The sequence below is a fragment of the Streptosporangium sp. NPDC000095 genome (assembly GCF_042899335.1).
Classification (GTDB): Bacteria; Actinomycetota; Actinomycetes; order Streptosporangiales; family Streptosporangiaceae; genus Streptosporangium.
The window spans coordinates 1-54,808 of the sequence record NZ_JBIAZS010000019.1; the positions used below are offsets into that span (position 1 = coordinate 1).

At 65.1% G+C, this 54,808-nt stretch carries 59 protein-coding genes, 2 tRNA genes and 3 pseudogenes (1 of these 64 cut by a window edge); 28 read left to right on the plus strand and 36 right to left on the minus strand.

Annotated elements, in window-relative coordinates:
* The first annotated feature begins 303 nt into the window (after window positions 1-303).
* A complete protein-coding gene (locus ACFY3V_RS32765; RefSeq protein ID WP_389778869.1) occupies window positions 304-6,087 on the plus strand; it encodes an N-6 DNA methylase in 5,784 nt (1,927 codons plus the stop codon).
* A gap of 255 nt (window positions 6,088-6,342) precedes the next feature.
* Complete coding sequence (locus ACFY3V_RS32770) at window positions 6,343-7,698, plus strand: hypothetical protein (RefSeq protein ID WP_389778871.1); 1,356 nt, start codon at window positions 6,343-6,345, stop codon at window positions 7,696-7,698.
* A 244-nt stretch (window positions 7,699-7,942) separates the two neighbouring features.
* Here ACFY3V_RS32770 and ACFY3V_RS32775 read toward each other — a convergent pair whose 3' ends face one another.
* From ACFY3V_RS32775 to ACFY3V_RS32790, 4 genes and pseudogenes are all read right to left on the minus strand, one after another.
* Window positions 7,943-8,467 (minus strand): hypothetical protein, encoded by a 525-nt coding sequence (locus tag ACFY3V_RS32775; protein ID WP_389778873.1) that lies wholly within the window; start codon window positions 8,465-8,467, stop codon window positions 7,943-7,945.
* A 168-nt stretch (window positions 8,468-8,635) separates the two neighbouring features.
* A pseudogene (locus ACFY3V_RS32780) lies at window positions 8,636-9,646 on the minus strand (IS3 family transposase).
* A gap of 105 nt (window positions 9,647-9,751) precedes the next feature.
* On the minus strand, window positions 9,752-10,270 hold the full coding sequence (locus tag ACFY3V_RS32785) for a hypothetical protein (RefSeq protein WP_389778875.1): 519 nt from the start codon (window positions 10,268-10,270) through the stop codon (window positions 9,752-9,754).
* A 679-nt stretch (window positions 10,271-10,949) separates the two neighbouring features.
* A complete protein-coding gene (locus ACFY3V_RS32790) occupies window positions 10,950-12,185 on the minus strand; it encodes an IS110 family transposase (protein WP_389778877.1) in 1,236 nt (411 codons plus the stop codon).
* A gap of 599 nt (window positions 12,186-12,784) precedes the next feature.
* On the opposite strand from ACFY3V_RS32790, the gene ACFY3V_RS32795 reads away from it, so the two are divergent.
* Window positions 12,785-13,702: a NotI family restriction endonuclease gene (locus ACFY3V_RS32795; RefSeq protein ID WP_389778879.1), complete on the plus strand. Its 918-nt coding sequence runs from the start codon at window positions 12,785-12,787 to the stop codon at window positions 13,700-13,702.
* Window positions 13,703-13,765: 63 nt separating this feature from the next.
* Here the strand turns inward: ACFY3V_RS32795 and ACFY3V_RS32800 are convergent, their stop codons facing one another.
* The 3 genes from ACFY3V_RS32800 to ACFY3V_RS32810 form a co-directional block, all read right to left on the minus strand.
* Window positions 13,766-14,974, minus strand: a complete 1,209-nt coding sequence (locus tag ACFY3V_RS32800; protein ID WP_389778881.1) for a DNA cytosine methyltransferase — start codon at window positions 14,972-14,974, stop codon at window positions 13,766-13,768.
* A 165-nt stretch (window positions 14,975-15,139) separates the two neighbouring features.
* Window positions 15,140-15,613 carry a very short patch repair endonuclease gene (locus tag ACFY3V_RS32805; protein ID WP_389778883.1) on the minus strand — a complete coding sequence of 158 codons (474 nt, stop codon included), beginning with the start codon at window positions 15,611-15,613 and terminating at the stop codon, window positions 15,140-15,142.
* A 204-nt stretch (window positions 15,614-15,817) separates the two neighbouring features.
* Complete coding sequence (locus tag ACFY3V_RS32810; RefSeq protein WP_389778885.1) at window positions 15,818-16,132, minus strand: GntR family transcriptional regulator; 315 nt, start codon at window positions 16,130-16,132, stop codon at window positions 15,818-15,820.
* 222 nt (window positions 16,133-16,354) lie between these two features.
* Here ACFY3V_RS32810 and ACFY3V_RS32815 point away from each other — a divergent pair, with 222 nt between their 5' ends.
* Together ACFY3V_RS32815 and ACFY3V_RS32820 are read left to right on the plus strand one after the other, a co-directional pair.
* A complete protein-coding gene (locus ACFY3V_RS32815) occupies window positions 16,355-16,714 on the plus strand; it encodes a hypothetical protein (protein WP_389778887.1) in 360 nt (119 codons plus the stop codon).
* Window positions 16,715-17,190: 476 nt separating this feature from the next.
* Window positions 17,191-17,739 carry a hypothetical protein gene (locus ACFY3V_RS32820; protein WP_389778889.1) on the plus strand — a complete coding sequence of 183 codons (549 nt, stop codon included), beginning with the start codon at window positions 17,191-17,193 and terminating at the stop codon, window positions 17,737-17,739.
* On the opposite strand, the gene ACFY3V_RS32825 is transcribed toward ACFY3V_RS32820, so the two are convergent.
* From ACFY3V_RS32825 to ACFY3V_RS32835, 3 genes are all read right to left on the minus strand, one after another.
* Window positions 17,675-18,268: a guanylate kinase gene (locus tag ACFY3V_RS32825; RefSeq protein ID WP_389778891.1), complete on the minus strand. Its 594-nt coding sequence runs from the start codon at window positions 18,266-18,268 to the stop codon at window positions 17,675-17,677. The two genes, ACFY3V_RS32820 and ACFY3V_RS32825, sit on opposite strands and share 65 nt — an antisense overlap.
* Window positions 18,265-19,005, minus strand: a complete 741-nt coding sequence (locus tag ACFY3V_RS32830; protein WP_389778893.1) for an AAA family ATPase — start codon at window positions 19,003-19,005, stop codon at window positions 18,265-18,267. The genes ACFY3V_RS32825 and ACFY3V_RS32830 overlap by 4 nt, the downstream gene beginning before the upstream one ends.
* A 576-nt stretch (window positions 19,006-19,581) precedes the next feature.
* A complete protein-coding gene (locus ACFY3V_RS32835; RefSeq protein WP_389778895.1) occupies window positions 19,582-19,947 on the minus strand; it encodes a GntR family transcriptional regulator in 366 nt (121 codons plus the stop codon).
* Window positions 19,948-20,143: 196 nt separating this feature from the next.
* Here ACFY3V_RS32835 and ACFY3V_RS32840 point away from each other — a divergent pair, with 196 nt between their 5' ends.
* The 9 genes from ACFY3V_RS32840 to ACFY3V_RS32880 all read left to right on the plus strand — a co-directional run bounded on the left by ACFY3V_RS32840 (window position 20,144) and on the right by ACFY3V_RS32880 (window position 26,317).
* Complete coding sequence (locus ACFY3V_RS32840) at window positions 20,144-20,497, plus strand: hypothetical protein (RefSeq protein ID WP_389778897.1); 354 nt, start codon at window positions 20,144-20,146, stop codon at window positions 20,495-20,497.
* Window positions 20,494-21,870 carry an FtsK/SpoIIIE domain-containing protein gene (locus ACFY3V_RS32845; protein WP_389778899.1) on the plus strand — a complete coding sequence of 459 codons (1,377 nt, stop codon included), beginning with the start codon at window positions 20,494-20,496 and terminating at the stop codon, window positions 21,868-21,870. Before ACFY3V_RS32840 ends, ACFY3V_RS32845 begins: the two co-directional genes overlap by 4 nt.
* Before the next feature lie 29 nt (window positions 21,871-21,899).
* The gene (locus ACFY3V_RS32850; RefSeq protein ID WP_389778901.1) at window positions 21,900-22,601 is read left to right on the plus strand and encodes a DUF2637 domain-containing protein; all 702 of its coding nucleotides are present in this window, start codon (window positions 21,900-21,902) and stop codon (window positions 22,599-22,601) included.
* 17 nt (window positions 22,602-22,618) lie between these two features.
* Complete coding sequence (locus ACFY3V_RS32855; RefSeq protein ID WP_389778903.1) at window positions 22,619-22,969, plus strand: hypothetical protein; 351 nt, start codon at window positions 22,619-22,621, stop codon at window positions 22,967-22,969.
* 17 nt (window positions 22,970-22,986) lie between these two features.
* Window positions 22,987-23,160: a hypothetical protein gene (locus ACFY3V_RS32860; protein ID WP_389778905.1), complete on the plus strand. Its 174-nt coding sequence runs from the start codon at window positions 22,987-22,989 to the stop codon at window positions 23,158-23,160.
* Window positions 23,157-23,285 carry a hypothetical protein gene (locus ACFY3V_RS32865; protein WP_389778907.1) on the plus strand — a complete coding sequence of 43 codons (129 nt, stop codon included), beginning with the start codon at window positions 23,157-23,159 and terminating at the stop codon, window positions 23,283-23,285. The genes ACFY3V_RS32860 and ACFY3V_RS32865 overlap by 4 nt, the downstream gene beginning before the upstream one ends.
* Window positions 23,286-23,389: 104 nt before the next feature.
* Window positions 23,390-24,772, plus strand: a complete 1,383-nt coding sequence (locus tag ACFY3V_RS32870; protein WP_389778909.1) for a replication initiator — start codon at window positions 23,390-23,392, stop codon at window positions 24,770-24,772.
* Complete coding sequence (locus ACFY3V_RS32875; protein WP_326645039.1) at window positions 24,759-24,953, plus strand: helix-turn-helix domain-containing protein; 195 nt, start codon at window positions 24,759-24,761, stop codon at window positions 24,951-24,953. The genes ACFY3V_RS32870 and ACFY3V_RS32875 overlap by 14 nt, the downstream gene beginning before the upstream one ends.
* Window positions 24,950-26,317 carry a tyrosine-type recombinase/integrase gene (locus ACFY3V_RS32880; RefSeq protein ID WP_389778911.1) on the plus strand — a complete coding sequence of 456 codons (1,368 nt, stop codon included), beginning with the start codon at window positions 24,950-24,952 and terminating at the stop codon, window positions 26,315-26,317. The genes ACFY3V_RS32875 and ACFY3V_RS32880 overlap by 4 nt, the downstream gene beginning before the upstream one ends.
* Window positions 26,318-26,361: 44 nt before the next feature.
* Here ACFY3V_RS32880 and ACFY3V_RS32885 read toward each other — a convergent pair whose 3' ends face one another.
* Window positions 26,362-26,838, minus strand: coding sequence for an NUDIX hydrolase (locus tag ACFY3V_RS32885; protein ID WP_389778913.1), 477 nt, complete (start codon window positions 26,836-26,838; stop codon window positions 26,362-26,364).
* A gap of 16 nt (window positions 26,839-26,854) precedes the next feature.
* Window positions 26,855-28,300: a hypothetical protein gene (locus ACFY3V_RS32890; RefSeq protein ID WP_389778915.1), complete on the minus strand. Its 1,446-nt coding sequence runs from the start codon at window positions 28,298-28,300 to the stop codon at window positions 26,855-26,857.
* A 184-nt stretch (window positions 28,301-28,484) separates the two neighbouring features.
* Here ACFY3V_RS32890 and ACFY3V_RS32895 point away from each other — a divergent pair.
* Window positions 28,485-29,606: pseudogene (locus tag ACFY3V_RS32895) on the plus strand (IS630 family transposase).
* 142 nt (window positions 29,607-29,748) lie between these two features.
* Here ACFY3V_RS32895 and ACFY3V_RS32900 read toward each other — a convergent pair.
* Together ACFY3V_RS32900 and ACFY3V_RS32905 are read right to left on the minus strand one after the other, a co-directional pair.
* A complete protein-coding gene (locus ACFY3V_RS32900; RefSeq protein WP_389778917.1) occupies window positions 29,749-30,402 on the minus strand; it encodes an HAD family hydrolase in 654 nt (217 codons plus the stop codon).
* Window positions 30,403-30,652: 250 nt separating this feature from the next.
* Window positions 30,653-30,725: transfer RNA gene (locus tag ACFY3V_RS32905), tRNA-Arg, on the minus strand.
* Window positions 30,726-32,141: 1,416 nt separating this feature from the next.
* Between ACFY3V_RS32905 and ACFY3V_RS32910 the strand changes: the two genes are divergently transcribed.
* Window positions 32,142-33,098, plus strand: a complete 957-nt coding sequence (locus ACFY3V_RS32910; protein ID WP_350945538.1) for a D-alanyl-D-alanine carboxypeptidase family protein — start codon at window positions 32,142-32,144, stop codon at window positions 33,096-33,098.
* Between the two features lie 36 nt (window positions 33,099-33,134).
* Here the strand turns inward: ACFY3V_RS32910 and ACFY3V_RS32915 are convergent, their stop codons facing one another.
* From ACFY3V_RS32915 to ACFY3V_RS32935, 5 genes are all read right to left on the minus strand, one after another.
* Window positions 33,135-33,335: a DUF397 domain-containing protein gene (locus tag ACFY3V_RS32915; RefSeq protein WP_389778920.1), complete on the minus strand. Its 201-nt coding sequence runs from the start codon at window positions 33,333-33,335 to the stop codon at window positions 33,135-33,137.
* 24 nt (window positions 33,336-33,359) lie between these two features.
* Entirely contained in the window at window positions 33,360-33,560 is a 201-nt protein-coding gene (locus ACFY3V_RS32920) for a DUF397 domain-containing protein (protein WP_389778922.1), read from the minus strand.
* Window positions 33,561-33,607: 47 nt separating this feature from the next.
* Window positions 33,608-33,805 carry a DUF397 domain-containing protein gene (locus ACFY3V_RS32925; protein WP_389778924.1) on the minus strand — a complete coding sequence of 66 codons (198 nt, stop codon included), beginning with the start codon at window positions 33,803-33,805 and terminating at the stop codon, window positions 33,608-33,610.
* 19 nt (window positions 33,806-33,824) lie between these two features.
* Window positions 33,825-34,676, minus strand: coding sequence for a helix-turn-helix domain-containing protein (locus ACFY3V_RS32930; protein ID WP_389778926.1), 852 nt, complete (start codon window positions 34,674-34,676; stop codon window positions 33,825-33,827).
* A 137-nt stretch (window positions 34,677-34,813) separates the two neighbouring features.
* Complete coding sequence (locus ACFY3V_RS32935) at window positions 34,814-35,077, minus strand: GntR family transcriptional regulator (RefSeq protein WP_389778928.1); 264 nt, start codon at window positions 35,075-35,077, stop codon at window positions 34,814-34,816.
* Between the two features lie 330 nt (window positions 35,078-35,407).
* On the opposite strand from ACFY3V_RS32935, the gene ACFY3V_RS32940 reads away from it, so the two are divergent.
* Window positions 35,408-35,647 (plus strand): hypothetical protein, encoded by a 240-nt coding sequence (locus ACFY3V_RS32940; protein ID WP_389778930.1) that lies wholly within the window; start codon window positions 35,408-35,410, stop codon window positions 35,645-35,647.
* The gene (locus ACFY3V_RS32945; RefSeq protein ID WP_389778932.1) at window positions 35,632-35,964 is read left to right on the plus strand and encodes a hypothetical protein; all 333 of its coding nucleotides are present in this window, start codon (window positions 35,632-35,634) and stop codon (window positions 35,962-35,964) included. Before ACFY3V_RS32940 ends, ACFY3V_RS32945 begins: the two co-directional genes overlap by 16 nt.
* Window positions 35,965-36,162: 198 nt before the next feature.
* On the opposite strand, the gene ACFY3V_RS32950 is transcribed toward ACFY3V_RS32945, so the two are convergent.
* Both ACFY3V_RS32950 and ACFY3V_RS32955 read right to left on the minus strand, forming a co-directional pair.
* A complete protein-coding gene (locus tag ACFY3V_RS32950; RefSeq protein ID WP_389778934.1) occupies window positions 36,163-36,768 on the minus strand; it encodes an RcpC/CpaB family pilus assembly protein in 606 nt (201 codons plus the stop codon).
* Between the two features lie 164 nt (window positions 36,769-36,932).
* The gene (locus ACFY3V_RS32955) at window positions 36,933-37,745 is read right to left on the minus strand and encodes an S-methyl-5'-thioadenosine phosphorylase (protein WP_389778936.1); all 813 of its coding nucleotides are present in this window, start codon (window positions 37,743-37,745) and stop codon (window positions 36,933-36,935) included.
* 123 nt (window positions 37,746-37,868) lie between these two features.
* Here ACFY3V_RS32955 and ACFY3V_RS32960 point away from each other — a divergent pair, with 123 nt between their 5' ends.
* Window positions 37,869-38,132: a hypothetical protein gene (locus ACFY3V_RS32960; protein WP_389779151.1), complete on the plus strand. Its 264-nt coding sequence runs from the start codon at window positions 37,869-37,871 to the stop codon at window positions 38,130-38,132.
* 14 nt (window positions 38,133-38,146) lie between these two features.
* Here the strand turns inward: ACFY3V_RS32960 and ACFY3V_RS32965 are convergent.
* The 3 genes and pseudogenes from ACFY3V_RS32965 to ACFY3V_RS32975 form a co-directional block, all read right to left on the minus strand.
* Window positions 38,147-38,287 (minus strand): annotated as a pseudogene (locus ACFY3V_RS32965) (FmdB family zinc ribbon protein); the annotation flags it as partial.
* A 172-nt stretch (window positions 38,288-38,459) separates the two neighbouring features.
* Complete coding sequence (locus ACFY3V_RS32970; RefSeq protein ID WP_389778938.1) at window positions 38,460-39,965, minus strand: potassium/proton antiporter; 1,506 nt, start codon at window positions 39,963-39,965, stop codon at window positions 38,460-38,462.
* A 185-nt stretch (window positions 39,966-40,150) separates the two neighbouring features.
* Window positions 40,151-40,816: a 5-formyltetrahydrofolate cyclo-ligase gene (locus ACFY3V_RS32975; protein WP_389778940.1), complete on the minus strand. Its 666-nt coding sequence runs from the start codon at window positions 40,814-40,816 to the stop codon at window positions 40,151-40,153.
* A 25-nt stretch (window positions 40,817-40,841) separates the two neighbouring features.
* On the opposite strand from ACFY3V_RS32975, the gene galU reads away from it, so the two are divergent.
* The 7 genes from galU (at window position 40,842) to ACFY3V_RS33010 (ending at window position 45,822) form a co-directional block, all read left to right on the plus strand.
* Window positions 40,842-41,741 (plus strand): UTP--glucose-1-phosphate uridylyltransferase GalU, encoded by a 900-nt coding sequence (gene galU, locus ACFY3V_RS32980; protein ID WP_362903559.1) that lies wholly within the window; start codon window positions 40,842-40,844, stop codon window positions 41,739-41,741.
* Window positions 41,742-41,746: 5 nt separating this feature from the next.
* Window positions 41,747-42,934 carry a gephyrin-like molybdotransferase Glp gene (gene glp, locus ACFY3V_RS32985; RefSeq protein WP_389778943.1) on the plus strand — a complete coding sequence of 396 codons (1,188 nt, stop codon included), beginning with the start codon at window positions 41,747-41,749 and terminating at the stop codon, window positions 42,932-42,934.
* A 156-nt stretch (window positions 42,935-43,090) separates the two neighbouring features.
* Entirely contained in the window at window positions 43,091-43,561 is a 471-nt protein-coding gene (gene moaC / locus ACFY3V_RS32990) for a cyclic pyranopterin monophosphate synthase MoaC (protein WP_389778945.1), read from the plus strand.
* A 36-nt stretch (window positions 43,562-43,597) separates the two neighbouring features.
* A complete protein-coding gene (locus ACFY3V_RS32995) occupies window positions 43,598-44,071 on the plus strand; it encodes a molybdenum cofactor biosynthesis protein B (protein ID WP_389778947.1) in 474 nt (157 codons plus the stop codon).
* A 47-nt stretch (window positions 44,072-44,118) separates the two neighbouring features.
* On the plus strand, window positions 44,119-44,772 hold the full coding sequence (locus ACFY3V_RS33000; RefSeq protein ID WP_362903772.1) for a GNAT family protein: 654 nt from the start codon (window positions 44,119-44,121) through the stop codon (window positions 44,770-44,772).
* Window positions 44,773-44,896: 124 nt separating this feature from the next.
* A complete protein-coding gene (locus ACFY3V_RS33005) occupies window positions 44,897-45,688 on the plus strand; it encodes a hypothetical protein (RefSeq protein WP_389778949.1) in 792 nt (263 codons plus the stop codon).
* A 57-nt stretch (window positions 45,689-45,745) separates the two neighbouring features.
* Window positions 45,746-45,822 (plus strand) — tRNA-Ala (locus tag ACFY3V_RS33010).
* 72 nt (window positions 45,823-45,894) lie between these two features.
* Here the strand turns inward: ACFY3V_RS33010 and ACFY3V_RS33015 are convergent.
* The 11 genes from ACFY3V_RS33015 to ACFY3V_RS33065 all read right to left on the minus strand — a co-directional run bounded on the left by ACFY3V_RS33015 (window position 45,895) and on the right by ACFY3V_RS33065 (window position 52,477).
* On the minus strand, window positions 45,895-46,287 hold the full coding sequence (locus tag ACFY3V_RS33015) for a ribonuclease E inhibitor RraB (RefSeq protein WP_389778951.1): 393 nt from the start codon (window positions 46,285-46,287) through the stop codon (window positions 45,895-45,897).
* 40 nt (window positions 46,288-46,327) lie between these two features.
* The gene (xerC, locus tag ACFY3V_RS33020; protein ID WP_389778953.1) at window positions 46,328-47,458 is read right to left on the minus strand and encodes a tyrosine recombinase XerC; all 1,131 of its coding nucleotides are present in this window, start codon (window positions 47,456-47,458) and stop codon (window positions 46,328-46,330) included.
* Window positions 47,458-47,661 (minus strand): helix-turn-helix domain-containing protein, encoded by a 204-nt coding sequence (locus ACFY3V_RS33025; protein WP_389778955.1) that lies wholly within the window; start codon window positions 47,659-47,661, stop codon window positions 47,458-47,460. The genes xerC and ACFY3V_RS33025 overlap by 1 nt, the downstream gene beginning before the upstream one ends.
* Window positions 47,651-49,033, minus strand: coding sequence for a replication initiator (locus ACFY3V_RS33030; RefSeq protein WP_389778957.1), 1,383 nt, complete (start codon window positions 49,031-49,033; stop codon window positions 47,651-47,653). The genes ACFY3V_RS33025 and ACFY3V_RS33030 overlap by 11 nt, the downstream gene beginning before the upstream one ends.
* Window positions 49,030-49,161: a hypothetical protein gene (locus ACFY3V_RS33035; RefSeq protein ID WP_389778959.1), complete on the minus strand. Its 132-nt coding sequence runs from the start codon at window positions 49,159-49,161 to the stop codon at window positions 49,030-49,032. The genes ACFY3V_RS33030 and ACFY3V_RS33035 overlap by 4 nt, the downstream gene beginning before the upstream one ends.
* Window positions 49,162-49,250: 89 nt before the next feature.
* Window positions 49,251-49,376, minus strand: coding sequence for a hypothetical protein (locus tag ACFY3V_RS33040; protein WP_389778961.1), 126 nt, complete (start codon window positions 49,374-49,376; stop codon window positions 49,251-49,253).
* Complete coding sequence (locus ACFY3V_RS33045; protein ID WP_350945515.1) at window positions 49,373-49,531, minus strand: hypothetical protein; 159 nt, start codon at window positions 49,529-49,531, stop codon at window positions 49,373-49,375. The genes ACFY3V_RS33040 and ACFY3V_RS33045 overlap by 4 nt, the downstream gene beginning before the upstream one ends.
* Entirely contained in the window at window positions 49,528-49,941 is a 414-nt protein-coding gene (locus tag ACFY3V_RS33050; protein ID WP_389778963.1) for a hypothetical protein, read from the minus strand. The genes ACFY3V_RS33045 and ACFY3V_RS33050 overlap by 4 nt, the downstream gene beginning before the upstream one ends.
* Window positions 49,942-49,961: 20 nt before the next feature.
* Window positions 49,962-50,630: a DUF2637 domain-containing protein gene (locus ACFY3V_RS33055; protein WP_389778965.1), complete on the minus strand. Its 669-nt coding sequence runs from the start codon at window positions 50,628-50,630 to the stop codon at window positions 49,962-49,964.
* Window positions 50,631-50,716: 86 nt separating this feature from the next.
* The gene (locus ACFY3V_RS33060) at window positions 50,717-52,054 is read right to left on the minus strand and encodes an FtsK/SpoIIIE domain-containing protein (protein WP_389778967.1); all 1,338 of its coding nucleotides are present in this window, start codon (window positions 52,052-52,054) and stop codon (window positions 50,717-50,719) included.
* Window positions 52,055-52,147: 93 nt separating this feature from the next.
* Entirely contained in the window at window positions 52,148-52,477 is a 330-nt protein-coding gene (locus ACFY3V_RS33065; RefSeq protein ID WP_350945511.1) for a hypothetical protein, read from the minus strand.
* 136 nt (window positions 52,478-52,613) lie between these two features.
* Between ACFY3V_RS33065 and ACFY3V_RS33070 the strand changes: the two genes are divergently transcribed.
* Together ACFY3V_RS33070 and ACFY3V_RS33075 are read left to right on the plus strand one after the other, a co-directional pair.
* A complete protein-coding gene (locus ACFY3V_RS33070; RefSeq protein ID WP_389779149.1) occupies window positions 52,614-53,456 on the plus strand; it encodes a GntR family transcriptional regulator in 843 nt (280 codons plus the stop codon).
* The gene (locus ACFY3V_RS33075; RefSeq protein WP_389778969.1) at window positions 53,453-54,139 is read left to right on the plus strand and encodes an HAD family hydrolase; all 687 of its coding nucleotides are present in this window, start codon (window positions 53,453-53,455) and stop codon (window positions 54,137-54,139) included. Before ACFY3V_RS33070 ends, ACFY3V_RS33075 begins: the two co-directional genes overlap by 4 nt.
* 206 nt (window positions 54,140-54,345) lie before the next feature.
* On the opposite strand, the gene ACFY3V_RS33080 is transcribed toward ACFY3V_RS33075, so the two are convergent.
* On the minus strand, window positions 54,346-54,808 hold the 3' portion of the coding sequence (locus ACFY3V_RS33080; protein ID WP_389778971.1) for an SLATT domain-containing protein. Its footprint extends 65 nt past the window's final position; the window shows 463 of its 528 coding nt (coding positions 66-528); its start codon lies off the right edge, out of view — the gene reads right to left on this strand; its stop codon occupies window positions 54,346-54,348.

Genomic DNA, 54,808 nt, shown 5'->3' on the forward strand with positions numbered 1-54,808 from the left:
AGCCGACAGATCGGAGCAAAGACACTCACTGTCGAGGCCAGGGTTTGATTGAGTCAGACCCCACCAGGAACGCCTGCCCTTCTAGTCTCACTGGGTCTGATGCGGTCTCCACTGATCCCGGAGCGGTTCAGCCGCCGCAGTCGACATCGAGGGCCTGCCGGGCCGCGGGCGCAGCCAGTCCATGGCCGCCGCACCCAGCGGCCGGCCGGTAGCGACATGCCGGTCGGAGTGGAAGCGAGCTTTGCGACGTGGTAATTCACCTCTGGCTCGGGTTCTGTCGGTGTTCTGGCACATGATGTGGGGATGGAGTATGACCTGAGTCGGCTTGATGGACGACGTTTCGAGGACCTGTGCCGAGCGCTGGCAGTTCGGGTCCTGGGCACTGGGATCCAGGCGCCGGGTGGCGGCGCGGACGGTGATAGGCAGGCCGTGTTCGAAGGCCGACTGCGCTATACCACGTCCACAGATGGGCCTTGTTGGGAAGGGTCCGGCGTGATGCAGGTCAAGCACCGCCGCGTCGGCAGCGGTACAGGAGATGTCGCCTGGCTTCAGGCAGAGATCGCGAACGAGCTCGACGCGTGGTCCAACGTGGAGCGCGTCCCTGCTGCCAGAGCGCGCGTGGTCGACTATTTGATCATAGTGACGAACGTTCGGCTGCCCGGCGCGGTCGGCGCCAGTGGCGTTGATCGGATTCGGACCCTGATGGCCAGCTACGCCGAGCGGATCGGGCTCAAAGGGTGGGCGCTGTGGGACGCCGAGCAGCTGGAGAGGTATCTTGACGTTTACCCTGATGTCAGGACTGCATTCGCAGAGTTCATCACCCCTGTTGACGTCCTGACATCGACCTCCAACGGTGGACACATCGGTGATGCGGCAATTGCCTTGATTCACCGTCTGGTGAGCGATATGGGCTTCCTTTGGCGTGAGCGTCACATCGATGCTGGGATCGGCGGGGAAATTGAGCTCCGCGACCTGGCGAGCGGAGCATCGACGAGTCGGCTGATTCTCGTGAAGAGCGAGGCCAGCGACCGACTGTTTCCCGGTGAGGACGATCGTTCCTTTTACTATCAGTGCGACAAAGCTGACATCGACTATTGGATGAGTGTGACTGCACCCGTCATACTGATCTGCTCCCACCCTCGGAACGGCGAGGCGTGGTGGCTGCACACCCAGAACTGGTTCAGTGACCCAGCCCACCGAGCGTCTGGCAGAGTCGACTTTGAGAAACGGGGTCAGCGCTTTGATAGGAACGCCGCCGACCGTCTACTGGAAATCGCCGGGGCTGGTCTTGTCGCGAAGTCGGCCAGAAGCCACAAGTTGACTTTGCGGCAGCTAGAGAAGCATCTGTGGACGGCAGCCGACATGCTGCGCGGCCGTATGGACGCCTCGGAATTCAAGGAGTACATCTTCGGGATGCTGTTCCTGAAGCGCTGCTCCGACCAGTTCGAGGCGGTGCGGGACCAGTTGATTGCGCGGCTGGAAGCCATGGGCCGCAGCCGAGAGGAGGCGGAGCGCAGCGCCGAGAACCCAGACTTCTATAAGGACGACTTCTTCGTCCCGGCGGAAGCGCGCTGGCCGTACATCACGGCCTACTCCTGGAAGAAGGGCGTCGGCGACCTGCTGAACAAGGCCCTTCACGCGCTGGAGACCGCCAACTCCGAGTCGCTCGAAGGCGTGCTGGAGCACATCGACTTCACCAGGAAGGTCGGCCAATCGACCCTCCCGGACAAGCACCTGCAGCAACTTGTTCTCCACTTCGACCGCTACCGGCTGCGTGACGAGGACTTCGAGTTCCCCGACCTGCTCGGCGCCGCATACGAGTACCTGATCGGCGAGTTCGCCGACTCGGCCAGCAAGAAGGGCGGGGAGTTCTACACCCCGCGCGGAGTCGTTCGGATGATGGTCGGCCTGGTCAAGCCCGGACCGGGGATGCGCGTCTACGACCCGTGCTCGGGTTCGGGCGGCATGCTCATCCACGCCAAGGAGTACGTTGAGGAGCATGGTCAGGACTACCGCGACCTGAGCCTGTACGGCCAGGAATGCAACGGCGGCACTTGGGCCATCTCGAAGATGAATATGATCCTGCACGGGATCAACAACGCGGGGCTGGAGAACGACGACACGCTCGCCAACCCCAGGCATACCGAGGATGGCGAGCTGATGCGCTTTGACCGGGTCCTCACCAATCCGCCGTTCTCCCTGAAGTACACGCGCACGGGGACGGGGCACCCCGAGCGGTTCACGTACGGTTTCGCGCCGGAGACCGGCAAGAAGGCCGACCTGATGTTCGCCCAGCACGTGCTGGCGGTGCTGACCCCCGACGGCATCGGGGCCACTGTGATGCCGCATGGCGTGCTCTTCCGAGGCGGGAAGGAAAAGGAGATACGCGAGGGCATCATCCGCGACGACCGCCTTGAGGCCGTTATCGGCCTAGCGCCGAACCTGTTCTACGGCACGGGCGTCCCCGCCTGCGTGCTAGTGCTGCGTGGCAGCGACCCTCGCCCGAAGGACCGGCGGGGCAAGGTGCTGTTCATCAACGCCGACGGGGAGTTCACCCACGGTCGTGCGCAGAACTTCCTGGACGCACAGCACGCAGAGAAGGTCATCGCCGCGTACGAGGAGTACCGCGACATCCCTGGCTTCGCCCGTGTCGTCGAAATCATGGAGCTGCGGGAGAACGACTTCAACCTCGACTTACGCCGCTACGTCGACAGTACTCCGCCGCCTGAGCCGTATATGGTGCGCGCGGACGAGTGGGAGTCGCAGGCCCGGGCTTTGGTGCGTGCTGAGCGGTATCAGGAGGCTGACACCCTGCTGAAGGATGCCGCTCATATGGACGCCGAGCGCACCGCTCGGCTGGATCTGGAATTCGGGTTTATTGGCCTACCCGATGCGGATCGGCGAGTCGTCGCGGGGGTTTGGGAACCCACCGCCCTCGGCAATGAATTCCCGTTATCGTCATGGGGGGTGACCCCCGCTGAGACTGGTAGTAGCGAGCTCACGCCAGTTGCCGAGGCCGAGGCCGATGACGAGCCGTCGGACGCGGAAGGTGCAGCTGACACGCGGCCCCTCCGTTCACCGCAAGAGTCGGGCGTCGCCCTGGAACAGGCGACTGTCGACCTACTAACTCGCCTATTCACGATGGAGGAAGACACACGAGAGCTGCTGCTCGAGCGTCTACGCAGGCAGGCAGCTGGTACGCAGTTCGGGCACGACATCGAGGTGGACTGCAAAGTTGCCGGCAGCCCAACAGTGCGGTGTCACGTTGAGTGCAAGAATCTGGATCGCGACGTCACACTCTACGACATTGCGGCAAAGTTAACGCAGCAAAAGTTCTACCACCGCGATGCCCAAGTGGACCATTGGATCCTGATCTCGCCGCATACCAACCCGTCCAACGAAGTCCGGGCAATGCTCAATACATGGGAGGGAACCGAGGAGTATCCGTTCTCGGTGCAGATCTGGAGCCCTGAGAACGGGATCCGTGAGCTGTTCGCCCTCGAACCGGAGGTTTATCGGGCGATATATGGAAGGTCGCCAACTGAACGCGAGTTGCTCGTCGCTGACGAGTCGATTGAGATGATCAAAGAAAGGCTAGCTCCGGGATTTAGGATAGGCGAAGTCTGGCGTCGCTACCTTGCGGATCCTCGGAAGCTCTGTTTCGTCAACGAGGACTCTAGCCATTTCCAGGAACTCTACGCGAATCATCTGCACCTCAGGGCGACCGACGAGCGTGGCTCTCTTCTCGAGGGCACCCTTATGGATCAGGTCGAGGCGTGGACCTATAATGACCCCCCTTCGCCCCTTCTGTTGCTCGCAGATTTTGGCGAAGGCAAGAGCGTGTTCACCTACTGCCTCGCCAGGCAACTTTGTGAAGCGTTCCGTCGCGCACCTAGCGAGCACCCCCTCCCATTGCGTATCCCTTTGCGGGAGTTCAAGCAGGCGGGAACGGGCCGCGCCCTGCTGGAACAGCGCCTAAGTGAGATCGGCGCGACAGTGGCGGATTGGCGGTCTTTGGCGGCCCAGATGCCGACACTGGCAATACTCGACGGATTCGATGAGATGTCATCAGACCTCTCACCGGCGTCGATCACAGAGAACCTGCGCAGCATTGAGTCGTGTCTCGTCGAACTGTCGGGATCCGCAGTGCTCGTAACTTCTAGGCAGCGGGTGCTAGATGGCACTCGTGACTGGCAGCGCACCCTGGATAGACTGCGACGTCCCAAGGTCATACATATTGCTTCCGGCTCTCGATCGGAAAGGGTCAAGTACCTCGAACAGTTCGCCATAAACAATAGTTCATCCCGTGTCCTCAAGAACTTGCGTAACCTCTACGATCCGATCGGCCTCGCAGCAAAACCGCTATTCCTGCAGATGATCAAAGAGACGCTCGGGGAGCTTCCCCGCGACAGCTTCAGTGAGCTGATCCTCTACGACACCTACATCAACAACAGCCTGCGCCGGAAGATCAAGTTCCTTGAAGACGATGAGTTGACACTGACCCACGACGAGCTGATCAATAACCTGTTGGAAATACTTGAGGACATCGCGGTCCAACTACAGCAGGCAAATGAGCCCTATATCTACCTCCGCGACCACCAGGCGACATCCAGAAGAAATATCGCCGAATTGCTGTGGAAAATACGCGACGACTCCGCGATCCGCCCTTCGTCGTTCGGGGTCACAGCGGATGACGACGCCACTGGCCGCGTCGGGATCCGCTCCCTGCTCAAAGCCGTGTCCGCGCCAGATACCCACAGATGGCCGGTCGACTTCTTCCACCGCTCCATGCGCGAATACTTCGTCGCGCGGGCGATCGTGCGCTGTCTACGGGACGACCAGGATCGCGCACGGCGTATCCTCAGCGCGACTCTGTTACTGCCGGAGATCACGCACTTCGTTTCCAAAATGCTGGCGGGACAAGCGGCGGACGCCCCGCTTCGCTGCCTAGAAAGCTTCGCGCGGTCCGCCACGACGGGGGTAGACACGGCTTACCTCGGTGGCAATGCGATCACGCTGCTTTACGCCAGTCGCGGCGAACTGCCACAGTGCGACTGGTCAGGCCTACGTTTGGACCATGCCAAAGTGCAGGGTGCCGACCTGCGAGGTGCCCGGTTCGTCGGGACCTCTCTTCGTTACGCCAATCTAGACAATGCCAACCTTGAAGGTGCTGACTTCACCAACGCGGACCTTGAAGGAGTCCAATTGGACGAGACCAGCCAGGTACTCGCCGTGACCGCGCTTGGACGGCACCGGATTATCGCCGCATATGAGGACAGGTCACTGCGAGAGTGGCGCGTGCAGCCGGGGACGACATGGGACAGCCGAGTCATCGCTCTGCTCGACCACAGGGTGGAGCAGTTACATTGGACACCGCTTGGACGGTTGGTGGCATCCGGTGAAAGCTCCCTCAGCGTTCTCGATGTCGCCGGAGAAAGCCTGACAGTCAGGTCCCAGTTCAGAACGAAATCGCGGTTCCGATCCGTCATGCTTGGTGCATCAACTGCCTTGTTTGTGGAGGAACTAGGAGGTGGCGTTACCCGGATTACTTGGCTTGATCTGAGTACGAGGCGTGCCTACAATCAGCGCGACATCGATGCGGCCGTGACCTGCTGTGCTCAGATCGACGGGACCATGTACGCGATCGCGACCGAGAATGCCGTGCACGTCGTGTCCCCTCCAACCGATGAGGAACGACCCGCGTCCATATTCGAGGACCCCGGGGTGAGCTGCCTCGACTTACGAGCCGATCACGACGGTATCATCGTGGCCACAGGTCACCATGACGGTACCGTGACAATCACCAGAGTAGCTAATGTAGGTCGAGACGATGCTATTACGCATCTCTGGACGCGCCGCCTGCATTCGAGCACCGTTACCACAATTTCGTTCAGCGACGATGATCAAATGATCACCGGCAGCAGGGACCGCACTGTTTGCGTGATGCCGGTCGCGAGCATGCGACCCAGCACGGCAGAACCCCGGATTCAACGGCTCCACCTAACTCTGCGCTGTCGGAACGTGCAATTCACAGGTGTACGCACCGAACGCGAGCAGGAGATGCTGCGCAAATACTCGTCGGCCTGATTCGCGAGTTCGACGTGAAGTTGATCGGGGCCCTCCCCCTCGGAGGTGTGGACACCTCGAGTGCCAGATCATGGAGATCGGGAGACCAGGCAGTTCCCGACCGTAATGGCTGTTGTGCACGCCCGCCGTCCCGGGGTGCCCGACTCCCCCGGGGGTCCGCGCACAAACGTCCATGACCATGGATGCTCAGCGCCGACGTTGCCGGTGGGGCACACGTGGTCTATACATGTTTTCGGACGGAAGGATGAGCCGGCAATGCGAGCCATCTCTCGCGCGAGGTGGGAAGCTCTCGCGGCTTACTGTCGTAAGCCGCTCGCGCAAGCTCTTTTGCATGAGCTCGCCTGGTTTGAGGCCGATGGTGAGCGTATTGTCGCCACGCTTGTCGTCGACACGGATAACGAGTATTCGGGGATCATCCTGGCGCGTGACCGCCTAGAGAGATTTCGCTGGGTTGGAGGCACAGGCTACTTCGACACCCCCGAGGATGCTCTCGCTGACCTGAACCGCAAAATTCTGGACCTGCTACCCAACCTAGAGGAAGAGCGCGTCCAGGGTGATGAATCCGGCAGAGCCGTCGACTTTTTCACACCGCTCGTCGCCTCGACGAAGTTGCATCCTCACTTCCGAACCATTTCCTCTGGTAACGAGTTCTCGGCCGCACGCGAGATCATCAGCGCAATGATGCGCTGGCACGAGGATGTGGACGGAAACTTTGTCGAACAATTTCAAACCACCGGCTTCGACACCCGTGTTTGGGAGTTGTATCTGTTTGCTGTCCTGACGGAAGCCAAACTGGAGGTTGCGCATCCCAAGCCAGCCCCGGACTTCCTGGCTCGCGGCCTTAATGGTGAGTTCGCCATGGAGGCGACGACCATCAACCCGAGCATGGGCGGCGATGGCCGACTATCCACGCCCCCGCGGCCACAGACGGATGAGGAACGAGAAGCGTACTTTCTGCATTACCTGCCTATCAGGTACGCGGGGCCCCTAACCACGAAACTGGGCAAGGAGTACTGGAAGCGTCCTTCAGCGGCTGGAAAGCCGTTGGCTTTCGCAATCCAGGACTTCCACGGCGTAATGTCGATGACCTACAGCGGCTCTGCGCTGCCCATCTATCTCTACGGCCGCACGCAGGACGCCCAACACGATGAAGAAGGGAAATTGGCCATTACATCAGCCGAAATCGTGGAGCACAGGTGGGGAAACAAGGTGGTGCCATCGGGCTTCTTCGCGCTGCCTGGGGCTGAGAATGTCAGCGCAGTAATCTTCAATGGTGGCGGCACGATCACCAAGTTCAACCGGATGGGCGTAAGCGCCGGATTCGGCTCGAACAACGTCGTACTCATCCGCCGGGGCACCGCTTGGGATCCCGATCCCAATGCGTCCACCGCCGTGCCGTTTCTGCATGTCGTGAGCGAGGGGTATCCAGAGACCTGGATCGAGGGCATGGACGTCTACCACAACCCGAATGCGCTACACCCGCTCGACTCGGATCTCCTTCCTGGCGCAGCGCATCACCGGCTACGGGCGGACGGGCAAATTGAGACGACCTCAATGGGCTGGAAATTAATAACGTCCGCTACTACGACTCTCACGTTCAGCGCCGACTGATGATCCGCCGCCCAAAGTGCATTGCAGAGGTGTGCATCCCGAACTCCACAGGGCTGACTAGATGCGTATTCTCTTTCCGCAATACATGTCGCTCGTCCCAGCCACAACGCTGTCCGCTGACCGACCCTTCGGTTCGGATTGCTCGGCGCTCGTCAGATTGAGATAGGTTGACTCACCGCGATGGCGTGAACCATGCTATGTGAAAGTAAGTCAGGGAGAATACCGCCCAGGCTGACAGGCGTTCTCACTGGTCGCGGCTCGGAAGAAACCGCTGTACTCCTAGTGTTTCAAGCAGCTGAGCTATCTCCCGCTCCCGCTCCTCAATCTGAGGGCCCTTATGTTTGACAAGCGTTTTGCCAAGCTCCTGCAGCAGTTTGGTGCCGGAGAACCATGCAAGAGTCCATCGGTCAGCGGAGTTGTTCCTGAAGTGAAGTAGTACGTCTCCGTTTCGCACCTCCACTGACGTTGGCGTGCCATGAATAATCTTGTTGACTACATCGCGTAGAGTCAACTGTTCAGCAGCGCCATTGCCCTTTAGGACGCGATCGACGTCTAAGAGTTGGCCGTCGATGGCAGTGCCCTGCTGATCTGAGGAGGAGGACCCATCTCGGACATCTGCAGCCAGCGCCTTGATGCAAATTTGTGCCAGTGCTGGTACGAGATCATCTGCGCTTTCTTTAACCATGTAGTTCCCAGGATACTGGACCCAGAGATCATGGATCGCAGTCAGAAAGTTGAGCGCCAACTGCTGCTCGGGCCGAGCGCCCACGGGTTCCTCCCATCCGGTTCGGTCTCGATCAGAAGTTACTCTCATGCCGCCGACCACGTGTTCATGTCGCCGTAGCGGTGCGGAAGTCCTCGTTGGTTGTGTTCCTGCCTGGTCGTTAGCTGATTGAGGTGCCCCGGAGATTCCGGACAGCCGTCTTATGGGCGTAGCCTATGCGGCCGTCGGGGTTGAAAGGGCCTCGTTGAGCACTTCGAAGGGTGGTCGGTAGCCCAGCGCCGAATGCAGGCGCCGGTGGTTGTAGAACCCTTCGATGTAGCGGATGACTTGTCGTCTTGCCTTGGCGCGGGTGGTGAAGACGAAGCGGTGCAGCCATTCGTTCTTGAGGGCGCTGAAGAACGACTCGGCCATCGCGTTGTCGTAGCAGACGCCGGTGCGGCCGACTGAGCGGCGGATGCCCAGGCCGGTCAGGAAGCGGCCGAACTCGTGGCTGGTGTAGTTCGAGCCGTGGTCGGGCTGGAGCAGGCCGGTGCCGGCGGCATCCGGATCGCGTCCTTGATCAGGTCGGTGCGGTAGTGGTCGGCCATCGCCCAGCCCAGCACCGCCTTGCTGTGACAGTCGATCGCGGTGGCCAGGTAGAGGAGGCCCTCCCAGGTGCGGACGTAGACACCTTACGCGGGTGAGATGTCAAGCGGAGGCTGATTCAATCTTCTCGCGAGGGGTGCACCCGCCGGTAGCCGTAGGTCTCGTGCGAGCCAGCGAAGATCTCGGCGACCGACGCGGCCAGCAGGGTGCGGCGGTGCGCGGTGGCTGAGGCTGGCCGCTCGTGCCATTCGTAGTAGCCCAAGCGGGACACGCCCAGCCAGGAACACATCCGCGTGATCGGGTGATGCGCCTTCTCCGCGTCGATGAACTCGTACTTGGCGAGCGTCATCGAGTCTCGGACGCGAAGAAGGCGGCCGCTTTTTTTAGGAAGATCAGCTTCTCGCGCAGCTCGGCGTTCTCCCGCTCCAACTCCCGGATCCGCGCCCGCTCCGGCCCGGAGAGCGTCTGCGGCTCCTCCTGTGCGCTCGCGATCCGATGCCGGTTCACCCAGCTGCCCAGCGTGCTGGCGTTGATGTCGAACTCCCGCGCCACGGACGCGACCGTCCGCTCGCCCTCCAGCACCATGCGGATGGCTTCTTCCTTGAACTCTGCTGAGAGCCGCCTGCGACGCTTCGTCACGTACCTACCTATTCCAGACTTCTGTCAGCTTATGTAGTCGACTGTCCGGAATCTGCTGAGCACCTCACCGGATCTGTCACGCGGGTCCTGAGCCCTGACATCAATTCACCTTGTGACCTTCGGTCGCCGCCACCACATCAACCGCCGCCACCACGACCGGGAGAGCCACTCCCGCTGCATCCCGAACACCTCCACCGCAGCCTCCATCCGCTGCTGACCATCCCGTTCTCCACGGAACTCCAATGCAGCGGTCGCCACCTGATAGCCGGCTGCGACGAGTTGCTCGTCGCCGCACCTGCTCAGCTCTAGGAAGACCGCGGCGATTCGTTCGCTCTTATCTGACACGGCCTGCAGCAGCTCTCTAGTGCCAGCGGTGTCCCAAGCGATGACTTGCTGGAAGGCGCTCCCGAGGCCTGCACCCCACTCGCCCGTCCATGCTCGGCCCTGCAGGATATGGGCGGTGGACGACACTATTGTCAACCACCTGGACCGCGGTGACTCCCACGCCACACGGTGTGCCGCCACGTAGCTACACAAGCCGGTCGCCGCCACCAGCAGCCGATCACCCGTCTCGATCTTCTGTTGCCGCTTCACCGACTTCTTCACTCCGGCGTCGTTAGCCATCTTTAGGAGCGGTCCAAGCGATGACGCGGCGGCCTTGATCGCCAGAGCTTCAACGGGGGCATCCTGGCATGCTCCCAGACTGCATAGGCCTCCGGTAGGCGATTACACGGCGTTCCCTGATCAACGACCTGGCGCACCATGGACCCGGATCACCCTGGGGATTTTTGTATTCTCAGGACGACCTGGGCAAACGCTGGCGGGGCTGGTTCGCGATCATTGACCTATGGCTGCATGCGACGGTGCCCGGTTGCATGTGATCGTCAGGAGAGGCCGCACTGAGCCCCTGGTCAGAGGCTTGGCGGTTGGTCAAGAGAGTGCCCCCGGCATGATTCGAACATGCGACACCCGCTTTAGGAGAGCGGTGGCTGTACGACCGGTTCGCGCGGTGTGAACTGTGCGAACGCCCCGCACAACCCGCACCGTTTGCAAGATCATCCCACACATGTCCCGCATCCGCAGAGGCTGGCCACCACGTCACCCGATGGCAAGCCGACCCGGAGCGCAGGGCCGTCAGGCCCGAGACATCCGATGGGCGGGGCGTGTCAACCCGGTCCGGAGTGACCGTCGGCGCGAGCGGCGGGATGTGGGCATGACAGTGGGCGCGCCGGCGGTTGCTCCGGTGCGCGGGGGTCTGGGGGCTGCGAAGCCCCCAGCGGCAACGGTGCTCAGCCCGGCTGGCTCATGCTGCGGCGGGCTGCTGGGCCGATGTGGGGAATGCCGCTTGTTCCCGGTAGGTCTGGCGGGTGGTCAGGCAGTGAAACAGGCACCCGAGGAAGCGGTTGTAGAGGTTGCGCAGTGCGGCGGCGTGGCGCTCGCCCTGGTCTTTGCGCCGGTCGTAATGGCCTCGCGCTCCAGGTGAGGCGGTCAGGGCGGCGAATGCCCACACATATCCGACCGCGGCCAAGCGCTGGTTTTTGACCCGGCGGTGCATCACGGCGCGGCTGCGTCCGCTGGAGCGGGTGACCGGGGCCGCGCCCGCATACGCCTTGAGGGCTCGGGCGTCGGCGAAGCGGGTGCGGTCGTCGCCGACCTCGCCGAGCAGTCGGGCGCCGGTCAGATCGCCCAGGCCGGGGAAGCTGGTGATGATCGCGTGGTCGGGGTGGGAACGGAACGCGGCGATGGCGGCTTCTTCCAGGGCTGCGGCCGAGGTGCAGGCGGCGTCCAGCACCGCCAGTAGTGCCAGCGCTTGGTGGCCGTAGGCCTCTTCGACGGGGCCGGGTTGGCGCAGGTGCTCGGCGCGCAGCCCGGTGTGGATCTTCTCGGTCCAGGCTTGCAGGTGGTAGATCCGGCCGCTGCGCTTGAGGGCGGCGCGGATCTGCGGTCGGCTCAGCCGGGCGGCTGCGGTGGGGGTCGGGGCGATGGCCAGGATCGCGCGGGCCTCGCGGCAGCTGACTCCGCCTTCTTGGGTGGCGAACAGCTCCAGGAAGGCGGGGTAGTACTCGCGTAGCACCGAGCGCAGCTCGTTGCCGGTGCGATGCACTCGCCAGACGGCGTCTTGCTGGGCGCGGGCCAGCACCGTGACCGCTTGGGCCTGGTGGGTGTCGGCCGGCAGCGGCCGGTGCATGGCCATGTCGGTGCGCAAGATGTTGGCCAGCACGATGGCGTCTTGGCGGTCGGACTTCTTGCGGGAGATCGCGTGCCGTTCCCGGTAGCGGGAGGCGCTGAAGGGGTTGATGGCGAACACCGGGCGGCCGCAGGCGCGCAGGCACGCCACCAGCAGGCCACGGGGTGTTTCGATCGCGACCGGGATCGGGGTGTCCGGACCGTCGCCGGCCTCGGCGAGCATGGTCAGGAGTTCCTGGTAGCCCTGCACGGTCTCGGTGATTCGCCGTTGGGCGATCACGGTTCCGCTCTCGTCCACCAACGCCACGTCGTGATGGCGCTCGGCCCAGTCGATTCCGCAGAAGACGCGCACTGTTCACCTCCGTTGCTCCGGTTGCTCCTTTGCCCGTGGCGGGGTCGTGCGGCGCCCTAATGACAAGGCTCTGCGGCCTACCATCCGATGAGCCGTCGGTGACCCCGGCGACCTGTGCAGGCCCCGGTCTTGCTCAGAGCTGGCCGCTCACCAACGTGTGAAAGGGGTTCCTCCTGCGCGGGCGGGCTCACGCCACGGTTTATCAGGTGCGGCACGTCCCCGTCCGGCCGAGTCGGCAACGGCACCAGTCTCGGGCGAAAGATCTCGGAGATCTTGCAACGGAAGTAGGCATCCGCTCCGCTCTGCCGGACCGGGGACGTGCCTGCGACCGTCATTAGCACCGGAAGCGGCGCGGCAGCAACGACCCAGCGTCTGCCTACGGCTTGCACGAGAAGCGAAAGACGGTGAGCTCTGCCTTCAGCAGCTCCATACGGAACTTCCTGCCGACGTTTCGTGATCGCCTCTGGAGAGTGTTCGGTTCAGGCGCAGTAGGCAGACTCACGCCCGTCTCAGGATGATCAGGGGTTCCTCTGTTGCGGATGGTGTCCGCTATGCGAGACTCGCAGTGGTTCGCTCCTCGACTGAAAGTGATAACTTCTATGGCGGCGACGATCTACGAATTCTTTGGCTTCCGTCCCCACGACATGAGCGCTACAGCTGTGCAGGCACGACACGCCGAGGAGTGTCCTTTCCTGAAGGAGACGTGCGAGAAGACTCTGAACGATGGCAAGGTCTCCGGCGTTTGTACCCTTAAGCCCATTACGAGTGGACCTGTAATCTGTTGTCCTATTCGCCTATACGCAGATGACTACAAAATCCTGCGAGAGGTCGCAGATATGGCATTTGATCAAGGACTCTCGCTTCACCCTGGCGCCTCAGCTCGGTATGAGGCAATGCGATCCGGGCGACCGACAGTTGCGGTCTTCGGTAAGAAGTGGGGTGGGGAACTCAGATTGCCTCAGCGAGGTGGCTCGGGCGCCTATTTCGTGGACTGGATCCTCGCCGTTATTGAGCCCAGTGGGCAACTTCGCGAGTTCGTAGCCATTGAAGTGCAATCGATCGATACGACAGGAAACTACCGTGACGGGATCGCGGCGATAGAGAATGAAGAAGTTGAGCTTGTAAAGACATCGGCTGGTTTTAATTGGGAGAATGTCAGTAAGCGGATCCTGCCGCAGCTTATCTATAAGGGGCACGCGCTTCAGCGTGAACCACTGTGCAAGAAAGGTTTGTTCTTCGTTTGTCCGCAACCCGTTTATGCAAGAATTAATAAGCGACTCGGGGCGGGCGACAGGCGTAACTTCCTTGATTCGTATCCGCTTCAATCGGGAAGTTTGACATTTGTTGCGTTTGATATTGATGCGGGTGCTGCTTTCGTGCCAGGAGAGTCGTCACCATTGAGGCAGACGATGCTTCTCTCGACTATCACGAATCAAGTGGCGATCGCTTTTACATCGCCTGCCAACTTGCCAGAACCGGGATCTTATGCCGCAGCCATTCGCGAGGCGCTATCGTAATTTGCCTCGGGCTAGACCAGACCTCGAACCACGCTCTGGCTTTGGTTAGTGTCTTCGGGTTCCCTAGATAATCGGGGCTATGACTGGCGGCCTGCTTAGGACGTTAGCGATCCCGGCGCCAACGGCAGCGGCCAGGAGGGGTGGAACAGCGTTTCCTACTTGTTCGTACTGCGCTACTCGGGAGCCCGTGAAGACGTACGTGTCAGGAAACGATTGAATTCTTGCTGCTTCTCTGACCGTGAACGCGCGGTCTTGGTTGTAGTGGAAGTACGCTCCCCAGTGAGGGTCACACTTAGTAAGAATTGTGGATGCCAGGCCATCTGGATTTGCGCGCCCGTAACGCTTGGTGTGATCCGACTTTCTCGCTCTCTTCATGCCTGCGGGGAGCAAATCGAACGGGATGTTGGTCCAATTGCCGCCCGGGGGAATGTGCTTCAAGCGATCCATGTTGATTTTTGAGAGCCTGGCCGCCTCGTGATTCCTCACTCCTTGTGAGTTCATTCTGAGTGCTCGCTGATAGTCGTTCTGAGAATCGACGGCATACAGCTTTATCTCATCACCTAGTTCGCCGTTGATCAGTGGCGGTAGGTCTGAAATTGCATCCCGAACGGTCGTGTGTTTCGGCGCGTCGTCGGCAGTAGAAAGAATTGTCAACTCTCGCCCGTTGAACTTAGATGTAAAATTGACCCGGAATGGTGCTTTAAATTGTGGCTGAGGGAACGCTTCCTGAGGGTCGGATCCGTCTCTGAATCCGATTATAATCGTCCGCCATCGTGTTTGCGGAACTCCGTAGTGAGGGGCGTAGAGGATGCGGACGTCTGCCGTATAGCCAAGATCGGCAAGTGATTTGAGGATAGCTTCAAGAGTTGCACCATTAGAGAAGCTAACGAGACCAGGAACATTTTCAATCAGAATTGCTCTCGGTTGAAATTCTTCGACAAATCGAAGATATTCCTTAAATAGGTGGTTCCTGTGGTCATCTTCCCTGCGCTCGGGTGCATTGATACTGAATCCTTGACATGGCGGACCGCCAGCAATCAGGTCAAGCTCGCCGCGTTCGAGATTCAGCTTTATTCGGATTTCTTTGGGGTCGACGTCTCGAATGTCCCTAGCGTCTGTCAGGGAATCAGGATGATTCTTTGCAAATGTCGCTGCATAGACATCTATTACTTCGTTGGCGTAAAGGGACTTAAAGCCGACTTCGCTGAGCCCCTCCGTCAGTCCTCCTGCTCCGGCGAACAGGTCGATAGAACGCCACGAGTGTGAGTTCAAGGTAATCCTCCAGTCGATCTATGTGCCCTACTGCCCACGACGACGGCAGGTGGCTGTACTGGCCTTACTCAAGCACAGACAACCGACACTTCCGGTCGCGGGTGGCGCTTCAGTAAACCTAGTGCTCATCTGTCCTACTCTGAACATGATTTGCCCAGGTGATCACTATCTGGTCTGAGCTCGTCTCGTAGAGGCGGCAACTGCCGCCCCAATGCGCTCGGTTGCATCAGAGAGATCTTCATGCTCCCAGATGCGGATGACGCGCCATCCGTGCGCAACCAGAGCTTCGTCTGCTTGTCGGTCGCGTTCGATGTTGCGTTTGAGCTTGGGCGTCCAGTACCAGTCGTTGTTGACGGGCTGGCGGCCATGTGTGGGGCATACGTGCCAGAAGCAGCCGTCTACAAACACTGCAATCCGTCGTGCGGTGAACACGATGTCTGGGCGGATCCGTACTTCGCCGAGCTGAAGGCGCAAGTGCTTACGATAGCGGTAGCCGAGCCGGTGTAGCTCCCTCCTCAAGGTGACCTCCGGCTTGGTGTCCTTCGCCCTGATAGAGCGCATGTTGCGTGAGCGGGCCTCGTTGAGAGGCGTTGGCCACCTGCCGCTCGCACGTTGGGGTGCTTCGGGAACCTTAGTCACATTGTCACGATAGACAACCTGTCGGTCTGCCCATCAGACTTCGCCAGGACGGTTTCACGAGCGTTGGCGAGTCTGCCGCGACTTCCTGTATCGCGTGGGTGGCGCTGGCCGCGACCGGCCGAAGAGCCGCAGCGCGGCCAGCGACCGCCCAACGCGCGCGGGATGCCGCAGGCAGCACGCGCCTTGAAGACGTAGAGAAAGTTCTCATTCGTCTGGTGATGGTTCGCCCTCGGGGTGGTCTTGGCCCTGGTCGTCTTCGGGTTCGATGTGCTCGGGTGCCCTGCCGGTCTTGGGGTCGGCGACGAAGGTTCCGATGTTCCTGACGGTGTAGACCAGACCCTCGGCGATGAGAGCGTTGATCACCTTGCGGGCGGTGCGTCGAGCGATCCCGAACTCTTCCGCCATGCGGGGTTCGCCCGGGATGGGATAGCCGGGCTTGTAGTCGCCGGCCTGGATGCGGCGGCGGATCTCGTTGAGGACCTGCTCTGACTTGGGCTGATCAGGCCGGAAGTGGATCACACGAAAAACGATAGGAAGCGACCGGTAGCCCCAGGTCAAGAGACGTTACGGTGCGTACCGGTCGTGATGGGTAGTAAAAAGCGTGGAAGGGTAGGCAGGGGTGATGATGCCTGCCTATGCTGTGCGCGTAGCCGTCGATGAAGTCTCTGAGGTGCCTGGGCTTCGACTCGGCCGTCAGTACCCGATGCTCTCGACCTTGGGGACGTGATGAGACACGACGCGATGACCAGCACAGCAGAGGGGCAGGAGGTGACCGCACTCTCCCCAGGCGACATGACGCTGACCGCTGCCGAGGAACTTCGTGAGGCTCTGAGCCATCACGGGATCGTGGCCGATGTGCATGACGGGTACGGGCTGGCGCTCGTGTCGGTCTGGGTGGATCTGATCGTGTGGTGTCGCGGGGATCAGTTCTGGTGGCGTACCGGCTGGAACCCCCGCCAGCGTCGCCCCGTCTACGCCCGTCACCCACTCGCCGAACCCGAGCGGGCCGCGCACCGCGTTGCCCTGCGGTACGCGGAGTTGCGGCAGACTCACCCGCTGCCGGAGCCGGAGTCGGCATCGAGGGCGGGGCATCCGTTATGACGGCGCCTGACCAACGTACGGGGTCGCTGGTGTGGCCGCCTCGTTCGCCCGGGGTGGTTGTCGGGGTGTTGGTGCGGCCTGCGCAGCATCTTCGCCTCGGGGATTGTCTGGCCTTTGAGCGCGATGACGACCAGCCGTTTCGGATCACTCCGGTACGGGGTGACGACTACGAGCGCGAACCTCGCGGGGTCGATCTCGTGTGGGGGCAGGTCACCCAACTGGACCGCTTGGGCGGTGGCGGCCGTTGGTGGAGACCGCCGACGTTCTTGCTCTCGGTGTCTTGCTCGTTTTGCTGCGATGCCTCCATCATCACCACCTTGTTCAACCAGTCCCCCGTGTTGCTGTGGCCCAGGCGCGCGCAGCGGGGTGGGGTGCTCCCTTGAACGGGCGTGACGGCGTTGGCTCTGGGAGGGGTGGCGCCGTCACGCCTCACCACACCGGCCCGGCTCAAAACGGAACGGAAACGAGGACGCGCGATGCCCAAACGCAGTGATGGCCGGTTTCTGGCCTGGCCGCTGCCCGCGGTGGCCGGTGGGCCGGTGATCGAGGGGTGGCGAACCGAACAAAGCGGCTGGGGTGTCTTCGCCGCGCACCGCACCCCCGACCGTATTCTGACCGAGCAGGAGACGCTCGCCGGGCTCACCGGGCATCTGGTCGCCGAAACGGCCGAGGAACTCCTCCGGCTGGCCGACGAACAGCGCCGTATCGAGGGCTGGCTGAACGAGACATCATCGGTGTGTCCGTACTGCGGGCGCGGTCAGGGAGACGCGCCGCTGATCGTGACGATGAACGAGTCGGTCACCGCTGAGCAATGCGCCCGCAGCTACGCCACCAAGACGGACTGTCCTCATGACGACGTGGAGTGGACCCGGCCGAATCCTCTGCCCGATGGCGCTCGTTGTCGACGGTGCGGCACCTGGTGGCGGCTGGATCTGATCCCGGCGGAGGTGGAGGCTCGTCTCAAGGGCGGCACTCCTGCGGCTGAGGACAACCGGCCTGCCGAAGTCGATCGTAGGCACCCATGATCTCGCGGGCTGCGGCGTCGGCTCCCAGACGGTCGGTGTGCAGGCGCAGGTGAAAGAACCCGGCGTCGGTGCTGGTCTCCAGGTCGGTGAGGGTCTCATCCCATGCGGTCAGGCGCTTGCCGGTGTCGACGTCGCCGCGGCTTCGGGAGCGCTGTTCGGTGACCTCGCGCGGCACCCACAACAAGACGCGCAACCAGGAATCCGGGGTTCGGCCAATCAGGCGTCTCAGGTCGCCGAGGTTGCCCATGTGCACGACGGGGACGTAGCCGGCGGCGTGGCGGTCTTCGATGCTCTGGCGGTCGATGGCGTAGACGTTGCCGTAGCGGCGAGTCTCGGCGACCAGCCTGCCCGCCTGGCGGAGCTTGTCCAAGTGCTCGGCGCTGACGAACTCATAACCGTCGGCGCGGCCGGTGCCGACCTTGAGCTTGGGCAGCAACGTGAACCGCGCATCCAGGCGGGTGAGGGCGGCGGTGATGGTGTCCTTGCCGCTGGCGGGCGGCCCGTAGATGACGACTCCCTGCGGGCTCACGTGAGAATCCGTTTGAGGGCTTCGCGGGTCTGGTCGGCAAGGCTGATCGCGGCGCCGAGTCGGTTGTCGACAGTGACGTGTGCGGTCGGCGGGCTGGCCTCGACGTTCAAGCCTGCGGCGTACTGCTCCCAGTTGCTCAGCTTCCACGCGTCACGGGCGGCTCCGCGGAACTCGATGTACTCGCGCATCGACTCGGGATCGCAGCGGACCCAGATCGCCGCCACATCGATTCCCTTGGCCGCGCACCGGTTCTCCAGACGGGCGAACCATGCCTCGTCTTTGAGTTCGGTGATGAACGGGGCCGCCAGGATGGCCGAGGTGCCGACGTTGAGGTTGTCCCACGCGGTCTCCATCAGGCACCGGTACTCCAGCGGGCGGACCTCCTTGAGATACAGGTCGGTGTGGCGGTCGTTGGGATCGCCGCCGAGGGAGACCAGGAGCCGCTCCACGATGGAGCGGGTCAGGGAGTCCTTGTCCAGGAACGCCCATCCGGTGATGTCGGACAGGAAGCGGGAGAACTCCGTCTTGCCCGATCCGGCGTATCCGCCGACCAGGGTGAGGATGGGGCGGGGGTTGCCTGCGCCGTGGCGTCTGCGCCAGGCGTCGACCACGCGGCTACGAAGAAGTCCCGGCGGGGAGTCGCTGGACTCGATGCCGCCGACGGAGACCTTGGTGAACGTCTCCTCGATGACCAGGGCGGCGGCGTTGTCGACAGCGGGATCAGCGGGCGTAGGCAAATCGGAAATCACGATTTCCGCTTTCTGTGATTCACCGGGCAGAGGGGGGCGAAACCCTAGTTCGGGTTCGGTGGCCTCATAGAGCAGGCAGTAAGCGCGCCGGTAATGCGGTCCGGGGAACACGCTTCCTTGCTCATGTCCCCAGAGCGTTTGGAAGTTCGCGGCGGGCACGGTCAGACCGTGGCGGCCTGCGGCCTGGCGGAGCCGTTCGCCTGCGGCCTCCAGCGTAAGGCCATGGGCTTCGCGGTGTTCGCGCAGGCGGGAGGGGTTCCAGCCGGGTCGCTGGGTCGTCTTCAGGTGCATACTTTCGCCTTCACGCTTCGGGGAGGTGGCGCGGTGTGCGGTCGTGCATATGAAAACGCTTGTGTAAATGGCGTTGAGTGGAACTGAAGAAGCTTAACTAGATCGGTGTGATACCGGAAACCCCCAGCTCACGGTGAACTTAAGCCATGCCGAAAGGCGCAACACACCGCAGAGCAAGGGAGGAACCGGTGAACGTCGACCCGCAGCGGATCATCTGGGAATTGACCGCGATTCGGTCAGAGCTGGACGAGTTGGCATGCCGGATCGGTGAGATCACTTCGGCTTTGCGAAGACTGCCGCCTCCAGAGCGGCGAGTCGATCACCCAGTTCCTTGACGCTCTGACGCGTCTGGGCAAGCTGGTCCAGGATCTCGGCGCTCACATCCAGCGCCTCGGGCCTGGAGGGCTCGGCGGGGGGCTGGCGGACGAACACGCCCTTGCCCTGCTGACCGATCACCAGTCCCTCGGTGCGAAGCACACTGATCGCGGCCTTGACCACGCTGGCGGAGACGTCGAAGCGCTCACCCAGCTGGGCGATGGAGGGCAGCGCCGTACCGGGGGCGAGTGAGCCGGTGCGGATCTGGCCGCGCAGCTCGTCGACGATCTGCAAGTAGGCCGGCTGGCCGGTCTTCTCCACCATCTACGTCTCGTCTCGTCGCGTCTGCTGCACCGTCTTGCACCACGGTGCACCGTGACGTGTGCCTCATGGTGCACCACGACTCCAGTTCAGCACACCCCCGTAAAGAAGCCAACCAAGCCGCCGAAGAACTCATTGACAACTTAGAATTCCATGTGTTCCATGTGTTCCAAGCATCCCAGCTAACAAAGGAACGATCATGCGCGCCATCCCCATCCCCGTCGACGTCACCAAGCTCCAGATCACCTGCGTCAAGGCCGCCAAGCCCCGCCTCGTCAGCAAGGACACCGGCGAGATCAAGCGCGACAAGGACGGCAACGTCATGTACGAACTCACCTTCCTGTTCGAGGACGAGCTTGGCCGGATGGAGCTGGTCAAGGTCACCACCACCCCGGAACCGCAGATCACCCCCGGCGAGGAAGTCGTCCCGGTCGACCTGGTCGGCTACGTGTGGGAGCAGGGCGGACGCTGGGGCATCGCCTACCGGGCCGCCTCCTTCCGCCCCGTCGGCGCCTCCCTGTCCACCTCCGCCGGAATGGGGGCGGACCTGTGATCACCCTCGACCACCCCCTGTTCAAGGTCCTCGCCGTCGTGCTCGTGCTGCTGGCCTGGCGGCGCTGGGCTCCGGCCTCCTACTGGTACGCCCTGGTCTTCCCCCGTAAAGCCGTCTGGCTGCGCTGGTCCTGGCGGCACGTCGCCTCCGGCTGCGGGCTGACCAAGAAGCGGCACCGGTGGTGGTTCACCACCGTCCCCGGCCTGGTCGCCTCGACTGGCGTCGTGCAGGTCAAGCGGCGCTTCCAGCGGGTCGCCGTCGACACCAAACCGTGGATGGGCCTGCCCCGCCCCGTACGGCACGGCTTCCGCATCACCTTCCATCTCCTCGACGGCCAGGTGCCCGACGACTACGCCAAGGTCTGTGAACGGCTCGCGCACGCCTGGCGCATCGAGGCCGTTCGCGTCGTCGCCTCCCGGCCTGGCCGCGTCACCCTCCAAGGCATCACCCAAGACCCGTTAACCCACGTCGCCCCCGCCTCCCCACCTGCCGAACCACGCGACGGCTGGCGGGCCGAGGACCTGCTCCGCCCCATCGTCGGGGTACTGGAGACCGGCGCGGCCTGGCGCATGGACCTGCGCCTCATCCCGCACTGGATGAACGCCGGTGCTACTCAGTCGGGCAAGTCCAACCTGATCAACGCGCTCATCGTCGGCCTGGCTCCGCAACCGGTCGCCCTGGTCGGCTTCGACCTCAAAGGCGGGGTGGAGCTGTCGGCCTACGCCTCCCGGTTGACCGCGCTGGCCACCAGTCGCGCCGAGTGCCTCGACCTGCTCGGCGACCTGATCGCGGTGATGGGCGCGAGGATGCTGGCCTGTCGCCGCTACGGGGTCCGCGACATCTGGCAACTGCCCGACAGCTCCCGCCCGATCCCGGTCGTGGTCCTGGTCGACGAACTCGCCGAGTTGTACCTGACCGCCGACAAGGCCGAGAAGGATCAGGTCACCCGGACCGCTACCGCGCTGCTGCGCATCGCCCAACTCGGCCGCGCGTTCGGCATCCACCTGATCCTGTCCGGCCAAAGAATCGGCTCCGATCTGGGTCCCGGCGTGACCGCGCTGCGCGCCCAGATCGGCGGACGGGTCTGTCACCGGGTCAACGATCCCGAGACCGCCGTGATGACGCTCGGCGACCTCGACCCCGATGCGCTGGTTGCCGCCCGGTCCATCGCGCCGGAACTGCCCGGCGTGGCTGTGATCACCGGTTCTGACGGCCGGTGGTACCGGGCGCGGTCCGGCTACGTCTCCACCACCGCCGCAGAGCAAGCCGCGGACACCTACGCCGAGATGGCGCCCTCATGGAACCAGGTCGCCGCCTCCGGCCTCGGTCACGAACTGCCCAGCGTCGACGACATCCCCGAACTCATCGCCTGACCTCCGCAATTTCGGAAGGGAGAACCACCGTGACCGCGACCGCGCCTCGTCTGGCCGTACGGCTGGCCGACTCCGCACCGGTGCTGATCCTCGCCGCGATCGCCGGGGCCGGCAGCTTCACCCACATCCGCGACACCGCCACCGAACACGGCCAGTCCGGGTGGATGGCCTGGGCCGTGGCCGTCTGCGTCGATCTCACCTGTGTCATGGCCGCCCGCGAACGGCAGCGCGACAAGAAGAACGGACGAGCGCGACAGGGCTGGATCTCCTGGCCGACCCTCGTTCTCGTCGGCGGGATCGCCTTGTCGCTGGCTGCGAACCTCGCCCAAGCTCACCCGTCGGCCTGGGGGTGGATCACTGCCGCGACCCCGGCAGGGGCGTTCCTGATCGCGGTCTCCATGCTGGAGCGCCGCTCCTCCGGTCCTCGTTCCGAACCGTCCCCGGCGCCCGTTCCCGTTCCGGACGCCGTACCGCAACCCCCGGCCGAACCTGCCGCGCTCTCCCCGTCGCCCGCTCCCGCCGTACCGACTCAGAACGGCACCGGGAACGGCCAGAACGGCGCCGGACCAACGAGTGAGCTCCTCGACTACGCGCGCCGCGTCGCCGACGAACACCACGCCCGGCACGGCAGACCCATCACCCGCGATGCCCTGCGCACCCGCCTCGGGGTGTCCAGTCAGCTCGCCTCCGACCTGCTGCGCAACCTGCGCGACAGCCCCACCCCCGCCTGAACACGAAGGAGAACCCCATGCCCGACACCACCGCCCGCGCCGCTCTCATCAAGGGCCTGCGCGAACTGGCCACCTTCCTGGAGGCCAACCGCGCCGTCCCCGTCCCCTCGTTCGCCGGACTCACCTACTTCCCCGAAGGGACCGACCTCGACATCCGCGCCGAGGTCGACGCCATCGCCGCTCTCCTCGGCACCCAGGCAGACCCCGGCGACTCCGAGCACGCCCACTACCGGGCCTGTCGCACTTTCGGGCCGGTCGAGTACACGGCCGTCGGCATCTTCGCCGCCTCTCGGGCTCGCCACCGAGCCAACACCTCCTATGAGGGGTGCATCACCCCCGACCCCGTCCCCTCCTCCCGTACCGCCTGACCAGAAAAGAGACCCCCATGCGCATCCGCATCGACGGCACCTACGCCGAAATCGTCCACTCCGTCAACAAGATCCGAACCATCCTCCCGATCGGCTCGGTCTCCCCGGTTCTGCCGCTACAGCGGCCCCACACCTGGCGTGTGTTCCTCGATACCGCACCCAAGCGCCCCGAAAGCAGGTGGATCACATGACCGACACCCCAGACTCCCCGCTCGTCGACATCGTCCCCAAGCGCTGGCTGTGCTGCTGCGGCGGGACCGGCGTCGATGGCCACGGCCAGACCTGCGAGCACTGCGAGGGCCTCGGCTTCACCTGAGAGCCCTTGGCGCCCCCGGCGTGACCACACATCCGCCAAGACGTCCGCCACGTCGGGGGCCATCCCGCACCGAACCCGAAAAGCCCGGAAGGGACACCCCCATCATGCCAAGCACCCACGCGGTAGCCGGGATGATCGACCGGCTCCACGACCCCCAATACGCCCGCTGGGCCGCCCAGATCCGCCGGACCGGCGGCTGCCGACAGCCCATCCACCTTCGCGGCCACGTCCACCACCTCGACCCCGCCACCGGCAACCGACTGCACAGCTACACCACCGCGACCGAACCGGACGGCATCCTGCGCGTCCCCTGCAAGACCCGCCGCGCCTCCCGCTGTCCGGCCTGCGCCGAGACCTACCGGGCCGACACCTACCACCTCATCCGCGCAGGCCTCGTCGGAGGCAAGGGCGTCCCGGAGACGGTCACCGCGCACCCATGCCTGTTCGTCACCCTCACCGCCCCCTCCTTCGGCACCGTCCACACCCGCCGAGAGAAGAACGGCAAGATCCTGCCCTGCCACGCTCGACGCGACGCGGCCACCTGCCCACACGGGCGCGTCATGTCCTGCACCGCCCGACACGGGGCCGACGAACAATGCCTCGGTGAACCACTGTGCCCGGACTGCTACGAGTACGCGGGAAGCGTGCTGTTCAACGCGATGTCCCCGGAGTTGTGGCGACGCTTCACCGAAGCTCTTCGCCGACGCCTCGCCAAGCTCGCCGGACTGACCCAGCGGGAACTACGCCAACAAGCCGTGATCTCCTTCGCCAAAGTCGCCGAGTACCAGCGGCGCGGCGTCGTCCACTTCCACGCGGTCATCCGCGTCGACGGCCCCGAGGGGCCGGCTACTCCTCCACCGGCCTGGGCGACAGCCGACCTGATGACCGACGCCGTACAGCATGCCGCCTCCGCTGTCGCGGTCACCGTCCCTGCAGTTCCCGGTGAACCCGCGCGGGCCTTCCAGTGGGGCGCTCAACTCGACGTTCGCGAGATCACCATGACCGGTGACCTCACCGAACAAGCCGTAGCCGCCTACATCGCCAAATATGCAACCAAAGCCGCCGAATGCGTCGGCACCCTGGACCGGCGCATCAACCTCCTCGACGACCTCACCGCGCTGCCGATCCGCGACCACGCCCGACGGCTCATCGCCGAGTGCCTGCGCCTGGGCGCCCTCGACGAACTGGCCGAACTCCGGCTCATCAAATGGGCGAACATGCTCGGCTTCCGCGGCCACTTCTCCACCAAGAGCCGCCGCTACTCCACCACCCTCGGCGACATCCGCCAGGAACGCACCGACTACATGCGCGCCGAAGCGATCACCACCGGACGGCTTCCGCTCTTCGACGAGGACACCGTTCTCGTGATCGCCAAGTGGAAGTACGCCGGACAAGGTCTGTCGATCGGAGACGCTCTCCTCGCTGCCGCACTGACGGGGAGCCCCCTGCCTTCGGTGCTCGGGGAGGTGCGCGATGCCTCGGCCTGATGACCGACTCCTCACCGTGCCCGAAGTGCTCACCGTGCTGAACGGAATCTCCCGCCGCACCTTCTACCGGTGGCGGGAACTCGGCAAGGCGCCGGTCTGCATCCAGTACCCCAATGACGAGCTGCGTGTCCGGCGCAGCGACCTCGAAGCGTGGCTCGACTCGCTGCGGGAGGCGTCGTGACCGTCACCTACGAAGTGCGCATCTGGGAAGTCCGCCGGAACCAGTCCAGCAAGGCACCATCCTTCGAAGCACGATGGAAGGTCGGTACCAAGTCACGATCCAAGACCTTCCGGACCAAGGCGCTGGCCGAGAACTTCCTGTCCGACCTTCGTCAGGCAGCGAGGAAGGGGGAGGCGTTCGATGTCGCCACTGGATTGCCGCTCTCGATGCTGGCGGCCTCTGAGCCTTCGGGACCGTCTTTCATGCAGTTCGCGCAGTCGTACGTGGTCAACCGGTGGCGCAGGACGGCTCCTCGAACTCGGGAAACTGAGGCGTACGCGCTGCTGTCGCTGATCCCGGCGCTGGTGGCCGATGTTTCGGACCGACCGGAGGACAACGAGTTGCGGCAGGTGCTACGTAACCACGTGCTGCTTCCGGAAGACCGGCGGGAGACGCTGACCCGTGTGCAGACCGTGGCGCTGCGCTGGCTGGAGAAGGCATCCCTTCCGCTGGCGGATCTCCAGGAGGCGCGTGTTGTCCGGATCGCGCTCGACGTCATCTCGGTCACCTTCGACGGCAAGGAGGCGGCGGCCAACACGGTACGGCGTAAGCGGGCGATCTTTCACCACCTCCTGGAGCTGGCGGTGGAACAGAAGGTGTTTGCGACCAACCCACTGCATGAGATCAAGTGGAAGCCGCCCAAGGCCGTCAACGTCGTCGACCCCCGTACGGTGATCAATCCGGCTCAGGCGAAGCAACTCCTGGCGGCTGTGCCCAAGGTCGGCCGCACTCGGGGAGTTCGACTCAGAGCCCTGTTCGCCTGCATCTACTACGCGGGTCTGCGGCCGGAGGAGGCGGCGGACCTTCGTCTGAAGAACTGCACCCTGCCCGAAGCGGGATGGGGTCAGATCATCCTGGAGAGGGCGAGGCCGCAGGCGAACAAGCGATGGACCAACTCGGGGGAGACCCACGAGTCGCGCAGCCTCAAGCACCGGGCGAAGAAGGAAACCAGGGAGATCCCCATCCCTCCTGTCCTGGTCGCCATCCTCCGTGAGCACATCGATGCCTACGGCACCGAGGACGACGGCCGGCTCTTCCGGACGACCAAGGGAGGTTCCTACTCCAGCTCGGCATGCTCCTACGTTTGGCAGGAAGCGCGAGCGCTCGTCTTCACCGATGAGCAGGTGAGGTCACCGCTCGCCGCCCGACCCTACGACTTGCGACACGCTGCCCTCTCCCTCTGGCTCAACGCTGGCGTACCGGCTACCGAGGTAGCCAAACGAGCCGGGCACAGCGTGGAGGTTCTCCATCGGGTGTACGCCAAATGCATGGAGGGCCAGCAGGAGCGGATAAATGGGAAGATCGGCAACGCTCTCGGCGAATGATTTCCATAGATGATCGCCTCCAGGCCTCGGCACAAGCCGGGGCCTCAACCTATGTGTGGCTTGCCCGGTCCTTTGAGGAAGTGGCCGATTCGCAGCCGCATTGAGCGGTCCATCGACAGTGAGCAAACCTCGTCCCGCGGCACCCAACGCACTTCCCGGGACTCTTCGCTCGGCGTCGGCTCCCCGTCGACGGCTCGGCCGGTGAGCACGATAGAGAACTCCTGCCGGGTCTCGCCGTCGCTGGTGTAGAGAATCACGTGCTTGGGATCCGTGTACGTCCCGACAAGACCGGTAATCTCGCACCTGACGCCGGTCTCCTCCAACGTCTCGCGGATCGCAGCCTCAGGCAGGGACTCGCCCAGGTCGATCGCGCCGCCGGGCACGGCCCAGTTGCCGTTGTCGCTGCGACGGATCATCAGGATCTCGCCCGCCTCCTTGGTGACTACGACGTTCACTGACGGAACCAGGCTGTTGGGCTTGGGCGCAGCGGGGTCATCGTAGAAGTCGATCCGGGCACTCATGCTCAGGACTCTACTGTCATTGTGCTGGTGCGGGACCGTCTTCCAAAAGGATTCGGAAGCGTTTGATTGGAGCTTCAATGATTGATTCTCGCTCATGCATCGAGAGCAAGGCGCTATCGCAGGATTCAGTTATGTCGATATCGGGCCCAAGGATGATTCGTCGCATAATTGACCTACGGAGAACTTTGCGCATCTCACTGGCAAGCGCTGCGGTGGCATGGTTGTCGCTGGGGTTACCCCCATGTGCAAGTATGGATCGAACTCCATATGCCTTCCTAACTAATTTTTCAGCTTGGAGGCGACCGTTATCATCATGGCCCACTAGCACAGCAGTGCGTTGAGCGACGCGACGTGTCAAGTCGCCATCCTTTTCTCCGGGAGTGGTCATCAAGTGCTCAAGAGCGGCAACACACCAAAGCACAATCTCTCCTGACCGTCTTTGGAAAACAATGTCACCGTTTTGGCCGATATACGGGTTAAGTGATAATAGTCGCTGTGCACTCTGCTGGAGGCGATAGAAAGGATGCTTTTTGGGATGCTTTGCCTCTCCATGAGGCGGCCATATCGCTAAATGATCAGACAGGAGGCGAAGAAATCTAAGTAGGATCGTCAGTTTTTTTCCTGAAGCCCAAAAAGGGCCGAATGAAACAACTTCATGCTCATCGTCTGGATTGCCTAAGAATGTAGTGGTTAACCTTTCACCTTTGATCATCTCCATATAACGCTCTGCTTCTACCTCGTATTCAGATGCTATATTTACGGGATCATCAGAAAAGAGATTCAGGAGAAGGAGTGGTTGCCAGGCGGCAATATTCAAGTCTGGTCCGAGCATCTCGTCCATAAGAAATGCTGGGAATAAGCTATTGTGCTCTCTGGGGGAGGCGTTCTCGTCGATGCGGGATAGCATGCTGCAGGAGCCATCGTATAAAAGCGGGTCCCATTTTGTGGACGGCGCATATGCTGCAATCGACGGAAGCGGGAGAATGGGGTCAAGATCTTTTCGGGTTGGGCGCCATAGGCGCCAACCGGCCACTTCTAAAGGTTCGCCTAGGTCGATATCGGCGTCAATTACTACGTGTCGCTGAATAGGAATCGTAGGTCCTGTCAAAAATGCCGTAACTTCATCTAGAAGAACGGGTGGTGCTGATTTTTGAGTACAGAGCGCCCTTACTATGCCAAGGTAACGTAGGCTGTTTTTGTCTATGGATCTTCCCCAGCGAACAATCGCCTGCCTTCCCGAACCTTCCCGTTGATATCTGGTCAAAGATCTCTGAAGATAATCGTTCTGCTGGGCGATCTCTGCAGCAGCTTTGTTGATCTCCTGAACAACTGGCCACCCGGTTACCTCGTTAGCTGCCTGTTGATCGGATAGGTCGCGTAGTTGATTGCTCTGAGCGCGTATCTCGGCAAACAGGATGTGAAGCTTGGCGGCTAGCACTGCATTGGGCGTCCCTAGGCTCATAGGATGAGCCTAGCTGTGGCGTAACTTCTTATCTACTGGATCTGCTGAGGCTGTATCCATAGTCATGGCGTATGAGTTTCCCCAACTAGTGCTGTGACCGGAAACGATCACCGGGTTGACGTGTAGGACGCTCGTGCCGATTGGATAGACGCTGATCACGTTCGATCGGCGCTTGGGAGGCAGAGTGACGCAACCGGTCAAGGTGCGCAGGCTCACGGACCAGGAAGGGCAGAAGCTGCAGCGGATCGTGCGGCGCGGCACGATGAGCACGGTCCGCTATCGACGGGCGATGATCCTGCTGGCCTCGGCCGGCGGCAACACGGTGCCGGTGATCGCCCGATTGGTGGCCGCCGATGAGGACACGGTGCGCGATGTGATTCATCGCTTCAACGAGATCGGGCTGGCCTGCCTGGACCCTCGCTGGGCGGGAGGCCGTCCCCGCCTGCTGAGCCCTGAAGACGAGCAGTTCGTCGCGCAGACGGCCACCACGTGACCGGCCAAACTCGGCCAGCCGTTCACCCGCTGGTCCATCCGCAAACTCCTCGATTACCTGCAGCGACTGCCAGGCCGCGCCTTCACCTTCGGCAGGGAGGCGCTACGCACCCTGCTGGCCCGCCACGGCATCACCTTCCAGCGCACCAAGACCTGGAAAGAATCCCCCGACCCCGACTTCAACGCCAAGCTGGACGAGATCGAGTACGCCCTGACGCAGCGGTCCGAGCGCACCTTCGCCTTCGACGAGTTCGGACCACTGGGCATCCGCCCGACCGCCGGTTCGGGCTGGGCGCCGCACGGCGCGCCGGACCGGCTGGCGGCCACTTATCGCCGCACCCACGGCGTGACCTACTTTCATGGCTGCTACTCGGTCGGCGATGATCTGCTGTGGGGCGTCAACCGCCGGCGTAAGGGCATCGCCCCCACCTGGGCCGCCCTGAAGTCGATCCGCGCCGCCCGGCCGGACGGCGCACCGATCTACGTCATCTTGGACAACCTGTCGGCGCACAAGAACTGGCGCATCCGCACCTGGGCGAAGAAGCACAAGGTCAGGCTGCTGTTCACGCCGACCTACGCCTCGTGGGCCAACCCGATCGAGGCGCACTTCGGCCCGTTGCGCCAGTTCACCATCGCCAACTCCGACCACCCCAACCACACGGTCCAGACCCGGGCACTGCACGCCTATCTGCGCTGGCGCAATGCCCACGCCCGCCATCCCGACGTGCTGGCCGCCCAACGCCGTGAGCGCGCCCGCGTCCGCAGCGAGAAGGGCATCCGCTGGGGCGGCCGGCCTCTCACACCGGCAGCCTGAAGGCCCCCAACCCGGTGATCGTTTCCGGTCACAGCACTAGGTGGTGTGGTTCCGTGAACAAAGGTCTGGAAGCCGCTGCCAGGTTGGCTCAGTAGATTGAGGAAGAGAATCCAGCTCTGGTGTTTGGTGGCTCTCCAAAAGATCATTCGTTGGTGGCGCGGAGGATGTCTATCGCGTGGATCACATCAGTGACCATGTGGTCTGGGGAGTGCTCATGGCTAGACCAGGTTCCTCGGTCGATCCAGATCGTGCGTAGGCTGGCCGCATGTCCTCCGCCGATGTCCGCGACGGGGTGGTCTCCGACCATCCAACCCCCATTGGTGAGAATCGCGCCGCATCGCCTGGCGGCGACCTCAAACAGGCCAGTATCGGGCTTACGGATGCCTTCGATACCTGAGAGCGCGTAGGCGTCGACGGCGCTGGCCAAGCCCGTCCGCTGGATTTTGCCGAGCTGGTTGTCCGCCGTCCCGTTGGTGACGATCCCCACCAGCCATCCCGCCGCACGGAGGTCGGACAGTCCTGCCAGCACTTCCGGGCGGCAGTGGACGAGGTACGGCATGCGTCCGCGGTAGCCGGCCCACAGCTCCTCGACCGGATCAGGAAGGGCGAAGCGCTCGCGCACCATGGCGAAGAACGCCTCGCGGTGCGGGAGACCCTCCCCATCTAGAGCGATCAGCCAGTCAACCGCCTCGCGCCCTAGGGCGCGCTTCTCGGCGAACTCCTCAGCCCAGATCCGAAACGCGCTGTCGAGATCTATAAGGGTGTTGTCCAGATCGAAGAGCGCCAGTCGCTGCATGATGTTCGATCCTAGGTGGGCTGGTTCCGCACTGCCGATCCGCGTCCCGGCCGCTGTCCGGTCTTGTGGGATCGCCCGGCTCTGATCCGCTCCTGCGAGGGGCGATCTGCGGAAACGCTCCAAGATCCATCCCACGCATATCCCACAGTCGCTGACATACGGCTGCCCACGGTGGCACACGGCTGCGTAGAGCCGGATGGGGGAAAGTCGCGAACGCCCAAGTCAAGGGCGTGATCGCTGGTAAGAAGAGTGCCCCCGGCATGATTCGAACATGCGACACCCGCTTTAGGAGAGCGGTGCTCTATCCCCTGAGCTACGGAGGCAGGGGCTCCTAGTAAGAGTAGCGAAAGTAGCGAGTGGTTGCGCGCCCGAAGGGGGAGTTGGGGGCGGAGGGCGGGTTATCGGTTCGCTGGCCTGGAGTAATAAGGGGGGCAAGTGGTCGGGTGTGCGGCGTTGGGTGAGGTTAGCGTCACGATCTGTGATCGACAGGCGACGGAAGCGCATTCGCGGGCATCGAGCCCTGCGACCGGTGGTGCTGTGCGGTGCGATGCTGGCGCCCGCGCTTCTGGCCGGGGGGTTACTGGTGGCCGAGCTCACCGGGTACGAGGCCGCTGTCCAGCGGGCCGACGCCGGTGCGGAGCCTGAGGGGCCTGGGGAGGTCGAAGAGGGCGGGAGGGCCAGTGAACTCCGGGAGGCCGAACGGGCGAGAGAAGCCGAACGACTCGGGGAGACGGCGGGAGCCGGGGAGGCCCGGAGAGCCCAGGAGGCTGAAGAGGGCGGGGAAACCGAGAGTTTTGACGACGGTGAGGCTCTCTGGGTGGGGGACAGGGGGCGCCGGGGGTTCCGGGAAGGCGGGGGAGCCTGGAGAGGCACGGCTTCTCGACTGAGGGCCGGAGAGCCTGTGGAGTCGCCGGGCGACGAGTCGCAGGATGAGCCGCAAGGAGCCGCGGGGACACCGGAAGAGGCGGAAACACCGGCGGAGGCGGGAACGCCAATAGAAGCGCCGACAGACGTGGAGACACCTCGAGAAGCAGGGACGCCCCGAGAAGCGGAGAAGCCGCGAGAGGCGCGAGCACCGGAAGAAGTGGTGGCCGTGGTACCGGTCGTGGTCGGGTCCGTACGGAGCCGGGTGTTCGGGCCGAGGCTGATGCCTCCGCCGTTGCGGCCGGAGCGGGTGTACGGGGGATGGATGCCCGTCGCGGCGAAATCAAGGGTGCGTGACACGGACCCGGACGAGGCCGGTTGGCAAAGCAATCCGAGCGGGACTGATGGTGCGAGCGAGGCGGAGGTGGTCGTTCCCATCACACCTCGCCCGCAAGCCCCTAGAGGCCCACGGAAGGTGGCATCTCCACCGCCTGTGGCACCTGAGTCTCGGGTGCGTCGTACGCCGCCACTCGCGCGACCTGAGCCCCGCGATGAGTGTTCGGCGGAGTGGAAGGGGACGTGGCTCTGGGGGGTCTGTAAGAAGCACGCGCGGCAAGAAGCCTGACTTGTCCGGTCCCAAAAAGGGGTGTTCGGCGCATAACGGCTGTGGAGAGCTGGCCCGTTCACTTGGTCAGCTGTAGTAGCGTGCGTGCCTGACCCAGGTCACGAGTTCGCAAACGGAGGGGTCGAACGTGCCACCTCGTCGATCAGCGGGTCTGATCGCCGTCGTCGTGACGCTGACGTCCCTCCTGCCGGGATCCGCTGTCGCGCAGCGAGCGCCGGCGGAGGCTCAGACCGTCGTCACCGCGGATCCGGTGAATCTCACAGAGCTGCGTCGTGAGGCGGAGAAGGCCGCGAAGGACCTGGAGGCCGCGACCAAGGCCCTGGAGCAGCGGCGGACCCAGATCCGCAACTCGGAGAAGGAGCTCTCCGCTAAGCTGCGGGAGCTGCAGGTGGCCGAGCGGGCCTTCGCTCAGGTACGGCAGCCGCTGTCGGACCTCGTCGGGATCCTCTACCAGCAGCCCTCTGGTGGGGATCTGGCCGGCTTCTTATCCGGCGAGTCCAACGCCGACACCCTGCGCGCGATGGCCGGCCTCACCCAGATCGTCGCCGAGCGCGACCGCATCCTTGAGGACAGCAGCCGTCTGCAACTGGAACGGGAGCGCCTGGCGGGTGAGGCGCAGGAACTCAGGGCGGGCAACCTCCTCGCGGAGGCGCAGATGGGCGCCGAGATCGGAACGCTCAGGGTGCGCTCACAGAAGATCGTGCAGTCCCTCACCAAGGCCCTGGTGAAACTGGGCGTCAAGATCGACAAGAAGGGGCGTCCGGCCGCCGGGTGCGACCCGACCAGGGCGACCTCGATGAGCGAGTTTCCCAACGGGCTGATCCCGCAGGCATACCTCTGCCCGCTCCAGCAGAGTGGCAACCAGTTGCGAGGGGACGCCGCACTCGCGTTCATCAGCCTCAACGAGGCGTACAAGCGGCAGTTCGGCAAGCCGATGTGCGTGACCGACAGCTACCGGAGCCTCGCCGAGCAGCAGTCGGTCTACTACCGCCGCCCTGGCCTGGCGGCGGTCCCCGGCCGCAGCAACCACGGCCTGGGACTCGCCGTCGACCTCTGCGGGGGCGTTGAACGCTTCCGCTCAGCCGAGTTCAACTGGCTGGAAGCGAACGGCAAGAAGTACGGCTGGATCCACCCCAAGTGGGCCTATGTCAGCCCCTTCGAGCCCTGGCACTGGGAGTACGACCCCGAGATCGGTTCCCTGCTGTAAGGGCCTCACGGTTTCGCGGACACTCTCCCTGAGAGATCAGATCGTTTCGTTGCGGATGCTGCTCAGGAAGTTGTCCCAGGCCGCCGGGGAGAAGGTCAGTGCTGGGCCGGAAGGATCTTTGCTGTCGCGGATGGCGACGAGGCCCGGCAGGTTGGTGGCCACCTCGACGCAGTTGTTGTTGCCTCCGCTGAGGCTGGAGGTGCGGAACTCAGCGCCGGAAAGATCACGGGAAGTCACGGTTGCTCCTCGTCGCGGTACAGGTCAGATCGTTCCGGTGCGTATGCCGGTCAGGAAGTCGTCCCAGGTCGTGGTGGAGAAGGTCAGTGCCGGGCCGGAGGGATCCTTGCTGTCGCGGATGGCGACAAGCCCTGGCAGGTTGGTGGCCACCTCGACGCAGTCATTGTTGGGTCCGCTGAGGGTGGACGTGCGGAACTCGGCGCCGGACAGGTCAGGGGAGATCATGGTTGCTCCTCGTCGCGGTGATGGATGCCGTGGACTCTTGGGGTAGTTCAGATCGTTCCGGTGCGGATCCTGTCCAGGAAGTCGTTCCAGGCTGTGGTGGAGAAGGTCAGTGCTGGGCCGGAGGGGTCTTTGCTGTCGCGGATGGCGACGAGGCCCGGCAGGTTGGTGGCTACCTCGACGCAGCCGTTACCGCCGTCGCTGAGGGTGGATTTGCGCCACGCGGGGGTAGCCGCCAGGTCCGGCATATCAGCATCCTCCGTACGTTCAGGGTGCGGTCGCGATGAGATGGAGAAAGGTACGGGAATCATCGGGATTAAGTGCCGTCGCGGATAGATGATCGAAAACCAGGTTGTACTGGTGCACTTCAACATCTGCTTCGATGTAAATGCTACTCGCCAGCGTCTCGATGTAAACGACGTCTGGATGGGTGCCGGGGAAGTCAAGGATCGCAAAGGGGCCGACAACGGCGGGATGTGCCCCGGCATCGTGTGGTAGGACCTGAATTGTCACATGCGGTTTCCGGGCCTGGGCAAGTAGGTGGGCACATTGCTCGCTCATCACTTTGGAATCGCCCATTACGCGGCGGAGCGCGGCCTCGTCGATGATCGAATGGATGCGCAGGGGCTCGGGCTTGCCCAGTGCGGCCTGGCGGGTCATCCGGACTTCGACGCGCTGATCGATCTCCTCGGCCGGTTCCTCGGACATCATCGTCGTCGTGATGACGGCTCGTGCGTACTCCTCGGTCTGGAGTAGGCCGTGTACGAGCTGCATGCTGTAACACCTGATCGCGGCGGCGTCGGACTCCAGGCCGATGTAGCCCGCGTAGTCGAACGGCAGGTCGTCGTAGACATTCCACCATCCCTGCTCACGGGCTGATACCTGCAGTGTGATCAGGCTCTGGCGTACCTTCCCTGACACCTCGTAGGCGTCCAGGAGAGCGATCAGGTCGGCGGCCTTCACGCGGGATGTGCAGTGCTCGATACGGCTGATCTTGGATGGCTGCCACCCGACTCGTCGCGCCGCCTGTTCGCCGGTAAGCCCTTGAAACTCACGAAGTCTGCGTAACTCCGTCGCCAGTCGGCGTTGCCGTACCGTCGGACCCGAGCGAGCCATCATGATCCAGTCTTCCGCGAAAAATAGAAGTTTCTAAAATTCTTTCGGAAAGCCTAGCTTCTCATTGTCATCTGAGGAGATGATGCCTGCGACGTAGTAATCGTGCGACGGCTGGAGGATCGGTGATGCTCCCCGTATCGTCACTCTTTCGGGCTATGTGCGTTATGTCGCCATTCACTCTGGGGGCGTACGTATGTTCCTTTGCCCGGAATGGTGCGAATCAGGGATTCATCCTTCATGATGCGCAGGACCTTCTGGATTGTCGTCCTGGCGACACCGAACTCCTGCTCCAGCTGGGTAAGGCTGGGAATAACGGATCTTTCCCGATATTCACCATTTTCTATGCGCGTCCGAAGGGCGCTGTAGAGCTGCTCCCAGATTGTGCGATCTTCGTCCCACTCCATGATCCGTACCGTAGAGGGCTGTACTTTGCCCTACTTAACCCGCTCAGGCTTTACCCTGCTCAACTGTGGTGCACCAGGGTAGAGCCTGGTGCACACCGCTTGGACGCGCCACACCCGAACGAGTCCCGACCGCCCCGGCCCTTCAACCCTGAGCGCCACCTCAAGCGAACGACCGCCCGCACCCCGTGCCGCGCGGCGCTCACCCCGTCTCCGTACCGGCCGCCCGGCCCGTACGGTTCACCCCTCCGTGTTCTCGCCCGTTCCACAAAGCGGGCCCGTCCACCGCTACCAACGTCCGGACGGGCCCTTGATCGGATGGAGGTCCAATCAATGAACGATGGTAGGTCCAGTGCCCCCGAACCGGCCATCCCCGGCTGGCGGCTGATCCTCAGCGACGCCGGGCGGCTGTGGGCCAGTCGCGAGGAGCCCTTCTCGTCGATTGCGTTTCACGCCGGAGCCGAGCGGACCGTCGACGCCGACACCCTCGCCGCCCTCCAGGCCGAGACCGAACGGCAGGAGAGCATCGCGAAGAAAGCCCAGGAGCAGGCCGCGGGATGGGGGATCTCGTGATCCGCCGCCTTCCGAGCAGGCGGGCCTCCGCTCGCGGGCGTCACCGTGACGGTGTGGTCGCCGTCGCCGTCCCCCACTACACCTGGGACCACCAGGCGCGTGCGGAGGCGGCACTGCTGCAGGTCACCTGGCCGGGCTGGGCCGTGCTGTACGGCACCGGCAGCCGACTCTTCCAGGCCATCGCCACCTGGCCCACCCCGGAACCGGTGCTGCTCTGCGACCGGACCGTCGAGGGCCTGAAGTCCCAGATGCGCGAGGCCGAGATGACCGCGATCGTCCAGCGCTGGACGATCACCGAGACGACCGACCGTCCCTGAGCGGGTACGGCGGCCGTGGCCCGGAGAGGCCCCGGCCGCCGTACCCTCGTCGGTCGCCGTACGGTCCACCCCAGCCGATCGCGCCGGAGCGGCGTCGTCGGGAGAGCTCGCCCCGCGCGGGAGGCGACCGTGATGGAGAGGCGTCGGGAAGCCTCACCCGCGCGGGAGGCGGTCATGGTGAAGTCCCCTCGGGAGACCTCATCCCGCGCGGGGGCCGATCGTGATGGAGAGTCGCCCGCCGGCCTGGGCGGAGGCGAGCTCGGTGGCCTGGGCCGGCGTGGTGGCCAGCACGACGAGCGCACCCCGCTCCGACTCCCCACCGGGGGTGGCGAGGACCGTGACGTCCTCGGCCACGACGGTCGCCGGGGCGGTGCCCTCCCACGCCGAGGTCGCGGCGAGCACGTTCACCACGTCACCCGGCGAGAGCAGGCGCGCGGTCTCGGGATCGGCGACCCGTACGGGGGTGGCGACCGTTCCCCGGCCGTGGGCGGCGAGCAGGCCGGGGCCGAGCAGGCGGACGTCCGTCAGCGGCTCCCCTCGCCTCGCGGGACCCGTCAGGACCTTTCCCGCGAACGGCGTGCCGGGCCTCAGAACGCCGTCGGGGGCCGTACCGGGTCTCAGCGGAGCCGGTATCAGGTCGGCCGTCCCCAGCATGCCTCCGGACAGATCCCTCGCGGCGACCAGGACGGTCACCGAGGCGGTGTCCTGACGTAGCGCGAGGATGGCGCAGGCCATCGCCGCAGCGGCGACGACGGTCGCGATGAGACGGTGACGACGGCCGAGGAAGCGGCGCAGAGCGCGCATGGCTGACTCCAGGGGTGGGGAGTCGGGCGGCGCGGTGCCCGCGATGGGTGGTGGGATCACTCCACGGAGTGACGGAGTGACGGTGGACCAAGGCCAGGCCGCTGCGGCCCGGCGCGACTACGGCCAGGCCGCCACGGCACAGCCCGGCCGCTACGAAAAAACGGTCAGCCCGGAAGCTCGAAGGGGAGCTTGAGGCCGTCCAGGACGTCGGGGCACGGGCAGGTGCGTTTCTCCGGGAGTGCGGCCACGACGTCGCCGATGAGGGAACGCATGCGGCCGACGTTGGTGGCGAAGAAGGAGAGGACCTCCTCGTGGGTGACCCCCTCGCCCGCCTCCACCCCGGCGTCGTGGTCGGTGACGAGGGAGAGCGTGGTGTAGCAGAGGGCGAGCTCACGGGCGAGGATCGCCTCGGGGAAGCCGGTCATGCCGACGATCGACCAGCCGTTGCCGCTGAACCAGCGGGACTCGGCGCGGGTCGAGAAGCGCGGGCCCTCGATGACCACGAGGGTGCCGCCGTCGACGGTCTCCCAGCCCTCGGAGGAACGCGCGGTGGAGATGGCCGCCGCACGGCCCAGAGGACAGTAGGGGTCGGCGAAGGAGACGTGGACGACGCCGCCCGCGTCGTAGTAGGTCTGCGGGCGGCCGATGGTGCGGTCGACGAGCTGGTCGGGAACGACCAGGGCGCCGGGACCGATCTCGGCGCGCAGAGAGCCGACCGCGCTGGGGGCGAGGACCTGGCGGACGCCGAGGGAGCGCAGCGCCCACAGATTCGCCCGGTAGGGGATGCGGTGGGGTGGGAAGCGGTGGTCGCGACCGTGGCGGGGCACGAAGGCGACCGAACGCCCTCCGATGCGGCCGACGGTGACGACGTCGCTGGGCGGGCCGTACGGCGTGGTGATCTCGACTTCTGTGGCGTCGTCGAGCAGGGAGTAGAAACCAGAGCCGCCGATGACCCCGATGTCCGCGCGAGTGACCATGAAGCTGAGGCTAGCGCCACGAACCGACCGCTGAGGACCCCCGATGACGGCCTGTGGATAACCGAGTTCGCCGGGTAATCATCGGGGGTTGACGAGGCTGAGGGGGTTGAGGGCGGGGAGGGGGTGAAGGGGACGGGGGCAAGAGGGCTGGGGAACGGCTCCGGGCGCGCGGCTCAGGAGGCCGCGGCGGCCGTGCTGCTCGTGGCCTTCGCGGGCTTGGAGTCCGACGAGGACGAGGAGCTCGACGACGAGGACGAAGAAGACGAGGACGAGCTCGACGAGTCGGAGGACTTCGAGGAGCCGGAGTCGGAGGAGCCGGAGGCGCTCGACGAGCCGTTCGCTGAGGTCACGGTGCTCGACGACGACGATCGGCTGTCGGTCCGGTAGAAGCCGGATCCCTTGAAGACGATGCCGACCGCGGAGAACACCTTGCGCAGGTCGCCCGCGCAGCTCGGGCACTCGGTGAGAGCATCGTCGGAGAACCTCTGGACGATTTCGAACTGGTTGTTACAAGCGGTGCAGGCGTACTGGTAGGTGGGCACGCTCTCCTCCTCGTGTGATCCGCGCCGATTGGCACTCTAGTGGCGCGACTGCTAATGGTATGCAGCTGACAAGCTTAAACGCGAGCCGGGGTCCTCGCATTCCGTAGCCGGATTCCGATCGGATGAGGCCGTGGCGAGGGCGAATCCCCTGCTCAGCGGGCCTGTCGGGACGTCACGTCCCCTTCTCGCCGTACCATCCGGCGAGCTTGCCCCTGCGGCTGATCGCGCGCATCCGGCGCTCGACCACGTCCCGGCAGGCGGCCGTGGTCACCACGAGGAGCTGATCGTCGACCCTGATCCTCGTGGAGTCGGAGGGGACGAACGAACGGCCTTCCCGCACGATCAACGTCACCTGGGCGTCCCTGGGCAACCGCAGCTCGAAGATCTCCACGCCCTGCAGCTTGGACGTCGGCGGCACCTTGACCTGGAGCAGGTCGGCGTTGAGCTCCTCCAACGGCGCCGACTCGACCTCCAGGTCGCGGGCCTCCTCCGGCCTGGTCAGCTTGAGGAGTTTCGCCACGAACGGCAGCGTCGGCCCCTGCAGCAGGGTGTAGACGATGACGATCACGAAGACCTCGTTGAACACGAACTTGGCGGTGCCGTCGGGGACGGAGTCGGCCGCCCACGGGATGGTCGCGAGCACGATGGGCACCGCGCCGCGCAATCCGGCCCACGACAGGAACGCCTGTTCCCGCCAGCCCAGCCGGTCGATGCCGAGCAGCCGGGTCAGCAGCGCGGAGACGATGATCGACGCGGGGCGGGCCACCGCGACCAGGATCAGCCCGGCGACCAGGCCGGGTACGAGCGAGGACGGCATCTCGGAAGGGCTGGCCAGCATCCCGAGCATCACGAACAGGCCGATCTGCGCGAGCCAGGCCACGCCCTCGGCGAAGCCCCGCGAGGCCGCGCGGTGCGGCATCTGCGAGTTGCCCATGACCAGCGCCGCGAGGTAGATCGCGAGGAAGCCGCTGCCGTGCAGCAGCACGGCCCCCGCGTAGGCGACGAACGCGAGCGCGAGCACCGCGATGGGGTACAGGCCGGAGATGGGCAGCGCGATGCGGCGCAGCGCGTACGCGCCGAGCGGGGCGACCGCGAGGCCGACGGCGGCGCCCACCGCCAGCTCGAAGAGCACGTCGACCAGCGCCACCCCCAGGCTGGGAGAGGCGGCGGTGCTCAGCAGCATGACGGCGATCACGGTGGGGGCGTCGTTGAAGCCCGACTCGGCCTCCAGGATGCCCGCGAGGCGCGGCGGCAGGGGCAGGCGGCGCAGTACGGAGAAGACGGCGGCGGCGTCGGTGGAGGCGAGGATCGCGCCGAGCAGGAACGCGGTCCGCCAGTCCATGCCGAGGATGAGGTGCACCGGGACCGCGACGGCCGCGATGCTCACCCCCACGCCGACGGTGGCGAGCACCAGGGAGGTGGGGATGGCGTCCTTGACGTGGCTCCAGGAGGTGGTCAGACCGCCCTCGGCCAGGATGATCGCGAGCGCGATCATGCCTATCTGCTGTGCTAGCTGCGGGTTCTCGAACTGCAACCCGAGCCCGGCCTCGCCGACGATCAGCCCGAATCCGAGAAAGATGAGGAGGCTGGGCAGTCCGCTGCGATGGGCGACGCGTACCGCGACGATGGCCGCGATGACGATCCCGGCGCCGAGAAGCAGCCAGACGTCCAGTCCCATCTGGCCCCCTCTCTCACTCCGGGGACCATTGTGTCGTATTCGCAAAGGCCGTCACGACCAGGTGACGGACGCCTCCCGGCACGTTCCGGCGCCTTCGACCCCGTACCCGGCGGGGGTTTCGCAGGTGATCCGGTCGGGGCACCTCGCCCGGGCTTCTGACGGAGTCCGGGCGGCTGAGTGATAGGTCACACTCCGGCGGCGGCGGTCCTGAAGATTCCCGAGGGGGTCGCGGCGTAGCGGACCGGGACGTCGTGGGGCTCGGCGGGCACCCCCTCGAAAGCGCCGTCGAAAGCGCCGCCGAGAGTGCTGTCGAAACCACTGTCGAGAGCGTCGTTGGAACCACTGTCGCGAGCACCGCCGAGCAGCTCGCCCTCGTGGAGCAGCGCCACCGTCGGCACGTTCGGGCCGACCCTGGCCAGCGCGCGGTCGTAGGAGCCTCCGCCCCTGCCCAGCCGTACGCCGGTGGAGACGTCCACCGCGAGCGCGGGCACGATCACCAGGGCCGCGGTCCTTATGGCGTCGACCCCGCGCCTGGTGTCGACCGGTTCCATGATCCCGAAACGGCCGGGGGCGAGGGTGTCCGGGCCGTCGTACACCGCCCAGTCGAGATCGTCGTCGTCGCGGAGCACGGGCAGGATCACGGTCGCGCCGTGTTTCCACAGGGCGAAGACGAGCCCGTGCGTCGCGGGCTCGGTCCCGACCGACCAGTAGCACGCGACCAGTCCGGCCATCTGGACCCAGGGACGGTCCAGCAGGGACTCCCTGATCTGGACGGAGGCCGCATGCCGCTGCTCGTCGGACATCGAGGCGCGTGCCCCCTCGATTGTGGTACGCAGCGTCTGCTTGTCCACAGGTCCCTCCACTATGGTTTTGGTTATGGCCGACTTCGAAGCTGTGACGAAAGCCGTCGTTCCCGCAGCGGGTATGGGCACCCGTTTTCTCCCGGCGACCAAGGCGACGCCCAAGGAGATGTTGCCCATCGTCGACAAGCCCGCGATCCAGTATGTCGTTGAGGAAGCCGTCTCCGCCGGACTGCTCGACGTCCTCATGGTCACCGGGAAGAACAAGCGTTCCATCGAGGATCACTTCGACCGGGCCCACGAGCTCGAGGAGATCCTGGAGGCCAAGGGAGACGACGAGCGACTCTCCCAGGTGAGAGAGCCCGCCGACCTGGCCATCCTCCACTACGTACGGCAGGGCAAGCCACGCGGCCTCGGCCACGCGGTCCTGTGCGCCAAGCAGCACGTGGGCGACCACCCCTTCGCCTGCCTGCTCGGCGACGACCTCATCGACCCCCGAGACGAACTCCTCAAGCGCATGATCGAGGTGCGCGGCACGTACGGCGGCAGCGTGATCGCACTCATGGAGGTCCCCCAGGAGCAGGCATCCCTGTACGGCTGCGCGGCCATCGAACCCACCGGCGAGGACGACGTGGTCAGGGTGACCGACCTGGTGGAGAAGCCCCCGGCGAACGAGGCCCCGTCCAACTGGGCCGTCATCGGCCGGTACGTGATCGACCCGGCCGTCTTCGAGGTCCTGGAGAACACCCCGCCGGGACGCGGCAACGAGATCCAGCTCACCGACGCCCTGCGGACCCTCGCCGGGCGCGGCAACGACCAGGGTGGCCCGGTGCACGGCGTGCTGTTCAGGGGCCGTCGTTACGACACCGGCAACAAGATCGACTACCTGCGTACGGTGGTGCAGTTCGCCGCCGAACGCCCTGACCTGGCGCCGGAGTTCATGCCCTGGCTCAAGGAGTTCCTGGCCTCGCGATGAGCTCCATGAAATCAGTCGACGACCACCTTTCCGACATCCTGGGCACCGTGCGGGTGCTCGCCCCGCTGGAGTTGGAGCTGGAACGGGCACAGGGCACCACGCTGGCCGAAGAGGTCACGGCCCCGATCCCGTTGCCCCCCTTCGACAACTCCGCGATGGACGGCTACGCCGTGCGGGCCGAGGACGTCGCGGACGCCCCGGTGACGCTCCCGGTGATCGACGACATCGCGGCCGGAGACGGCCGAGTACAGGCCATCGGCCCCGGCATGGTCATGCGGATCATGACCGGGGCCCCGATGCCCGCCGGGGCCGACGCGGTGGTCCCGGTCGAGTGGACCGACGGTGGCACCGCGCAGGTCACGATCAGCCGCCCCGCCGAGAAGGGCAACGCCGTCCGCAGGTCCGGGGAGGACGTGCGGGCCGGTGACGTCGTCCTGCCCGAGGGCACCCCGATCGGGCCCGCCCAGCTCGGGGTGCTCGCCGGTGTCGGCCGCCGCAGGGTTCTCGTACGGCCACGCCCCAGAGTGGTCGTGATCTCCACGGGGGCCGAGCTGGTCGAGCCCGGACTGCCGCTGGGAGACGGCCAGATCTGGGAGTCCAACAGCTTCACCCTCGTCGCCGCCGTCCGCGAGGCGGGCGGCGAGGGCTACCGGGCGGGGATCGTCGGCGACGACGCCGCCGGCTTCCTCGACCAGCTCGACGCGCAACTCCTGCGGGCCGACCTCGTGATCACCAGCGGCGGCGTCTCGATGGGGGCGTACGAGCCCGTCAAGGAGGCGCTCGGCCCGCTCGGCACGGTCCGTTTCGAACGGGTCGCGATGCAGCCGGGCATGCCCCAGGGCTTCGGCGTGGTCGGCGAGGACCAGATACCGATCTTCGCGCTGCCCGGTAACCCGGTCTCGTCGTTCGTGTCGTTCATGTTGTTTGTCCGGCCCGCGCTGCGCAAGATGAACGGCCTGCCCGACGAGCCCACGCCGACCGTACAGGCGGTCACCACGAGCCCGATCCGCTCACCCGCCGGCAGGCGCTCCTACCTGCGCGGCGTGCTCGGGCGCGACGGTACGGTCGGCCCGGTGCGCGGGCAGGGCTCCCACCAGCTCGCCGCCCTCGCCGCGGCCAACGCGCTGATCGTGGTGCCCGAGGACGTCACCGAGCTCCCCGAGGGCGCGGACGTGGAGGTCATCCCCCTGTGAACGAGCGGGAGCGGAGCCTTTGAACAAGCAGGACCGTGAAGGTCACCTCTCCCCGAACGAGCGGGACTGGAGCCTTTGAACGAGCAGGACCGTGAAGGTTGCCTCTCCCCGAACGAGCGGGAGCGGAGCCTACGAACGAGCGGGGAGCGGAGCGAAGTGACCGGATTCACCCACATCGACGAGACCGGCGCGGCGCGCATGGTGGACGTCTCGGCCAAGGACGTCTCCGTTCGTACGGCGACCGCGACCGGCAGGGTGCTGCTCTCCGCCGAAGCCGTGGCGCTGCTGCGCTCCGGCGAGGTCCCCAAGGGCGACGCGCTCGGCACCGCGCGGATCGCCGGGATCATGGGCGCCAAGCGGACCCCCGACCTGATCCCGCTCTGCCACCCCATCGCGCTGCACGGGGTGAAGGTCGAGCTGACCGTGGCCGACGACGGCGTGGAGATCATGGCGCGGGTCAGGACCGCCGACCGTACCGGCGTCGAGATGGAGGCGCTGACCGCGGTCTCCGTCGCCGCGCTCGCCCTGATCGACATGGTGAAGGCGGTCGACCCGGCGGCCGTGATCACCGATGTCCGCGTCGAGGAGAAGACCGGCGGCAAGACGGGGATCTGGACCCGCCCCTGAGCGACCGGACCCCCGAGATCCTGGGAGGATGAGCCCATGAGAGCTCTGGTGATCACCGCGTCCAACCGGGCCGCCGCGGGGACGTACGAGGACACCTCGGGGAAGCTGCTCGCCGAACTGCTCACGGCGGCCGGATGCGACGTGGACGGCCCGAGGGTGGTCCCCGACGGCGATCCGGTCGAGGCGGCGCTGCGCTCGGGGGTCGCCGAGGGGTACGACGTGATCGTCACCACCGGCGGCACCGGCCTGACCCCCGCGGACCTCACCCCGGAGATGACCCGGCGGGTGATCGACAGGGAGGTCCCGGGCATCGCCGAGGCCATCCGTCACGTCAACCGGGACAAGGTGCCCACCTCGATCCTGTCCCGCGGGCTCGTCGGGCAGGCCGGCGGCACGTTGATCGTCAATCTGCCGGGCTCCTCGGGAGGGGTACGCGACGGTATGGGGGTGCTGTCTCCCGTGCTCAGGCACGCCGTGGATCAGATCAGGGGCGGAGACCACCCCCGCTGACCCGTCTGCCCGGCTCACATGGCACGACGGGCACTCTTGGGGGGATGATGGAGGGCGTGGATCGACTTCGTGGCTGGCCGGTGACCCTGACGGAAGGCCCGGTAGGACTTCGGCCGCTGCGACTGCGGGACGTACGCGTCTGGCGGGAGTCGCGGCTGCGCAACGCGAACTGGCTTCGCCCCTGGGAGCCGAGCAACCCCGAAACCCCCCTCTTCAAGACCGGTCTCGGTCCCTACATCTCCATGGCCGGCACCCTGCGCAGGGAGGCCAGGCAGGGGCTCGCGCTGCCGTGGGTCGTCACCTACGAGGGCGCCTTCGCAGGACAGCTCACGGTGGGCGCCATCGTCTGGGGTTCGGCCAGATCGGCCCAGATCGGCTACTGGGTGGACGGCGCGCTCGCGGGTCGCGGGATCATCCCCACCGCGGTCGCGCTCGCCGTCGACCACTGCTTCTTCACCACCGGGTTGCATCGTGTCGAGGCCAATATCCGCCCAGAGAATCACGCAAGCCGCAGAGTGGTTGAAAAGCTAGGTTTTAGGGAAGAAGGGGTCAGACGTCGACACTTGCATATTGATGGCGCCTGGCGCGACCACATCTGCTACGCGCTCACGGTCGAGGACGCGCCAAGAGGGCTGCTCGTACGGTGGCGACGGGACCGTGAGGCAGCCGCCCACGGCGGCACTCCCCACGAAGAGGTTTGAAGATCTCGCGACACACCGCATCGAATGCTCGTCAAATAGTGACACGCGGTCTTACGGTGCGTGACATGAGCAGATTGAGGACGCCGGGAGACCACCCCTGTCCTCACGCTGCCCGGAGGTGGTCGTGAGCAGCGGTGTCGTCCTCTATCTGGCCATTGTCGTCATGTGGCTGTGCGTGCTCGTGCCCATGTGGCTGCACCGCGACCGCAACACCCTCCCCGAGACCCACAAGGACGCCGAGCCGTACGCCTACGACGAGCGGGTGATCGACGAGGACTCCGCCGAGACCCTCGCCGAGCCCCTGCCCGTCCCCTCCGCCGACCCGTCCTCCCCGCCTCCTTCGTCCTTTGAAGGGGATGACGCCGCGTCGTCCGGTGCCGAGGAGGTGCGCGGCGCCGGGGAAGCCCCTGCGGGCGTCCAGGCGGCGTCGGAGCCCGCGGTCTCCGGGACCTCCGCGGCCTCCGGGAGCGCGGCGACGCCCGCCGGACCCTCGGCAGGTAAGCCCGCGACCGGCAGGGCCGCCACCGGTGGCGTTCTATCCGAGCGTCGCCGTGCGGAGCTTCGCCGCAGAGGCAAGCAGGTGGCCAAGCGCAGGCGCCTCACGCTCTGGTGCGTGCTGCTCCTGCTCGCCTCCGTGGTGACGGCCGCCGTCCAGATCATCCCCTGGTGGGGCGTGGCGCCCTCAGTGGTGCTCCTGGGGATCTACATGGCCATTCTTAGGGTCACGGTCCAGATCGACGCCGAGCGGCGCGTAGCCATCGCTCAGGCCCACGCGGAACGTGCCAAGCGCGCCCGCCGCCGCGCCGCCCTGCTGGAGGCCCAGCGCCCCGTGGCCGAGATCATCGACCTCGCCGCGCTCCGCGACGAACTCTTCGACCAGTACGCGGAGACACCCCGCCGAGCGGTCGGCGACTGACCCGCGCTCCGGATGGCGCGAGTGCCCTTGGAAGTTTGCTAATCTAGTCCACGTCTTGGGGATGTAGCGCAGTCCGGTAGCGCACTTCGTTCGCATCGAAGGGGTCAGGGGTTCGAATCCCCTCATCTCCACCAGGTCAGAGGCCGCTTCCGAGAGATCGGGAGCGGCCTTCTGCGTTGCTGAGTGACCAACTGAGTGACTACGCCTCACGGGGTGGCTGCGGCTCCCCAACCGTCGTACTCGGCGTGATACCGAGCCGCAAGGTCGTCGAACAGGTTGCCCGTCTCCCGCACGAAGTCAGGCGAGATCACTGCGGTCGTTTTACAGGTCACCGGCCAGCTGTCCGGATGCTCCGGGGAGGGCTTCCCGATCTCGGGACGCAAGCCGTAGCCGGCGCCGTTGGCCTCCTTGGCGATGCTCTGAGCGGCATCGAGGGTCGGGGCGTACAAGTAGAAGTCCACATGACGAGGCTGCTCAAGATCAGCTCCTGCCTTGGTGAGCTGATGCATCACCATCAGGTCCTTGTACTTGATCCCAAGCTCTGGTGACCGCTCTTCCAGATCAACTTGCTCATGCTTCTTTCTCCGGAACGGCCACATGCGACATCCTTCGTAATCTTGTTCGGATTGGCGATCATAGTCAGTCCGGGAAAAGCTGGTCCATGGCCTCAGCTCCTTCCAGAAGCATCGGGCGGAGCTGCTTGCGGTAGACCGTCTCCGTCACCGAGGTGTTGCGGTGGCCGACCAGGCGGGAGATGTTCTCCAGTGGGACGCCGGAGTCCGACAGCAGCGAGACGAAGCTGTGCCGCATCTCCCGGGGTGTCCACTCCTTCTCGTTCAGATCGGCCTTCTTGAGCACCGCCCGGAACGAGCGCCGGACGTTGTGCGCGTCAAGCTCCGTGCCGACCTTGGACGCGAACACGAGGCCGTTGTCCTGCCAGTCGTCACCGGCCGCACGCTTGGCCACCTCCTGACGCTCGCGGTGGAGCTTGAGCGCGTCAGCGCAGCGCCTCGGTATGGCCAGTGTTCGCCGGGACTTGCGGGTCTTGGTGTCGCCGCCCTCCCGCACCGACCGCCAGACCATGATGGAGGGCGGGGTGCCGTCGAGGTCGACGTGTGACCAGGTGAGCGCCCGCAGTTCTTCCGTACGAGCTCCGAGCAGCAGTGAGAGCACGATGTAGGCGTGCAGCGTCGTGCCCTCGGACGCCTTGAGCACGGCTTCCGCCTGGTCGAGGGTGAGCGACTTGGAGGGACGTCCCTCCGTTCCTCTGGGGATCTCGCAGAGCAGCGCGACGTTCCGCTTCACCTTGTCCCGAGCCTGGGCGCGAGAGATGGCCCGGACGAGGATCGAGCGCAGTTCGCGGAGGGTCCGCGTGCTCAGCTCCTTCGCCTTGTCGGCCAGCCAGCGGTCAACGTCGTCCGCGGTGAGGTCGACGAGCTTCCGCGCGCCCAGGCCAGGGATGATGTGCTTGTTCGCGAGGATCGAGCACTTGTCCACCGTCGCGGCCCCTCGGCCGCTGAGCCCGAATTCCAGCCAGTTTCGTACGGCGTCGGCCACGGTGTAGCCGGTCGAGGAAACGAGGAGCCCGTCTTCGTAGTCGCGGATGATCTCCTTGAGCTTTTTCATGGCCGCGGTCTTGGTTCTGCCGCTGGCCTTCTTCACGATCCGCTTGCCCGCCGGGGTGTAGCCGACCGTCACCGAGGCGATCCAGCGTTGCCGTGTCTCGTCCCAGTGCAGCCCGCCGTCCCCGCGGCTACGACGTTCGGTCATCAGACGGCCTCCTGCTCCAGGAGCGCGATGTACTCGCGGATGGCGGACGCTGGGATGAGCCGGGTACGGCCCTCCTTGACCGAGCGCAGCCGCCCCGAGCGCATCAGCTCGTAGAGCACACTGCGGCTCAGCCCAAGCCGTCGCATGGCGTCGGACACCCGGTAGAGCCGGGCCTCGGTGGTTGAGATCAGGTCAGCGGCCAATGGTTCCTCCCTGGTGTGAGAGCGACGAGGCGAGAGCGGATTCCCCGGCCGTGTAGCCCTGTCCGGCGTACCTCCAGTTGGCGAGGACGAGGGTGGCGGCGGGGTCGTACGGCAGCCGCTCAAGGTCGCGCGCCTGGCGGTACTCCAGACGGACGCGGCGCAAGGCGGTCATGGTGGTGGAGTAGGCCCGGCTCTTGGTCGAGAAGTGACCGCGAAAACCGAGCATGTGCGCCCACTGCCGGAGGCGGAGCGGCGCGAGGTTGGGATAAGCCTCGGCGTCGCCGAGGTGCCATGCCGTACGGATCAGCCGGGCGGCATGCTCGGTGACGCCGCGCTGTTCGAGCTGGGCGAGGTCGGCCCGTCTTACCCGCCGGTCGAGAGTGCCGGAGGTCTCGGCGGCCTTCGTGGCGTACTTGGCGACATAGCCGGCCACTGCCGCCTCGGAGAGCGCAGACCCGTCCGGGCCGGTCGACTCGATTCGTCGCACGTCGACTGCGCCCCATCGCAGCTCTTGCGAGCCTTCTCCGTCCGGGCCGGGGCCGTCGAGACGTACGGCCTTTGCCGCGGACTCGATGGCCTCGGAGAGTAGTTCGACGGTGGCCCAGGCCGGTGGCGCGTCGATCTCGCCTTCTGGAGCGCGGCCGTCGAGGCGAACCACGGCGTGGAAGTGGACGATTCCGCGCGCCTGGTATTCGGCGACTTTGGCGAAGGAGAGCCGGACCTGTCGGCTGAACTCGGCCCGAGTCATTCCGGCCGCCATGCCCAGGTGTCGCCGGAGGTAGATCCCGAAGCGGTGCCACAGCGCGCCCGCGTGGGCGTTCCACAGGACGTGGCCGGTGTATTCGTAGGTGCCGGGGTCGAGAGGCTGACCGATGCGCCGATCACCGGAGACATGCCGCCCGAAGCAGGCCGGGCCGTTACGGCGAGGATGGCAGATGTCGGCCTGGCCGTGCTTGTCGGGACCACGGTGGACCGGGCCGAAGCTCGGGGCCGTGAGGGTGGCCAGAACACGCGGATGCGTGCTCACGGTGGCTGGTACACCCTTGTCCCCGCCGAGCAGGCCCGCCCGGATCAGGTGGAAGGTGTCGGCCCGGTAGGTCTCGGCGCAGGCCGGGCAGCGGGAGGCCCGCCGGTTGCCGCAGCGGACGAGCAGCTGCCCGTGAGGCTCGCCCCGGGTTGAATAACTGTGCAGGATCTCCCCGGTGGTCGAGTCGAGCGTGGACACCTCGCCGGTCAGGCGGATCGGGTCGGAGCAGCCGCGCAGCCGGTCGACCTGGTGAAGCCAGCGGGTCAGATCCCGGCCGGAGTGCTGAGCCAGGTCCCGGATGACCGGGCCGATGAGGTCGCCGATATGGGTGGGCTGTTCGGTCACTCGTCCTCCTTTCCGGTGTCCTCGAAACCGGGACCGTCGTCGGTGGTCGTTCGGTCGCTGTGGCGATGGGTGAAGCGGACGCGGATGGAGTCGCGGCAGTCGCGATCCGCGCGAGGATGGTGGCGCATACTGGTGGTTCCTTTGCGAGTGAGCGGAGGGAACGCCCCACGGAGCGGCGGGCTGCCAGGCTTGAGCCGCCCCGTGGTCGCGTTGTCGGTCAGGTATCGATGCCGGTGCCGTCGCAGCCGAGGCAGATGACCGCGACCTGGTAAGGGCTGGTGTCGCCGTCGTCGTTGACCAGGCCGGTGCCGTTGCAGGTGCCGCAGACGTAGGCGTGGATCACGGCAGGTCCTCTCCTTTCTCGGATTCCTCGGCACGGGTGCAGGGGCAAGGCGCGTCGTCGGTGGTGTCGAGGCGGTCGCAGCCGACCGAGTCGCCGTCGATCTCGCAGCCGTAGCGGGCGCAGCATCGGCAGAAGGGGCACACCAGCCGGGTCATGGCGCGTCCCGTTCGGCGACGGTCCAGGCGGACCGGTCACCCCCGGCATGCCGTACGGCGGCCAGGACGTACGCGAGATTGATGGTGTCCAGACGGGTGATGGCCGGGCCGAGGTCGACCGGGTGGCCCGCGGCGATGCTGAGCGCGATGCGCAGGACAGCCGCCTCGGAGTTGGAGCAGGGGAGCAGACCGTTGCACAGTGCCGCGTGGAGGGTGTCCCAGGAGATGACCGCGAGCGGGATCCGGCTGTAGCCGGCCGGAGCGTACTCCACCGCCATGCGGAGGAAGTCGCTCCGGTAAAGCCAGGCGCCGTGGTGGATCAGCAGCTCCACGGCGGCCTCCATGGCGTAGGAGCCGCGCGCCCAGGCGCGAGCCGCCTCCATCAGGTGTGGAAGGTCGGGCAGGGTCATGACGGGTCGATTCCTTTCTGTCAGGCGGGATCGGTGGCGATCTGCCGCAGCAGGTCGGCGGCGAGATCGCTGGAGATGCCCATACGGGTTCGGAGCAGGTCTGCCGTGACGGGTCGGCCATGCTTGGCGCTGTGCTCGTCGGCCAGTCGCCGGGCGAAGGTGAGCAGTGCAGGGGATGAGCCTGGTTGGTTGCCTGAAGAGCTCTCGACAGCTTCAGGAGCAGGGATGGGAGTCGCGTCGATCTCAGGGACGGGAACCGAGACCGGGTCGATGACGGCCGGCGACGAAGGTCGATGGGAGGCACGGCGTTCCAGCATGGAGACCGCTACCAGGAAGGCCACCGCGGGCATTGCGGCGCAGATCCATCCCCAGACCGAGGTCTCAGCACTGGCCAGGTTGGCGGCCAGAGTGAGCACGATTCCGCCGGCCAGCACGAGAGCGGGCCAGGAGATCGGTCCCCGTCGAGGGCGGCCGGTGCGCTTGTCGCGTTGAAGCTCACGAGCGGCCATGACGCACATCAGGTCGATGCACACCGCGACCGCCCAGGACTGCCAGCCGCGCTGGCCGTGTTCGGCCGCCAGTTCGGAGATGTGGGTGAAGGAACCCACCGCCGCGATGACGGCCAGGACCACGATCGGTGCGGAATCCAGCAGCGTGGAACGGACGCGACCAGGCTTGTGACTGGTCATCGCAAGTCACCTCTTTCCGGATTCGGGCATGGGAGGGGTAAGGACATGGCGTGATCAGGGCTCACATCGGGCCGCAGGGAATGAGGTCAGGCCGCGTGCAGGTCCCGCACGGTGTCGCCGAGGCGAGGGGTCATTACCTCGGCCCATGAGGGGGTCAGGTGAGCATGCCGCTGAGCGGCGTACTCGGCAGTGGTCTCGGAGACGTAGAAGGAACGGGCGCGGTACCACTGGCCGTCTTGACTGGCCACGATCGCGACGCCGGGTGTCTCGGAGGGGATCGCGCGGGCGGAGACCAGGGCAGCCGGGTCGAGGTCGCCGAGGGTCATGGTCGCTGTCTCAGGGTCGTTGACGCGGTGGCAGATACGACCGGAGCACTGGGCGCGCAGCGCGGTGACGCCGGGACCGAGGTCGGAGCCGATGCGCTGGCCGCAGCAGAACAGGTAGATGCCGAAGGCCCGTCCGAGCTGGGCGATCCGCAGTAGGGCTGTAGAGGTGCGTGCGATCTCGTCTTTCTCGCTCTTGTCGGCCATCAGGTACAGCTCGGCCAGCTCGTCGACCAGGACCACTACGGGTACCGGTCTGTGGTGGTCGTCCAGTTGCCAGAGGTTGCGCGCCCCGGCATCCCGGCACGTCTCCATCCGGTCGGTCATCAGCGCCACCAGGTCGTCGAGCAGGCCGACGCATTCGTTACGCGAAGTGGCCAGCGCCGACAGCCGGGACGCGTACGGGGTGAACTCCACACCGCCCTTGAGGTCGAAGCCGACCAGCGCGACGGGTTGCGAGGCTAGGCCGACGATCAGCGCGTTGGCCAGGTTGGACTTGCCCGACTGCGTGGCTCCGGCGTTCAGCCAGTGCGGGACGGTGCGGAAATCGATCTCCCAGGGGTGACCGGTCTCCAGCCGTCCCACCGTGACCTTGAGCAGGTCGGGTGACGGCGGCAGGTCGTCGATGCGCACCAGGGGATCGCGAACGGTCACAGCGAGCACCACCCGCCCTGGCCGAGGTGAGGAGACGCGAACCGCGTGAACGCCCCACGAGTGCGCCAACCGTTCCGCCGCGGCGCTGTAGTCGGCGGGTACCTGTCCTTCCAGGGTGTGAACAGTGACCCGCCAGCCGTGCCGGGTCGGTAGCGGCAGCCACATCCACGGCTTGGTGTCCACCGTCACCCGCTGGAACCTACGCTTGACCCGTACGGTGCCAGTCGAGGAGATCAGGCCGGGCACGGTGGTGAACCAGAACCGTTGCCGCTTCTTGGTGAGGCCGCAGCCGAGGGCGACCTTGCGCCAGGTGACGCGGACGGAGATCGCGGCGACCGGGTAGCCGACCGCGAACCAGAACGAGGGACGATGCCACCTGCGCCAGCACAGGAGCAGGATGGTGACCACGGCCGCAGCCAGGGTCAGCCAGAGCAGACGTTCGAACATAATGAGAGCCGTCCTTTCGTGTAGGCGAGAGGAGGCCCCGGAGCGGGCGGTGCTGCCAGGCGAGCCCGCTCCAGGGGCACCACGTCAGACCGGTCAGGCGGCTCGGACGGCGGCCGGTCGGATCGTCTCGGCGCGGAAGCCGAGACCGGAGCGGCCGTTCATCGACCAGAAGAACGCGGCCAGGCCGACCGGGACGACCTGCACGCCCTCGGGGATCTGAGGGAACGTCTCGCTGGGGAACGTCACCACGATCACCGGGTTGCGTCGGTCGTCGTTCGGCTTGGGCAGGAGCGGGATGGTGTAGAGCTCCCGCCCCTCCGCATCCTTCTTGACCTCGCCCGTGGCGCGGTCCACGATCTTGGGCTCGGGCTCGCCCGCGACAATGAACGCCAGGGCCGAGAGGTCGACGGGGATGTTGCGCATGTGGATCACTCCTTGAGTTGTCTAACCTGCCTAGCCAGGTTGGCTGTGGATCAATGTTGACCAGCATGGCTAGCCATGTCAACCCTTCAAGGGGAATTGGCCTAGGCGACCTAGGAGAACTAGACTGATTTGCGTGATGAGTCTCGACCCTGACAACCCGCGCCCGCCCTACCAGCAGGTGGCAAGCGCCCTGCGCGCGGCGATCCTGACGAAGAAGTTCGAGCCGGGGGAGAAGCTGCCTTCGGGAGCCGAGCTGGCCAAGCAATACGGCGTAGCGCGCATGACCGTGCAGCAGGCCATCCGCCTGCTACGGGACGAGGGCCTGATCGTGTCGCGTCAGGGGAGCGGCGTGTTCGTCCGGGAGCGCACCGAGCGGCCGGTAGAACTTCGCCCACACATCGAGCACGCCTTTGAGGCGACCAACGTCGCCATCGACTTCGCGGGCTTCTCCGGCGAGACGCTTCAGGGCATGCTCCAGGAGCCGCTGGACAAGATTCGTCTTGGACGACTCACACCCGATTCCATCGCCATCCGCATCCTGGTCCCGGACATGGATCAACCGATGTCCCTGCCGTGCCGGGCCGAAGACCTCGGCGACGACCCGGTGATTCGGGCACGCGCCCACCGCATCCAGCAGCGCAGCACGCAGGCCATCGCGGATGCTGTCCACGAGCTGGCGGACCTCGGGCTGGTGAAGTCCGCATCCGTCGAGGTGCGCGTCCACCAAACGACCCCGGCGTTCAAGTTCTACGTGATCAACCGGGAACAGGTCTTCTTCGGCTTCTACCCGGTCGTCAAGCACACGGTGCGGATCAAGGGCGAGCCACACGAGCTGTACGACGTCATGGGCAAGGACGCGGTGCTGTTCCACTACCAGGTGACCGAGGACGCTTCGTCGATGCAGTCGCAGTACGTCGCCCAGGTTCGCATGTGGTTCGAAAGCATGTGGACCACGATCAGTCGGGAAGTCGAGCTGTGACCGAGGCACTGACGGAGATCTTCCGACAGTCCCGTGCCGTTCTTCTCGACTTCGACGGCCCAGTGTGCAGCGTCTTCGCGGGTCTGCCGGCACCTGTGGTCGCGGCTCGGCTCAAGCAGTTGCTCCAGGACGAGGGAGCAGAGCTTCCCCAGGATGTCGCGGAGCTGGACGACCCACTCAAGGTGTTGCGCCGTACGGCGTCCTTCGCGCCGAGCCTGGTCGACAAGGTGGAGGTCGCGTTCATCGGCTACGAGGTCGAGGCCGCAGGCTGCGCCGAGATCACGCCGGGAGTGCGGGAATTTCTTGATGCTTGTGCGGAGGCGGACCAACCCGTAGTGATCGTGAGCAACAACTCCGAGCCCGCGATCGAGACTTTCCTTGGCCTGGCGATGCTGGAAGAGCAGATTGCCGGAGTTGTCGGTCGTCCGATCGGCAACCCTGCCGAGATGAAGCCGCATCCTCGATCGGTGCTTCGAGCCTGTGAGAGGGCTAATGTGCCGCCGGGGGAGACAGTCTTAATCGGAGATTCCGACTTCGACATGCAGGCCGCGGCCAACGCCGGAACCCTGAGCATCGGCTACGTGAACGAGCCTGAGAAGGAAACGAAGCTCGCCGAAGCCGGAGCAGATGTGGTGACCAGCAGCATGCAGGAACTCGCTAAGGCGATCAGAGCGAGCCGATAGCCGAGCCAGAGCGAGCGTGGTTCAAACCTTCCCTACGTCATCAAGCCGCCGCCCGCTGGGCGGCGGGCGGCCAGGCGGTCCGGGCGGGCGTGCGGCCTCTCCGGGCCGGTCCCGCCCGGCCGCCCCGCCGCACCCTTGCGCGTTGGACGGAAGCGCTTAGCCCTTACAGGTTTTTGCTGACAACCTAGAATTTTGAAACTGCGCCTTTAGGTAGCTTGCGCGCCCTTTTTGTCCTCATTCGAACCTTTATATGAAAGCACGCCTGAATCAATGCGTCGCTGTACGCGCTTGAATAGTCGATTGGATATTAACTCGCTGCTTGAAACAACTTCACCATACTCTTTTCGGAGTAATCGGAGCTGCTTTTCTACGTCCATCTCATTCGGCCGCTTCATCGCTAAAGTCCGCTCCATTCTGGCTTTGTGACGCAACTCAGTAAAGCGGCGGCCGGAGTCCTTATATGAACTAGCTTGCTTTCCCGCTCCAAGAAAAGACGCGGTCGCAGCGATCGCACCGGCGACAGCGCCAGCGGCCCCCCACTGCTTATCGCCTCCAAGTGCTACCAGGAGGGAAGCGGCGGCGCTTGCCACTGCCGGAATGAAAACTATAGCCTTCCCCCAAAACTCAGCCGACTTGGCTGCCTCGAAATATGATTGCGCTGAATAAGAT

Bases quoted from the DNA above. Each gene is read 5' to 3' on its own strand.
- ACFY3V_RS32765 (WP_389778869.1), top strand. From the start codon at position 304: ATGGAGTATGACCTGAGTCGGCTTGATGGACGACGTTTCGAGGACCTG.
- ACFY3V_RS32770 (WP_389778871.1), top strand. From the start codon at position 6,343: ATGCGAGCCATCTCTCGCGCGAGGTGGGAAGCTCTCGCGGCTTACTGT.
- ACFY3V_RS32785 (WP_389778875.1), bottom strand. From the start codon at position 10,270: ATGGCTAACGACGCCGGAGTGAAGAAGTCGGTGAAGCGGCAACAGAAG.
- ACFY3V_RS32795 (WP_389778879.1), top strand. From the start codon at position 12,785: ATGGCGGCGACGATCTACGAATTCTTTGGCTTCCGTCCCCACGACATG.
- ACFY3V_RS32815 (WP_389778887.1), top strand. From the start codon at position 16,355: ATGACCAGCACAGCAGAGGGGCAGGAGGTGACCGCACTCTCCCCAGGC.
- ACFY3V_RS32820 (WP_389778889.1), top strand. From the start codon at position 17,191: ATGCCCAAACGCAGTGATGGCCGGTTTCTGGCCTGGCCGCTGCCCGCG.
- ACFY3V_RS32835 (WP_389778895.1), bottom strand. From the start codon at position 19,947: ATGGTGGAGAAGACCGGCCAGCCGGCCTACTTGCAGATCGTCGACGAG.
- ACFY3V_RS32840 (WP_389778897.1), top strand. From the start codon at position 20,144: ATGCGCGCCATCCCCATCCCCGTCGACGTCACCAAGCTCCAGATCACC.
- ACFY3V_RS32855 (WP_389778903.1), top strand. From the start codon at position 22,619: ATGCCCGACACCACCGCCCGCGCCGCTCTCATCAAGGGCCTGCGCGAA.
- ACFY3V_RS32860 (WP_389778905.1), top strand. From the start codon at position 22,987: ATGCGCATCCGCATCGACGGCACCTACGCCGAAATCGTCCACTCCGTC.
- ACFY3V_RS32865 (WP_389778907.1), top strand. From the start codon at position 23,157: ATGACCGACACCCCAGACTCCCCGCTCGTCGACATCGTCCCCAAGCGC.
- ACFY3V_RS32870 (WP_389778909.1), top strand. From the start codon at position 23,390: ATGCCAAGCACCCACGCGGTAGCCGGGATGATCGACCGGCTCCACGAC.
- ACFY3V_RS32875 (WP_326645039.1), top strand. From the start codon at position 24,759: ATGCCTCGGCCTGATGACCGACTCCTCACCGTGCCCGAAGTGCTCACC.
- ACFY3V_RS32885 (WP_389778913.1), bottom strand. From the start codon at position 26,838: ATGAGTGCCCGGATCGACTTCTACGATGACCCCGCTGCGCCCAAGCCC.
- ACFY3V_RS32890 (WP_389778915.1), bottom strand. From the start codon at position 28,300: ATGAGCCTAGGGACGCCCAATGCAGTGCTAGCCGCCAAGCTTCACATC.
- ACFY3V_RS32900 (WP_389778917.1), bottom strand. From the start codon at position 30,402: ATGCAGCGACTGGCGCTCTTCGATCTGGACAACACCCTTATAGATCTC.
- ACFY3V_RS32920 (WP_389778922.1), bottom strand. From the start codon at position 33,560: ATGATCTCCCCTGACCTGTCCGGCGCCGAGTTCCGCACGTCCACCCTC.
- ACFY3V_RS32925 (WP_389778924.1), bottom strand. From the start codon at position 33,805: ATGCCGGACCTGGCGGCTACCCCCGCGTGGCGCAAATCCACCCTCAGC.
- ACFY3V_RS32930 (WP_389778926.1), bottom strand. From the start codon at position 34,676: ATGATGGCTCGCTCGGGTCCGACGGTACGGCAACGCCGACTGGCGACG.
- ACFY3V_RS32935 (WP_389778928.1), bottom strand. From the start codon at position 35,077: ATGGAGTGGGACGAAGATCGCACAATCTGGGAGCAGCTCTACAGCGCC.
- ACFY3V_RS32940 (WP_389778930.1), top strand. From the start codon at position 35,408: ATGAACGATGGTAGGTCCAGTGCCCCCGAACCGGCCATCCCCGGCTGG.
- ACFY3V_RS32945 (WP_389778932.1), top strand. From the start codon at position 35,632: ATGGGGGATCTCGTGATCCGCCGCCTTCCGAGCAGGCGGGCCTCCGCT.
- ACFY3V_RS32950 (WP_389778934.1), bottom strand. From the start codon at position 36,768: ATGCGCGCTCTGCGCCGCTTCCTCGGCCGTCGTCACCGTCTCATCGCG.
- ACFY3V_RS32955 (WP_389778936.1), bottom strand. From the start codon at position 37,745: ATGGTCACTCGCGCGGACATCGGGGTCATCGGCGGCTCTGGTTTCTAC.
- ACFY3V_RS32970 (WP_389778938.1), bottom strand. From the start codon at position 39,965: ATGGGACTGGACGTCTGGCTGCTTCTCGGCGCCGGGATCGTCATCGCG.
- galU (WP_362903559.1), top strand. From the start codon at position 40,842: ATGGCCGACTTCGAAGCTGTGACGAAAGCCGTCGTTCCCGCAGCGGGT.
- glp (WP_389778943.1), top strand. From the start codon at position 41,747: ATGAAATCAGTCGACGACCACCTTTCCGACATCCTGGGCACCGTGCGG.
- ACFY3V_RS32995 (WP_389778947.1), top strand. From the start codon at position 43,598: ATGAGAGCTCTGGTGATCACCGCGTCCAACCGGGCCGCCGCGGGGACG.
- ACFY3V_RS33000 (WP_362903772.1), top strand. From the start codon at position 44,119: ATGGAGGGCGTGGATCGACTTCGTGGCTGGCCGGTGACCCTGACGGAA.
- ACFY3V_RS33015 (WP_389778951.1), bottom strand. From the start codon at position 46,287: ATGTGGCCGTTCCGGAGAAAGAAGCATGAGCAAGTTGATCTGGAAGAG.
- xerC (WP_389778953.1), bottom strand. From the start codon at position 47,458: ATGACCGAACGTCGTAGCCGCGGGGACGGCGGGCTGCACTGGGACGAG.
- ACFY3V_RS33035 (WP_389778959.1), bottom strand. From the start codon at position 49,161: ATGCGCCACCATCCTCGCGCGGATCGCGACTGCCGCGACTCCATCCGC.
- ACFY3V_RS33045 (WP_350945515.1), bottom strand. From the start codon at position 49,531: ATGACCCGGCTGGTGTGCCCCTTCTGCCGATGCTGCGCCCGCTACGGC.
- ACFY3V_RS33050 (WP_389778963.1), bottom strand. From the start codon at position 49,941: ATGACCCTGCCCGACCTTCCACACCTGATGGAGGCGGCTCGCGCCTGG.
- ACFY3V_RS33055 (WP_389778965.1), bottom strand. From the start codon at position 50,630: ATGACCAGTCACAAGCCTGGTCGCGTCCGTTCCACGCTGCTGGATTCC.
- ACFY3V_RS33060 (WP_389778967.1), bottom strand. From the start codon at position 52,054: ATGTTCGAACGTCTGCTCTGGCTGACCCTGGCTGCGGCCGTGGTCACC.
- ACFY3V_RS33065 (WP_350945511.1), bottom strand. From the start codon at position 52,477: ATGCGCAACATCCCCGTCGACCTCTCGGCCCTGGCGTTCATTGTCGCG.
- ACFY3V_RS33070 (WP_389779149.1), top strand. From the start codon at position 52,614: ATGAGTCTCGACCCTGACAACCCGCGCCCGCCCTACCAGCAGGTGGCA.